General features: G+C 53.4%; 58 protein-coding genes and 1 pseudogene (1 of these 59 running past the window's edge). 17 read left to right on the top strand and 42 right to left on the bottom strand.

The annotated features are described in order from the left end of the window. The 13 genes from priA to R2K26_RS14465 form a co-directional block, all read right to left on the bottom strand. Positions 1-546, bottom strand: the 5' end (the start) of a protein-coding gene (priA, locus tag R2K26_RS14525; RefSeq protein ID WP_316523278.1) for a primosomal protein N'. 1,887 nt of this gene lie to the left of the window's left edge; 546 of the gene's 2,433 nt are visible here — the first part of the coding sequence; its start codon is at positions 544-546; its stop codon lies off the left edge, out of view. A gap of 24 nt (positions 547-570) precedes the next feature. Further along, positions 571-777, bottom strand: coding sequence for a DNA-directed RNA polymerase subunit omega (locus R2K26_RS14520; protein ID WP_176821360.1), 207 nt, complete (start codon positions 775-777; stop codon positions 571-573). After that, entirely contained in the window at positions 770-1,381 is a 612-nt protein-coding gene (gene gmk / locus R2K26_RS14515; RefSeq protein ID WP_396897262.1) for a guanylate kinase, read from the bottom strand. The genes R2K26_RS14520 and gmk overlap by 8 nt, the downstream gene beginning before the upstream one ends. 27 nt (positions 1,382-1,408) lie before the next feature. Continuing rightward, positions 1,409-1,687, bottom strand: coding sequence for an extracellular matrix/biofilm regulator RemA (remA, locus tag R2K26_RS14510; RefSeq protein WP_176821358.1), 279 nt, complete (start codon positions 1,685-1,687; stop codon positions 1,409-1,411). A gap of 12 nt (positions 1,688-1,699) precedes the next feature. After that, positions 1,700-2,578, bottom strand: a complete 879-nt coding sequence (locus tag R2K26_RS14505) for a YicC/YloC family endoribonuclease (protein WP_308448726.1) — start codon at positions 2,576-2,578, stop codon at positions 1,700-1,702. Between the two features lie 240 nt (positions 2,579-2,818). Continuing rightward, complete coding sequence (locus R2K26_RS14500; RefSeq protein WP_316523276.1) at positions 2,819-3,211, bottom strand: hypothetical protein; 393 nt, start codon at positions 3,209-3,211, stop codon at positions 2,819-2,821. Next, the gene (locus R2K26_RS14495) at positions 3,135-3,977 is read right to left on the bottom strand and encodes a pseudouridine synthase (RefSeq protein ID WP_176821355.1); all 843 of its coding nucleotides are present in this window, start codon (positions 3,975-3,977) and stop codon (positions 3,135-3,137) included. The genes R2K26_RS14500 and R2K26_RS14495 overlap by 77 nt, the downstream gene beginning before the upstream one ends. A 25-nt stretch (positions 3,978-4,002) precedes the next feature. Continuing rightward, on the bottom strand, positions 4,003-5,139 hold the full coding sequence (locus R2K26_RS14490; protein ID WP_316523275.1) for a D-alanyl-D-alanine carboxypeptidase family protein: 1,137 nt from the start codon (positions 5,137-5,139) through the stop codon (positions 4,003-4,005). Positions 5,140-5,191: 52 nt separating this feature from the next. Then, a complete protein-coding gene (ytfJ, locus tag R2K26_RS14485; protein ID WP_308448730.1) occupies positions 5,192-5,608 on the bottom strand; it encodes a GerW family sporulation protein in 417 nt (138 codons plus the stop codon). Further along, on the bottom strand, positions 5,605-6,297 hold the full coding sequence (locus tag R2K26_RS14480) for a hypothetical protein (protein ID WP_316523274.1): 693 nt from the start codon (positions 6,295-6,297) through the stop codon (positions 5,605-5,607). The genes ytfJ and R2K26_RS14480 overlap by 4 nt, the downstream gene beginning before the upstream one ends. Next, complete coding sequence (gene scpB / locus R2K26_RS14475; RefSeq protein ID WP_316523273.1) at positions 6,294-6,827, bottom strand: SMC-Scp complex subunit ScpB; 534 nt, start codon at positions 6,825-6,827, stop codon at positions 6,294-6,296. Before scpB ends, R2K26_RS14480 begins: the two co-directional genes overlap by 4 nt. Positions 6,828-6,852: 25 nt before the next feature. After that, entirely contained in the window at positions 6,853-7,578 is a 726-nt protein-coding gene (locus R2K26_RS14470; protein WP_316523271.1) for a segregation/condensation protein A, read from the bottom strand. 6 nt (positions 7,579-7,584) lie between these two features. After that, entirely contained in the window at positions 7,585-8,289 is a 705-nt protein-coding gene (locus tag R2K26_RS14465; protein WP_316523270.1) for a site-2 protease family protein, read from the bottom strand. A gap of 256 nt (positions 8,290-8,545) precedes the next feature. Between R2K26_RS14465 and rpmB the strand changes: the two genes are divergently transcribed. Then, a complete protein-coding gene (gene rpmB, locus R2K26_RS14460; protein ID WP_176821351.1) occupies positions 8,546-8,734 on the top strand; it encodes a 50S ribosomal protein L28 in 189 nt (62 codons plus the stop codon). A gap of 211 nt (positions 8,735-8,945) precedes the next feature. On the opposite strand, the gene gdhA is transcribed toward rpmB, so the two are convergent. Beyond that, positions 8,946-10,277, bottom strand: coding sequence for an NADP-specific glutamate dehydrogenase (gene gdhA, locus R2K26_RS14455; protein ID WP_316523267.1), 1,332 nt, complete (start codon positions 10,275-10,277; stop codon positions 8,946-8,948). A 455-nt stretch (positions 10,278-10,732) separates the two neighbouring features. On the opposite strand from gdhA, the gene purC reads away from it, so the two are divergent. The 6 genes from purC to R2K26_RS14425 all read left to right on the top strand — a co-directional run bounded on the left by purC (position 10,733) and on the right by R2K26_RS14425 (position 19,087). Then, the gene (gene purC / locus R2K26_RS14450) at positions 10,733-11,443 is read left to right on the top strand and encodes a phosphoribosylaminoimidazolesuccinocarboxamide synthase (RefSeq protein WP_176821349.1); all 711 of its coding nucleotides are present in this window, start codon (positions 10,733-10,735) and stop codon (positions 11,441-11,443) included. Positions 11,444-11,553: 110 nt separating this feature from the next. Continuing rightward, on the top strand, positions 11,554-12,984 hold the full coding sequence (gene purB / locus R2K26_RS14445) for an adenylosuccinate lyase (protein ID WP_316523264.1): 1,431 nt from the start codon (positions 11,554-11,556) through the stop codon (positions 12,982-12,984). Between the two features lie 67 nt (positions 12,985-13,051). Further along, the gene (locus R2K26_RS14440) at positions 13,052-14,332 is read left to right on the top strand and encodes an adenylosuccinate synthase (RefSeq protein WP_316523262.1); all 1,281 of its coding nucleotides are present in this window, start codon (positions 13,052-13,054) and stop codon (positions 14,330-14,332) included. Between the two features lie 143 nt (positions 14,333-14,475). Further along, complete coding sequence (gene glmS / locus R2K26_RS14435) at positions 14,476-16,302, top strand: glutamine--fructose-6-phosphate transaminase (isomerizing) (RefSeq protein WP_316523260.1); 1,827 nt, start codon at positions 14,476-14,478, stop codon at positions 16,300-16,302. Positions 16,303-16,361: 59 nt separating this feature from the next. Next, the gene (gene guaA, locus R2K26_RS14430) at positions 16,362-17,909 is read left to right on the top strand and encodes a glutamine-hydrolyzing GMP synthase (protein ID WP_316523258.1); all 1,548 of its coding nucleotides are present in this window, start codon (positions 16,362-16,364) and stop codon (positions 17,907-17,909) included. Between the two features lie 131 nt (positions 17,910-18,040). Further along, positions 18,041-19,087: an HAD-IA family hydrolase gene (locus R2K26_RS14425; protein ID WP_316523255.1), complete on the top strand. Its 1,047-nt coding sequence runs from the start codon at positions 18,041-18,043 to the stop codon at positions 19,085-19,087. Positions 19,088-19,516: 429 nt separating this feature from the next. On the opposite strand, the gene R2K26_RS14420 is transcribed toward R2K26_RS14425, so the two are convergent. From R2K26_RS14420 to hrcA, 5 genes are all read right to left on the bottom strand, one after another. Next, complete coding sequence (locus R2K26_RS14420) at positions 19,517-20,659, bottom strand: DUF3048 domain-containing protein (RefSeq protein WP_316523253.1); 1,143 nt, start codon at positions 20,657-20,659, stop codon at positions 19,517-19,519. 211 nt (positions 20,660-20,870) lie between these two features. Beyond that, positions 20,871-22,028, bottom strand: coding sequence for a molecular chaperone DnaJ (gene dnaJ, locus R2K26_RS14415; protein ID WP_316523251.1), 1,158 nt, complete (start codon positions 22,026-22,028; stop codon positions 20,871-20,873). Between the two features lie 84 nt (positions 22,029-22,112). Then, on the bottom strand, positions 22,113-23,948 hold the full coding sequence (gene dnaK, locus R2K26_RS14410; protein WP_316523247.1) for a molecular chaperone DnaK: 1,836 nt from the start codon (positions 23,946-23,948) through the stop codon (positions 22,113-22,115). A 71-nt stretch (positions 23,949-24,019) separates the two neighbouring features. Beyond that, positions 24,020-24,583 carry a nucleotide exchange factor GrpE gene (gene grpE / locus R2K26_RS14405; protein ID WP_176820116.1) on the bottom strand — a complete coding sequence of 188 codons (564 nt, stop codon included), beginning with the start codon at positions 24,581-24,583 and terminating at the stop codon, positions 24,020-24,022. 18 nt (positions 24,584-24,601) lie between these two features. Beyond that, positions 24,602-25,627, bottom strand: a complete 1,026-nt coding sequence (gene hrcA / locus R2K26_RS14400; protein WP_316523244.1) for a heat-inducible transcriptional repressor HrcA — start codon at positions 25,625-25,627, stop codon at positions 24,602-24,604. Between the two features lie 377 nt (positions 25,628-26,004). Here hrcA and R2K26_RS14395 point away from each other — a divergent pair, with 377 nt between their 5' ends. The 6 genes and pseudogenes from R2K26_RS14395 (at position 26,005) to R2K26_RS14370 (ending at position 31,229) form a co-directional block, all read left to right on the top strand. Next, a complete protein-coding gene (locus R2K26_RS14395) occupies positions 26,005-26,796 on the top strand; it encodes an ATP-binding cassette domain-containing protein (protein WP_316523241.1) in 792 nt (263 codons plus the stop codon). A gap of 8 nt (positions 26,797-26,804) precedes the next feature. Then, the gene (locus tag R2K26_RS14390) at positions 26,805-27,614 is read left to right on the top strand and encodes an ABC transporter permease (protein ID WP_316523239.1); all 810 of its coding nucleotides are present in this window, start codon (positions 26,805-26,807) and stop codon (positions 27,612-27,614) included. Positions 27,615-27,687: 73 nt separating this feature from the next. Then, on the top strand, positions 27,688-28,464 hold the full coding sequence (locus R2K26_RS14385) for an ABC-2 family transporter protein (RefSeq protein ID WP_316523238.1): 777 nt from the start codon (positions 27,688-27,690) through the stop codon (positions 28,462-28,464). Positions 28,465-28,489: 25 nt separating this feature from the next. Next, a pseudogene (locus R2K26_RS14380) lies at positions 28,490-29,119 on the top strand (GyrI-like domain-containing protein); the annotation flags it as partial. Then, a complete protein-coding gene (locus R2K26_RS14375; protein WP_396897263.1) occupies positions 29,096-29,638 on the top strand; it encodes a kinase in 543 nt (180 codons plus the stop codon). The pseudogene R2K26_RS14380 and the gene R2K26_RS14375, both read left to right, overlap by 24 nt. A 295-nt stretch (positions 29,639-29,933) precedes the next feature. After that, positions 29,934-31,229 carry an MFS transporter gene (locus R2K26_RS14370; protein WP_316523235.1) on the top strand — a complete coding sequence of 432 codons (1,296 nt, stop codon included), beginning with the start codon at positions 29,934-29,936 and terminating at the stop codon, positions 31,227-31,229. 107 nt (positions 31,230-31,336) lie between these two features. Here the strand turns inward: R2K26_RS14370 and R2K26_RS14365 are convergent, their stop codons facing one another. The 4 genes from R2K26_RS14365 to R2K26_RS14350 all read right to left on the bottom strand — a co-directional run bounded on the left by R2K26_RS14365 (position 31,337) and on the right by R2K26_RS14350 (position 35,371). After that, positions 31,337-31,957, bottom strand: coding sequence for a flavin reductase (locus tag R2K26_RS14365; protein WP_316523234.1), 621 nt, complete (start codon positions 31,955-31,957; stop codon positions 31,337-31,339). 185 nt (positions 31,958-32,142) lie between these two features. Further along, a complete protein-coding gene (locus R2K26_RS14360) occupies positions 32,143-33,537 on the bottom strand; it encodes an MATE family efflux transporter (protein WP_316523230.1) in 1,395 nt (464 codons plus the stop codon). Positions 33,538-33,561: 24 nt separating this feature from the next. Then, entirely contained in the window at positions 33,562-34,515 is a 954-nt protein-coding gene (locus R2K26_RS14355) for an ROK family glucokinase (RefSeq protein ID WP_316523226.1), read from the bottom strand. A 1-nt stretch (position 34,516) separates the two neighbouring features. Next, positions 34,517-35,371, bottom strand: coding sequence for a serine/threonine protein kinase (locus tag R2K26_RS14350; RefSeq protein WP_316523223.1), 855 nt, complete (start codon positions 35,369-35,371; stop codon positions 34,517-34,519). A 381-nt stretch (positions 35,372-35,752) separates the two neighbouring features. On the opposite strand from R2K26_RS14350, the gene R2K26_RS14345 reads away from it, so the two are divergent. Continuing rightward, positions 35,753-36,811, top strand: a complete 1,059-nt coding sequence (locus R2K26_RS14345; RefSeq protein ID WP_316523222.1) for a PTS sugar transporter subunit IIC — start codon at positions 35,753-35,755, stop codon at positions 36,809-36,811. Positions 36,812-36,981: 170 nt separating this feature from the next. Next, complete coding sequence (locus R2K26_RS14340; protein WP_316523219.1) at positions 36,982-37,830, top strand: MBL fold metallo-hydrolase; 849 nt, start codon at positions 36,982-36,984, stop codon at positions 37,828-37,830. A 292-nt stretch (positions 37,831-38,122) separates the two neighbouring features. On the opposite strand, the gene R2K26_RS14335 is transcribed toward R2K26_RS14340, so the two are convergent. The 5 genes from R2K26_RS14335 to R2K26_RS14315 all read right to left on the bottom strand — a co-directional run bounded on the left by R2K26_RS14335 (position 38,123) and on the right by R2K26_RS14315 (position 42,036). Beyond that, positions 38,123-38,533, bottom strand: a complete 411-nt coding sequence (locus R2K26_RS14335) for a hypothetical protein (protein ID WP_176821468.1) — start codon at positions 38,531-38,533, stop codon at positions 38,123-38,125. Between the two features lie 213 nt (positions 38,534-38,746). Then, positions 38,747-39,370 carry a hypothetical protein gene (locus R2K26_RS14330; RefSeq protein ID WP_176821467.1) on the bottom strand — a complete coding sequence of 208 codons (624 nt, stop codon included), beginning with the start codon at positions 39,368-39,370 and terminating at the stop codon, positions 38,747-38,749. 24 nt (positions 39,371-39,394) lie between these two features. After that, positions 39,395-39,871, bottom strand: coding sequence for a 23S rRNA (pseudouridine(1915)-N(3))-methyltransferase RlmH (locus R2K26_RS14325; RefSeq protein ID WP_316523216.1), 477 nt, complete (start codon positions 39,869-39,871; stop codon positions 39,395-39,397). Between the two features lie 14 nt (positions 39,872-39,885). After that, complete coding sequence (locus tag R2K26_RS14320; protein ID WP_316523214.1) at positions 39,886-40,677, bottom strand: MBL fold metallo-hydrolase; 792 nt, start codon at positions 40,675-40,677, stop codon at positions 39,886-39,888. 72 nt (positions 40,678-40,749) lie between these two features. Next, a complete protein-coding gene (locus tag R2K26_RS14315; protein WP_176821464.1) occupies positions 40,750-42,036 on the bottom strand; it encodes a UDP-N-acetylglucosamine 1-carboxyvinyltransferase in 1,287 nt (428 codons plus the stop codon). A 158-nt stretch (positions 42,037-42,194) separates the two neighbouring features. On the opposite strand from R2K26_RS14315, the gene R2K26_RS14310 reads away from it, so the two are divergent. After that, positions 42,195-42,401 (top strand): hypothetical protein, encoded by a 207-nt coding sequence (locus R2K26_RS14310; RefSeq protein ID WP_308448756.1) that lies wholly within the window; start codon positions 42,195-42,197, stop codon positions 42,399-42,401. A gap of 61 nt (positions 42,402-42,462) precedes the next feature. On the opposite strand, the gene plsY is transcribed toward R2K26_RS14310, so the two are convergent. From plsY to R2K26_RS14245, 13 genes are all read right to left on the bottom strand, one after another. Next, positions 42,463-43,155 carry a glycerol-3-phosphate 1-O-acyltransferase PlsY gene (gene plsY, locus R2K26_RS14305; protein ID WP_316523211.1) on the bottom strand — a complete coding sequence of 231 codons (693 nt, stop codon included), beginning with the start codon at positions 43,153-43,155 and terminating at the stop codon, positions 42,463-42,465. Between the two features lie 20 nt (positions 43,156-43,175). Then, positions 43,176-44,504: a ribosome biogenesis GTPase Der gene (gene der / locus R2K26_RS14300; protein WP_176821462.1), complete on the bottom strand. Its 1,329-nt coding sequence runs from the start codon at positions 44,502-44,504 to the stop codon at positions 43,176-43,178. A gap of 24 nt (positions 44,505-44,528) precedes the next feature. Then, the gene (locus R2K26_RS14295; RefSeq protein ID WP_316523208.1) at positions 44,529-45,839 is read right to left on the bottom strand and encodes a DUF512 domain-containing protein; all 1,311 of its coding nucleotides are present in this window, start codon (positions 45,837-45,839) and stop codon (positions 44,529-44,531) included. Positions 45,840-45,985: 146 nt separating this feature from the next. Continuing rightward, the gene (gene rpmF, locus R2K26_RS14290; RefSeq protein WP_176821460.1) at positions 45,986-46,168 is read right to left on the bottom strand and encodes a 50S ribosomal protein L32; all 183 of its coding nucleotides are present in this window, start codon (positions 46,166-46,168) and stop codon (positions 45,986-45,988) included. 45 nt (positions 46,169-46,213) lie between these two features. Beyond that, positions 46,214-46,711: a DUF177 domain-containing protein gene (locus R2K26_RS14285; RefSeq protein WP_308448759.1), complete on the bottom strand. Its 498-nt coding sequence runs from the start codon at positions 46,709-46,711 to the stop codon at positions 46,214-46,216. A 196-nt stretch (positions 46,712-46,907) separates the two neighbouring features. Next, on the bottom strand, positions 46,908-47,321 hold the full coding sequence (locus R2K26_RS14280; RefSeq protein ID WP_316523204.1) for a hypothetical protein: 414 nt from the start codon (positions 47,319-47,321) through the stop codon (positions 46,908-46,910). Positions 47,322-47,369: 48 nt separating this feature from the next. Continuing rightward, on the bottom strand, positions 47,370-48,710 hold the full coding sequence (locus R2K26_RS14275; protein WP_316523202.1) for a glucose-6-phosphate isomerase: 1,341 nt from the start codon (positions 48,708-48,710) through the stop codon (positions 47,370-47,372). 188 nt (positions 48,711-48,898) lie between these two features. Further along, positions 48,899-50,038 carry a D-alanyl-D-alanine carboxypeptidase family protein gene (locus R2K26_RS14270; protein WP_316523200.1) on the bottom strand — a complete coding sequence of 380 codons (1,140 nt, stop codon included), beginning with the start codon at positions 50,036-50,038 and terminating at the stop codon, positions 48,899-48,901. A gap of 60 nt (positions 50,039-50,098) precedes the next feature. Beyond that, positions 50,099-50,860, bottom strand: a complete 762-nt coding sequence (gene hisF / locus R2K26_RS14265) for an imidazole glycerol phosphate synthase subunit HisF (RefSeq protein WP_316523198.1) — start codon at positions 50,858-50,860, stop codon at positions 50,099-50,101. Then, positions 50,860-51,486 carry an imidazole glycerol phosphate synthase subunit HisH gene (gene hisH, locus R2K26_RS14260; protein ID WP_316523195.1) on the bottom strand — a complete coding sequence of 209 codons (627 nt, stop codon included), beginning with the start codon at positions 51,484-51,486 and terminating at the stop codon, positions 50,860-50,862. Before hisH ends, hisF begins: the two co-directional genes overlap by 1 nt. Before the next feature lie 396 nt (positions 51,487-51,882). Beyond that, on the bottom strand, positions 51,883-53,388 hold the full coding sequence (gene glpK, locus R2K26_RS14255; protein ID WP_316523193.1) for a glycerol kinase GlpK: 1,506 nt from the start codon (positions 53,386-53,388) through the stop codon (positions 51,883-51,885). Between the two features lie 13 nt (positions 53,389-53,401). Further along, positions 53,402-53,920: a hypothetical protein gene (locus tag R2K26_RS14250; protein ID WP_316523191.1), complete on the bottom strand. Its 519-nt coding sequence runs from the start codon at positions 53,918-53,920 to the stop codon at positions 53,402-53,404. Between the two features lie 111 nt (positions 53,921-54,031). After that, entirely contained in the window at positions 54,032-54,823 is a 792-nt protein-coding gene (locus tag R2K26_RS14245) for an ADP-ribosylglycohydrolase family protein (protein ID WP_316523188.1), read from the bottom strand. A gap of 173 nt (positions 54,824-54,996) precedes the next feature. Between R2K26_RS14245 and R2K26_RS14240 the strand changes: the two genes are divergently transcribed. Then, a complete protein-coding gene (locus tag R2K26_RS14240; RefSeq protein WP_316523186.1) occupies positions 54,997-55,644 on the top strand; it encodes a hypothetical protein in 648 nt (215 codons plus the stop codon). A gap of 56 nt (positions 55,645-55,700) precedes the next feature. On the opposite strand, the gene R2K26_RS14235 is transcribed toward R2K26_RS14240, so the two are convergent. Beyond that, positions 55,701-57,122 (bottom strand): MATE family efflux transporter, encoded by a 1,422-nt coding sequence (locus tag R2K26_RS14235; RefSeq protein ID WP_316523183.1) that lies wholly within the window; start codon positions 57,120-57,122, stop codon positions 55,701-55,703. Positions 57,123-57,263 lie beyond the last annotated feature (141 nt).

The following is a 57,263-nucleotide window of genomic DNA, read 5'->3' as shown; positions in this document are numbered from 1 at the left end:
GGACGCCGCGTTTTCACGTATGACCGTGCCGTTTTCGAGCAGCGAAAGCAGATCGCTGCTTTTTTCGTCTATGCCGAGCCTTTCGGTGAGTTCTGCGCCGGTAAGTCCGTTTTTCGCCGCCGTCAGCGCCACGATAATCTGCCACGCGGTATCCGTGAACGCTTCGCGGTCATAGTTTTTGAACGCGGCATTCATGCGATAGCGGTTTACGAGCTTATAGCCGATGCCGGCGGGAATCATGACCTTTACGGCATCGTACAGTGTGCAGAAGCAGCGGCTTTTCATCCATGGGATGAGCGCCAGCATTTCGTCATCCAAAAGCGGCTCTTTGTCCAAAACAGACGCGATGGCTTTCAGCTTTTGCCCTGCGCCGCTTTCATACGATGTAGAGAGCACCATGGCGACGCGCGTGCGGTTGCCTGCACCGAACGGCACAGTAACGCGTACGCCCGGACGTACCGCCGTTTCCAATGCCTGCGGCACACTATACGTAAACGGCTTATCAAACCGATATGTGGTATTCTCCAAGGCCAACTGCGCCAGCAAAGCAAAAACTCCCTTTACGGTAAATTAGCCGTCAATCTCGTCCGGCTCGATGATCTTATACTTCTCATCGACGAAGTCCTGCACGGCCAAATCAACCGGCTTTTCAACGATGATTTCATTGTTGTCTTCCGCTTCCTGTGTAATTTCTCTTGCGCGCTTTGCAACGGCGATGACAACGGAATAATAGCTCTTGTGCGGGGTTTTAATGATGTTACAGGACGGTTTAAGCATGGTTCAGGATCCTTTCTGCTATATCTTTTTCGCGGGAAACGCGCAGCTTCTCCGCGGCTAAAATGGCTTCTATATCAAGCACGGCCTGTTCGACCGTGTCGTTGATGACGGCGTAATCGTAATCTTTTACGCAGCGGATCTCGTCTGCCGCGGCAGCGAGGCGCTTCTCTATAACTTCTTCTGTTTCGGTGCCTCTGCCGCGCAGACGCTTTTCAAGCACCTTTAAGGACGGCGGCAGGATGAAAAGGCTCACGCAGTCCGGCGCGACTTTTTTAATCTGTCTGCCGCCCTGCACCTCAATCTCAAGCACGACATCGTGCCCTTCCTCAAGCCACTTTTCAATCGGCGCTTTCGGCGTGCCGTAGAAGTTGTCGCAATATTCCGCATATTCGAGCATCGCATGGTTTTCGATGTTCGTTTTGAACTCGTCTTTTGTGATGAAGTAATAGTGCACGCCGTGTTCCTCCCCCGGGCGCGGAGCGCGCGTGGTGGCGGAAACGGACATTTTAAGATTCTCATTGCGGCGGAACAATTCTTTTAAAATGGTCCCCTTGCCGCCGCCGGAGGGCGATGAAACGACAACAAGCAGTCCTCTTTTTTTCATCGGAAACATTCCTTTCTTTTCCGTTATTTATACATTCGGGGCTTCCGCTTCAACGGGGTCTTCTGCTTTTTCGCCGGTGTTAAAGCGGTTTGCAACGGTCTCCAGCTGCAAAGCGGAAAGCACCACATGGTCACTGTCCATGATGATGACGGTGCGCGTTTTTCTGCCGCACGTGGCATCGATCAAGGCGCCGCGTTCCCTTGAATCCTGCACGATGCGCTTAATCGGCGCGGATTCCGGGCTGACAATGGCGATCATGCGCTCTGCGGAAATCATGTTGCCAAAGCCGATGTTCACAAGCTGCATAATAAACGCTCCTTACTCGATGTTCTGGATCTGCTCGCGGATCTTTTCAATCTCGGCCTTGATATCCACCACCATGTAGGCGATCTTGGAATCGCTGGCCTTCGAGCCGATCGTATTCGCTTCGCGGTTCATTTCCTGTACAAGAAAATCCATTTTTCGACCGGAGGGCTCTTCGGCGCTCAAGAATGCCTTAAGCTGGTCGAAATGGCTGCGCAGACGCACGGTTTCTTCCGCCACGGCGACCTTATCCGCAAAAATGGCGGCTTCGGTCAAAATGCGCTGCTCGTCAATCGTGGTGTCATTCAGTACCTCGCGCAGCTTTGCTTCCAGACGCTCGCGGTATTCCGTGACGGTCTCCGGGGAGCGCTCTTCAATCTGCCCGACGATGTTTAAAATCGTCTCTGCACGAGACATGACGTCCTCGTAAAGGCGCTGTCCCTCCGTCTCGCGCATTTGAATAAACGCGTCCACCGCTTTTTCAGCGACCTGCTTCACGTCTGCCCAAATGGCTTCCTCATCCTCCGGCGCCTTGTGCACGGAAAAAATATCGGGGTAGCGCGAAAGAGAATTGACGGTAACGGTGTCCGGCAGATGGTAGCGCTCGGAAAGCTCGCGGAACGCCGCAATATAACCCGCGGCAAGCGAGTGGTTCACACTGACGACGACATCCGTGTCCTCCAGTGTCTCAATGCTCAAATAAAAATCGATCTTACCGCGTGCCACACGGCTCTGCACGTAGGTTTTCAGCTTATCCTCAAGGAATCCGTAGCCGCGCGTCACACGGGGAGAAAACTCAAAATACTTGTGGTTGACCGATTTCAGCTCCGCCGTAATGTGTCTGCCGTTGACGGTTTCTTCGCAGCGGCCGTACCCGGTCATGCTTTTCAGCATAGGATCATCTCTTTTCTAAAATTCTGTCTATGTTTTTCGGGATATTTTGTGTTCCTCACAGAGGACATAGTACCCGACTTTAATTCTATCAAGATATTTTACCATTTTAAGCCGGAAAATGCAACCTATCGCGGGCGAAAATCGGAATTTTCGGAAAAAACAAAACACCGCAGGCAGCAGCCCGCGGCAATTTTGAGGCAATACCGCATAAAGAGGTTTCGCTTTGCGGCATTTTGGGGTTTATTCGTAATGCACGATGAGGCTCATCGACGCTTCGGCGTGATCTTCCGCAACCGTAAACCCGCGCTGCTTGAAGAAATCAAAAAAATCCGGGAATGCGGTGCGGATGTGATTCATGCCGTTCGTCTCGCCGAACGACGCGGCGGAGCGCATAAGTGTATCGAGCACAAAAGTCGTCATGGGGTCGGGCTTTGCTTTTGTGAAATCGGTCTGCCCGGAGACGGAAAAGCCGTAGAACACAAGCGTATCGTCTTCAAGCGCGACGACGACATAGCCGAGCGTTTCTTCGCCATCCGTCATCACAAGCACACGGCCGTTATCGGGTGCGCCCTCTGTTTTTGCCAGCAGGGCGGCTTCTTCTGTTTTTTCCGCCATTGGTACGATTTGCAGCATTTTGTTTCTCCTCCTCGCGCTGTGTGTTCTGCGCGTTTCCTTTTTTCTGTGCGGCGGCGCGTAATCTGCGCACTTCGTCCGGGGTCAGGTCACGGAAGCGCCCCTGCGGCAGCATGCCGAGCTTCACCGCGCCGATGGCCGTGCGCTTCAGTCTGGCCACTTCAAGGCCCACTGCTTCACACATGTTGCGGATCTGGCGGTTGCGGCCCTCATGCAGCACGAATTCCAGCACCACGCGGCCGGGCTGCTGCTCCAAAACACGCACGGAAGCCGGGGCGGTCATTCTGCCGTCGATTTCCACACCGACCGCAAGACGCGTCAGCTGTTCTTCCGTTACGCCGGGGCGCACCGTAACACGGTACACCTTCGGCACATGTGTAGACGGGTGCGCGATGAGATTTGCAAAATCGCCGTCGTTTGTCATGAGCAGCAAACCCTCGGAGTCTTTATCGAGGCGGCCGATGGGGAATAATCTCACAGGCAGCTCCTCTACAAGCTCGCTAACGCACTTTCTGCCGCGGTCGTCGGACATGGAGGTCAAATAGCCGCGCGGCTTATGCACCATTATGTACACCTTTTCGTCCACGGTCTGCACGCGTTGACCGTCTACGGTAACCTTGTCTTTCTTCACGTCCACCTTGTCGCCGATCTGCGCGCGGACGCCGTTGACCGCAACGCGCCCCGCCGCGATCATCTCCTCCGCCTTGCGGCGCGAAGCGATGCCGCACTCCGCAAGCATCTTTTGCAGTCTTGTATCTTTAGCCATAGTTCAAAACCTTTCTCTGTATCTCTCAATTTATAAAGCTTGTGCTTCTAAAAAAGCGAGCGAACCACTTTTGAAACCATGTGCGTTCATCCTTTTGCAAAGCACAATCTTCGCTTGAAACAAGCGGTGTTTCCTTTAGAACCTTGCCGTTCACGCTGTATCGCACGCAGCCGATCACGTCGCCTTTTTCTACCGGCGCATACACAAATTGCGGCAGAATGCACCCCGCCGTGACCGTCACATCTTTCGGCAAAACGGCGCTTTCCTGCGTTTGGAGCGTGAGACTTATGCACTCTTTTTCACCGCCGACAACGGGAAGCGAAATCGGCTGAAAACCCGCCGTATATGTTCGCTCTGCAAGCTGTGCAAAGCCGTAATCGTACAAATTCATGTGGTCGTTCCAGTCGTCCGGGGCATTTAATGTCACACAAATGAGCCGTGCGCCGTCCCGCTCTGCGGAAGACACAAGGCAGCGCCCGGCCTTTTTCGTAAAGCCCGTTTTGATGCCCGTGCAGTCCGGATACAGCTTTAGTAACCGGTTGTGATTTTCATACCGCACGGTTTTTTCGGGCGAAATAAACGGCACGGAAAGCGTCGTCTGCCCCACCGCCGCGGCAAACTCTTCATTTTGCATCGCTTCTGCGGCAAGCAGCGCCATGTCATACGCCGTGGAGCCGTGCCCCTCGGCATCGAGCCCCGAGGGCGTGACGAAATGCGTCTGCATCATATGGAGCTCTGCGGCGCGCGCGTTCATTTTCTCGGAAAATGCTTCCGCCGAATCGGACAGATACAGCGCTATCGCATTCGCACCATCGTTGCCGGAAGCCATCATCATGCCGCGGGCGATGTCGCCGAGTGCAAGCACCTCCCCGGCGCGCAGCCCCATAGAGGAGCCCTCCACGCTTATCATTTCCGGCGTGATCGTCACGGGATCACCCCTATGCTCACTTTCAAATGCCAACAGCGCCGTCATGATTTTCGTCGTGCTCGCAACGGGCAGTACCTCGCGGCTGTTCTTTTCAAATAAGACCGTGCCGCTCACGGGCTCATACAGTACGGCGGCATACGCCGAAACGCTTACGGACTCCGCCGTCTCCGCCGAAACAGGCAGACTGCCCCACACAAAAACGACCGCCAGCAAAACACAAAGTATCTTTCGCAAAAATCACCACCTGCCACGGCATGTATACGCGGCAGGCGGCCGGATTATACAATCAATACTGCGGGGGCAGGGAAATATCCTCGTCCTCTTTGTCTTTCTTATCCTTGTTGAAAAGTCCGGCGATCTTGTCCACTACGTCCGGCACACTCGCCACAACGCGATCGACAGACGAAACATACGGCTCAATCTGCAAAATGCGCACATTGCCGTTCGAAATTACCAAAAACGCAATAGGCTGAATGGTAATGCCCGCGCCGCTGCCGCCGGCAAAGAGGCCCTTTTCCGGCTGCGCTTTAGAAGGCAGGTCGGAGCCGCCGCCTGCAAAGCCGTAGCTCACACGCGAAACCGGGATGACCGTGGTGCCGTCCGGCGCGGTGATGGGATCGCCGATAACGGTGTTCACGTCCACCATTTCCTTGATTTTATCCATGGAAACGCCGAGCAGGTTGTTGACCTTATTTTCACTCATGTTGTTCTCTCCTTTTTATTTGCTGCCGGCGCTGCGGATTTTACGGCAGGCTTTCCGGCACTTTGAAATTTATTGTAAAACGGCAATATCGTGCGCAGTATAAACTGCACCCCGTGGTGCACGACGAACAGCGGACGCACCGCGCCGCTTGCCGTACATAAAACCTTCGGTTCCTTCACGCTGTAATCGAGATCGACGGAAACACGTCCATGCGGCGACTTGCAGTTTGTTAAGCCGAGCAAGACCGACACAGACGGGTACACGCCCGCGCACACCTCTCCGTATAGGATAGCAATTTCGGCGGCATCTTTCTCGCCGCCGACGAGCACGTATAGGTCGAAATCTTTCAGCTTTATGTGCCTTAAAAGCTTTCCAAAGCGCGTGCCGGTGGCCTTTAACAAATCTTTCGCGAGCGTTAAAAGCCCCGTAAGTCCCTCGGCTTCCTTATATTTTTTCACCTGCCGCAAAAGCGGGTTCGGCTTTTTCTCCTTGGCTTTTTCTTCAGACTTTTTTTCGCTTGGTTTCTTCTCTTTTTTCGGCTCCGGTGCGGGAAGCACGCGGTATTTTAAAAAGAGATACCGCATAAAAACGGTCGCCTCTCCGTTATAGTTCAGATTGAACCGCACAGGGATGCACAGCAGAAGAAAGAGCAGAGCGATGAGCCCGAGCAGAATCCATAAAACGATCATGCTTTGTCTGCCCCGTCGTTTTGAGGTGCGTTTTCGGTTTCTTCCTCCTGCGGCAAAGGCGGCAGCTCCAAAAGCGAGCGGATGCCCATGCAGCGCAGGAAATTTTCCGTCGTGCCGTATAATAGCGGCTTACCGGGAAGGTCGAGTCGCCCGCGCTCTTCAATGAGCGCTTTCTGCACCAGGCTGCCGATGACGCCCGAGCAATCCACGCCGCGCACCTGCTCCACAAACGCTTTCGTGACAGGCTGATTATATGCGATGACCGCCAGCACCTCCATGGCCGCCTGCGAGAGCGGCGCGCTGCTTCTGAGGTCTAACGCTGTGCGCACCGGTGTCAAAAACGCGGGATTCACGGCAAACTGCAAGGTGTGGTCTAATTGCAGCAAATGGATGCCGCTTTCTTCCTTATTGTATTTCGCCTGAAGCGTTCGGCTGAGCTCCAGAACGTTCTCTTCCTCGGTGTTAAGCGCCTGCGCCAGCTTATCGATGTCGATCGGGTCGCCGCACGCGAATAAGATTGCCTCCATCATGCCGAGCATTTTCTTTTTATTCAGCTTACTCGCCTCCGTTCGTCAGTTTGATCTCGCAGTCTTCGCCGTCACCGTCCACGCGCAATCGCTTGTCCTTGACAAGCTCCAAAACGGCGAGGAACGCCGCCACGCGCTCCGAGGGATCGTTTTTGCCGCGGAACAGCTCTTTTAACGACACATGCCGCTTTTTCCACAGGCTGCGCAGCACGAAAACAATTTGCGAAGCCACGGAGACCACACGGCGCGTGATGAGCTTTGAGATGGTGTCCTCCGGCTTCTGCGGCTCCGGCGGCTTCTTTTTTCCGAGCATCGACAAATACGCCGAAAGCAGCTCCTGCGGCTTATGATGGCGCTTATAGGTGAGATCTGCGGGAATATCCGCTTGCGCACGCACGATGCCGTCGAGTGAAAACCGCTCGCGCAGACGCATGGCCGCTTCCTTGCACTGCTGATATTCAAGCAGCTGACCGGTCAGCTCTTGCTTCAATGCCGCTTCCTCTTCCTTTTTCGGCAGCAGCGAAACACTTTTGATGTGCACAAGACGCGCCGCCATCTCGAGAAATTCGCTCGCAACGTCCATATCTGCCGCCTGCATCTCGTGAATCTGCGCCATGTACTGCTCTAAAAGCTCTGCGATGGGAATATCGTAGATATTGAGTTTGTTTTTCGCGATGAGGTTGAGCAGCAGGTCGAGCGGACCCTCAAACACATCGAGCTTATAGGAAAGTGTTTCCGTTTTTTCCATGTTCATACACGATCACAATACGCCGACCAGACGGAACGGCAACGCCGCAAGCCAGCTTACACCGCCGTATACGGCATTTTCAAGCACACTCAGCGGACCCGTGAGCGCGCCGGAAACGATGAGCAGCATGCCGATCATGGAGAGCATGTTCTGGTACTGGTAGAACTTGTAGCGTGCGCGGTCGCTGAGCAGCGCCGCCAGAATTTTGGAGCCGTCAAGCGGCGGCAGCGGCACAAGGTTGAAGACCGCCAGCACCGCGTTGATAAACGAAAAATAGCTGAAGAACAGTAAAATGTAATGCACAAACGCGTTGTACGGCGCAAAAGCCGCAATGGCATAATAAATAACGCAGCCGACATAAGAGGCAAGCAGGTTCGCCGCCGGGCCCGCAAGGGACGTGAGTGCCACGCCGGAGCGCGGATTTTTAAAATACCGGCTGTCGATCGGCACGGGCTTTGCCCAACCGATGCCGAAAAGCAAAAGGAACATCGCACCCATCGGGTCAATGCTTGCAAGCGGGTTCAGCGTCAAGCGGCCCTCATACTTTGCGGTAGGGTCACCGAGCTTGTACGCCACCCAACCGTGCGCAAGCTCGTGCAGCGGCAGCGCAAGGAAAACAATGACGAGCGTGGCTAAAATCTGAATGATAACACCGAGCGGATCAACAGAGCCGCCGCGCAGCAAGGTCATGATCGAATTAAAAAGCAAATCTAACACCTCTTTCTGTGGGGTGCACCCGAAAACGGTTTCGGATATACCTTATAGAATTATAAAGCATAGAGGACGAAAAAACAATTCTTTTCCGTAAAAACATTCTGTGAACAACTTTTCGTTTTAGTAAAAGATGCGGAAAAGCGAGTTTTTTCAAAATTTAGTTCCCATTTTTAAAAATAAATCTTGCATTTTGCGTTCGTTTCTGCTACAATACTAACGTTGCAATGAAGAATTAGGCACTTTAAGGAGGTGCAGATAGATGGCTAAATGTGAAATTTGCGGAAAGGACGTATCCTTCGGCATCAAGGTTTCCCACTCCCACAGACGTTCCAACAGAACTTGGAAACCGAATATCAGACGAGTAAAGGCACTTGTTAACGGTACACCGAAGCGTGTATACGCCTGCACCCGCTGCTTGCGTTCCGGCAAGGTTACAAGAGCAGTATAAAAGAACTGGTCGATAAAATTATGGACATCGTTTCGGTGTCCATTTTTTTATTTTCCGTATTTACTTTTTCATCCCGCTGTGAAAAATTTTGTTTGTGTTATTCCATCCTCCATCGTTTAGAATGACTTCCTTAATAAGCAAAAGGCGCCGTGCAGGTTTTAAACCACACAGCGCCTTTTTAAGCTTTATTCTGTTTTAAATCAAATCAGGATCAGACAATGCCCTGTGCGAGCATAGCATCTGCGACCTTCACGAAGCCCGCGATGTTTGCGCCCATGACATAATTCTTCGGGTGGCCGTACTTCTCGGCAGCCGCGTCTACGTTTGCAAAGATGTTCTCCATGATGCCCTTCAGCTTTGCGTCAACTTCTTCAAAGCTCCAAGAGAGGCGCTCGCTGTTCTGGCTCATCTCAAGAGCAGAAGTCGCTACACCGCCTGCGTTTGCAGCCTTGCCCGGTGCAAACAGAATACCGGCCTGCTGGAAGACATTCGTAGCCTCAATGGTGGACGGCATGTTCGCACCCTCGGCAACGACCTGTACGCCGTTCTTGACGAGCGTCTTCGCATCTTCTTCGTTCAGCTCGTTCTGCGTTGCGCACGGCAGAGCCACATCGCACGGAACCGTCCAAACGCCCCTACCCTCGTGGTACTCGCTGTTCGGTCTGTACTTCTTGTACTCGGTGAGACGTGCGCGCTTAACTTCCTTGATCTCCTTGACAGCTGCGAGGTCGATGCCCTCCGCGTCGTAGATCCAGCCGGTGGAATCCGACATGGTAACAACCTTAGCGCCGAGCTGCTGTGCCTTTTCGGTTGCATAAATTGCAACGTTGCCGGCGCCGGAGATAACAACGGTCTTGCCCTTAATATCCATACCGTTTTTCTTCATCATCGCATCGGTGAAGTACAGCAGGCCGTAGCCCGTCGCTTCCGTACGGGCGAGGGAGCCGCCGTAGGTGAGACCCTTGCCGGTGAGAACGCCTTCATAGCAGTTACGGATTCTCTTATACTGACCGTAGAGGTAGCCGATTTCTCTGCCGCCTACGCCGATATCGCCCGCCGGTACATCCGTATCAGCGCCGATGTGTCTGTAAAGCTCGGTCATGAAGCTCTGGCAGAACACCATAATCTCGCGGTCGCTCTTGCCCTTCGGGTCGAAATCGGAGCCGCCCTTGCCGCCGCCGATGGGCAAACCGGTCAGGGAGTTCTTGAGAATCTGCTCGAAGCCGAGGAACTTGATGATGCCAAGGTTAACGGACGGGTGCAGACGCAGACCGCCCTTATACGGACCGATCGCAGAGTTGAACTGTACGCGGTAGCCGCGGTTCACATGAACCTTGCCGTTATCGTCAACCCACGGCACGCGGAACATAATCTGGCGCTCCGGCTCGGTGAGACGCTCCAAGATACCGGCAGCTTTATACTGCGGGTTTGCTTCAATGACCGGCTCCAAAGTGGTGAGAACTTCCGTTGCAGCCTGAATGAATTCCGGCTCATTGGAATTAAGCTTTTTAAGGTGTTCCAGCTGTTCGCTTACATAAGACATAACGATCGCTCCTTAGAAAATAGATTGAAAAAAAGAAAAGCACAGGAAACGCAGTTTTTACCTTTAAATCCTGCAAAAAGATCTCCCTTCGGTCTTTTGGGCCTTTTTGCCCGTTTCCTGAAAACGCTTACATTTTACCACAGGTTTTTCGTGTTTTCAATATGTTTTTGCGAAAAATTTCAAAAAAGTTTCAGCACCGCAAAGCGATGAATTTTGAAGGAAACCTGTTTCAATTCTGCAAGTTCACTTTCTTTTGTTGTAAAAGCACCAGTATTCTTTCGTCTCATACCCTGAAATTGTACGAATTCTTGCACGGCGGTTTTCGGAAAAAGATTGACATTCGGTGCACTTTTCTATAGAATTAAAGTGTATGATAATGCACGGGAGAAAATTTTGCCGTTTTCGGCTTTTCGCCCGCGCCAAACGCTCAATGAAGAAAGGTATGGTAATGTATTATGCAGAAGACCGAATTACTCTATGAGGGCAAAGCAAAGAAAGTTTACGCAACGGAGAACCCGGATTATTGCATCGTTTCCTATAAAGATGACGCGACCGCGTTCAACGGCCTCAAGAAGGGCACCATCGTCGGCAAAGGCGTTGTCAACAACCGTATGTCCAACTTCATGTTCCAGCTGCTTGAAAAGCACGGCATCAAGACCCACTTTGTAGAAGAGCTTTCCGACCGCGACACCGTCGTGCGCAAGGTCAGCATCGTTCCGCTCGAAGTCATCGTCCGCAACAAGGCAGCCGGCAGTCTCTCTAAGCGCCTCGGCCTTGAGGAAGGCACCCCCATGCGCGTACCGGTCCTGGAGTTCTGCTACAAGAACGACGATCTCGGCGACCCGATGGTCAACAATTACCATATCCTCGCTGCCGGCTTTGCAACGCAGGAGGAGATTGATAAGATCAGCTCGATGGCTCTGAAGGTCAACGAGCTCATGCTGGAGTTCTTCAAGAGCATCGGCGTTGACCTCATCGACTTCAAGATCGAATTCGGCAAGACCTCCGACGGCGAGATTATCCTCGCAGACGAGATTTCCCCGGATACCTGCCGCTTCTGGGACATCAATACCCATGAAAAGCTCGATAAGGACCGTTTCCGCCGCGACATGGGCGGTGTGGAAGAGGCTTATGCCGAAATGATGAAGCGCATCGGCCTGAACTGACTGTAAATCATATAACGAAACGGAGTCCCCGAAAACGCGGAGGCTCCGTTTACGCGGTTTATTGCCGCATTCTCCGTTTGTTATTTATTTGATTAAAGGAAAAGATAAACATGAGAGATACGTATGAATCCCCCCTGTCCTCCCGCTATGCCGACAAAGAGATGAAGTACCTGTTTTCGCCGGACATGAAGTTCAAGACCTGGCGCCGCCTTTGGATCGCCCTTGCAGAGAGTGAAATGGAACTCGGTCTGCCGGTCACGCAGGAACAGGTCGATGAGCTGAAGGCACACGCCGAGGACATCAACTATGAAGTCGCCGAAGAGCGCGAGCGCCTTGTGCGCCACGACGTGATGAGCCATGTGTATGCCTACGGCCAGCAGTGCCCGAAGGCTGCCGGCATCATCCACCTCGGCGCAACAAGCTGCTATGTCGGCGACAACACCGACATCATCATCATGACGGAAGCCATGAAGATTGTTAGGAAGAAGCTCGTCAATGTCATCCGCATTCTTTCCCATTTTGCGGAAGAATATAAAGACCTGCCCACGCTCGCCTTCACCCACTTCCAGCCGGCACAGCCGACCACCGTGGGCAAGCGCGCCACGCTGTGGATGCAGGAGTTTCTGATGGACCTTGAAGACGTGGAGTATCAGATCAGCAAAGCGAAGTTGCTCGGCTCCAAGGGCACCACGGGCACACAGGCAAGCTTCCTTGAGCTTTTCGACGGCAACGATGAAATGGCCGCAAAGATCGACGCGAAAATCGCCGAGAAAATGGGTTATGAGAGCTGCTTTGCCGTCTCCGGACAGACCTACCCGCGTAAGCTTGACAGCCAGATGCTGAACGTTTTGAGCTGCATCGCGCAGAGCGCCGCAAAATTCTCGAACGACATCCGTCTTCTGCAGCACCTGAAGGAAGTGGAAGAGCCGTTTGAGAAGAACCAGATCGGTTCCTCCGCCATGGCGTATAAGCGCAACCCGATGCGCAGCGAGCGTATCGCCTCCCTTGCACGCTACATTGTCGTAGACGCGCTGAACCCGGCGATTACCGCTTCTACGCAGTGGTTTGAGCGCACGCTGGACGACTCCGCGAACAAGCGCATCAGCGTGCCGGAAGCTTTCCTTGCGACCGACGCGATCCTGAACCTTGTAATGAACGTTGCGGACGGCCTTGTGGTTTACCCGAAGGTCATCGAGCAGCACCTCCGCCGCGAGCTGCCGTTCATGGCGACGGAAAACATCATGATGGACGCCGCAAAGCGCGGCGCAGACCGTCAGGAGCTGCACGAACACGTGCGCGTGCACTCCATGGCAGCCTCTAAGGTCATTAAGGAAGAGGGCGGTGAAAACGACCTTCTGGAGCGCATCGCAAACGACCCGATCTTCGGCGTCACGCTCGACGAGCTCAAGGGCATCGTAGACCCGCACAAGTATGTCGGCCGCGCACCGCGCCAGACCGAAATTTTCCTTCACGATGTCGTAAAGCCGATCCTCGATCGCTATGCAGACACCGAAACAGAGACCGCAGAGATCAATCTGTAATTCACCCCGCCGTTTTAAACGGCTTTGGGAGGAAATAAATATATATATTAGAAAGGCTTGAACTATTATGGTAAAAGCAATCGTCGGCGCCTGCTGGGGCGACGAAGGAAAAGGCAAAATCACCGATATTCTGGCAGAAGATTCCGATATCGTTGTTCGTTTTCAGGGCGGCAGCAACGCCGGCCACACGATCATCAACAATTACGGTCGCTTTGCTCTGCATCAGCTGCCCTCCGGTATTTTTAGAAAGAACATCCTCAATATCATTGGCAACGGCGTTGCGCTCTCCGTTGAAAACTTCATCGACGAGCTCAAGGCTGTAACGGAGCAGGGCGTTCCGATGCCGAACATCCTCATCTCCAACCGCTGCCAGATCGTTATGCCGTACCACAAGGCACTGGACGGCATGGAAGAAGCCCGTCTGGCTTCTAAGTCCTTTGGTTCCACCAAGAGCGGCATCGCACCGTTCTATTCCGATAAGTACGCAAAGATCGGCTTTCAGGTCAGCGAGCTGTTCGGCAGCAAAGAGGACCTGATGGAGAAGATTGACCATGTGCTCGATCTCAAGAATGTACTCTACACCGACCTTTATAAGGTAGAGCCGCTCGACCGCGAAGAGATCTACGCAAAGCTCATGGAGTACAAGGAACTCATCGCGCCGTATGTGGCCGATACATTCACCATTCTCCATAACGCCGTTAAGGAAGGCAAAACCATTCTGCTCGAGGGTCAGCTCGGCTCCCTGAAGGACCCGGACCTCGGCATTTACCCGATGGTCACCTCCTCCTCCCCGGTCGCCGGCTTCGGCGCTGTCGGCGCAGGCGGCATCCCGCCGTATGAGATCAAAGAGATTTACACGGTCGTTAAGGCGTATTCCAGCGCTGTCGGCGCAGGCGAGTTCGTTTCCGAGATTTTCGGCGATGAAGCGGAAGAGCTGAGAAAGCGCGGCGGCGATAAGGGCGAGTACGGTGCTACCACCGGCCGTCCGCGTCGTGTCGGCTGGCTCGACCTCGTTGCAGCCCGCTATGGGTGCCAGGTGCAGGGCGCAACCGGCGTTGCCATGACCGTACTTGATGCACTCGGCTATCTCGATGAGATTCCGGTCTGCGTCGGCTACGAGCTCGACGGCAAGCAGATTGATTACTTCCCGACCACTACGGAGCTCAAGCGCTGCAAGCCGATTTTCGAGAAGCTCCCGGGTTGGAAATGCGACATCCGCGGCATCAAAAAGTTCGAGGATCTCCCGGAGAACGCACGTCATTACGTCGAGTTTGCTGAAAAGCACCTCGGTGTTCCGGTCTGCATGGTTTCGAACGGCCCTGCCCGCGAAGACATCATGTATCGCTAATTTAAGATATTCTAAGAAAGCAGGCAGCCCCAAGCCGCCTGCTTTCCCCTACTTTGCATACAAATCATTAAATACAGTTATATTTTCACTGTACAGAGAATAACCAATTTTGAATTGTAAATTCTGAAAGGATGGTTTAGGATATGTGCGGAATCGTCGGTTATATCGGTAACGATCAGGCAGTACCCGTTCTCTTGCAGGGGTTGGAAAAGTTGGAATACCGCGGATATGACTCCGCAGGTGTAGCAGTCTTCTCGGAAGACGGATTGAAAGTTGTAAAATCGAAAGGCCGGCTGCGTGTGCTGAGCGACCTGTTGGACGGCGGCAAAGCACTGACCGGTACGCTCGGCATCGGCCACACGCGCTGGGCGACGCACGGCGCACCGAGCGATGTGAACTCGCACCCGCAGGTGAGCGAGGGCGGTCGTTTCGCCGTTGTGCATAACGGCATCATCGAGAATTACCTCTACCTCAAGCAGCACCTCATGCGCCGCGGCGTACAGTTCGTATCGGAAACCGATACGGAGGTTGTCGCGCAGATGCTCGAATACTACGATAAGGGCGACATTCTGGAGACGATTGAAAAGGTCATCTCCAAGGTGGAGGGCAGCTATGCGCTCGGCATCATCAGTGCCGACCACCCGGACTGCATCTACGCGGTACGCAAGGACAGCCCGCTCATCGTCGGCATCGGGCAGGGCGAAAATTTCATCGCGTCCGACATTCCCGCGATCTTATCAAAGACGCGTGAGATCTGCCGCTTAAAAGATAACGAAATTGCAGAGCTCACCCGCGACGGCGTGAAGTTCTATAATGCAGACGGCGAGCCGGTCGAAAAAGAGATTGAGCACATCGATTGGGATATTGAAGCGGCCGAAAAGGGCGGCTTTGAGCATTTCATGATGAAGGAGATCTTCGAGCAGCCGAAAGCCGTGCGTGATACCATTACACCGCGTATCCGCAACGGGCACATCGTGCTTGATGACATCACCTTGACCGCCGAGGAGCTGCGCCGCTTCACAAAAATCAACATCGTGGCGTGTGGTACGGCGTACCACGTGGGCGTCGTGGCAAAGTACGCGTTTGAAGAACTGCTGCGCATCCCGGTCGAAGTGGATGTTGCATCTGAGTTCCGTTACCGCGACCCGATCCTCAACGAAAACACGCTCATGATCATCATCAGCCAGTCCGGCGAGACCGCCGATACGCTGGCGGCGCTGCGCGAAGCGAAGCGTGCGGGCTGTCGTGTACTCTCCGTCGTGAACGTTGTCGGCAGCACCATTGCAACCGAATCGGACGACGTGCTGTATACGTGGGCAGGCCCGGAAATTTCCGTCGCGTCCACAAAAGCATACAGCACGCAGCTTGCGGTCATTTATCTTCTGGCGCTGTACATCGGCGAGCAGCTCGGCAAATTCACGCAGGAGCAGCTCAGTGCATACATCGCGGCGCTCGAAAAGCTGCCGGAGCAGATTGACGAAATGCTGAAGCACAAGGAGAATATTCAGTTCTTTGCTTCCAAGTATTTCAACGCGAGCGACATGTACTTTATCGGCCGCAATGTCGATTACGCCGCGTCTCTGGAGGCTTCCCTCAAACTCAAGGAGATTTCCTACATTCACTCCGAAGCCTACGCCGCGGGCGAGCTCAAGCACGGCCCGATCTCCCTCATCGAAGACGGCACGCTTGTCATCGCGCTTGCGACCGATGCCCGCCTCTTTGATAAAATGATGTCGAATATCAAAGAGGTCAAGGCGCGCGGCGCTGTCGTGCTGGGTGTTGCGACGGAAGACAAAAAAGAGATTGCCGGGCAGACGGATATGGTGTTCTACATTCCGAAGACCGCATCGTTCATGCTCCCCTCCCTCTCAGTCATCCCAATGCAGCTGTTTGCGTACTATGTCGCCTCCATGAAGGGCTGCGATATTGATAAGCCGCGCAATCTTGCAAAATCCGTCACAGTGGAGTAAAATAGAACTGTATTCAATCGTTAAACCAACGTTTTAAATTCAGGAAGGCAGGGTGTAATATGCCACAAAACGAAAAAGTGCTCGTGGTAGACTTCGGCGGACAGTATAACCAGCTGGTCGCACGCCGCGTCCGCGAGTGCAATGTATACTGCGAGATCGTGTCCTACCGCGTGGGTCTTGACGCCATTCGCGCGCAGAACCCCAAGGGCATCATCTTCACCGGCGGCCCGAACAGCGTTTACGTCGACGGTGCGCCGACCATTGATCCCGCGATTTTCGATCTCGGTATCCCCGTGCTCGGACTTTGCTACGGCTTCCAGCTCATGACGCATCTGCTCGGCGGTCATGTCTGCAAGGCGCCGGAGCGTGAATACGGCAAAACGCTGGTTCACGTCGATACCAAGTCCAAGGTCTTTGAGAACGTCAGCCCGGAAACCATTTGCTGGATGAGCCACAACGACTACGCTGAGACCGCGCCCACAGGCTTCACAATCTCCGCGTATACCGATAACTGCCCGGTCGCCGCCATCGAGCTGCCGGAAAAGAACCTCTACGGCTTCCAGTTCCACCCGGAAGTGCTCCACACGCCGGAAGGCAAGACGATGCTGCACAATTTTGTCTACAACGTCTGCGGCTGCAAGGGCGACTGGGAAATGGGCTCCTTCGTCGAGACGAGCGTCAAGGCGCTGCGTGAGAAGATTGGCGACGGCAAAGTGCTGTGCGCCCTTTCCGGCGGTGTTGATTCCTCCGTTGCGGCAGCCATGCTCTCTAAAGCCGTCGGCAAGCAGCTCACCTGCGTATTCGTCGACCACGGCCTGCTGCGCAAGAACGAGATGGAAGAAGTCTGCGAGGTCTTCGGCCCGAACGGCCAGTTCGAGCTCAATTTCGTCTGCGTCAACGCTCGCCAGCGCTTCTACGATAAGCTCGCCGGCGTATCTGAGCCGGAGAAAAAGCGCAAGATCATCGGCGAAGAGTTCATCCGCGTCTTTGAAGAAGAAGCAAAGAAGATTGGCGCCGTCGATTTCCTCGCGCAGGGCACCATCTACCCCGACGTCGTGGAAAGCGGCCTCGGCGGCGAAAGCACCGTCATCAAGTCGCACCACAATGTAGGCGGTCTGCCGGATTACGTCGATTTCAAGGAGATTGTCGAGCCGCTGCGTGACCTCTTTAAGGACGAGACACGTCAGGCCGGCCGCGAGCTGGGTCTGCCGGAATACCTCGTCAGCCGCCAGCCGTTCCCCGGCCCCGGCCTTGCCATCCGCATCATCGGCGAAGTCACGCCGGATAAGGTCAAGATGGTGCAGGAAGCCGACGCCATCTGGCGCGAGGAGATTGCAAAAGCCGGTCTCGATAAGAGCATCAGCCAGTACTACGCCGCGCTGACCAACATGCGCAGTGTGGGCGTTATGGGCGATGAGCGCACCTACGACTATGCCGTGGCCCTGCGCGCCGTGACCACCACCGATTTCATGACGGCCGAAGCCGCCGAGATTCCGTGGAACCTGCTCCAAACCGTCACCAGCCGCATCGTCAACGAGGTCCAGCACGTCAACCGCGTCCTCTACGACTGCACCGGCAAACCCCCGGCAACGATCGAATTTGAATAACGGACTAAAATGCCGAAAGCCTGTATTTATGCGGGCTTCCGGCATTTGTTTTATCAAATGGCTCTAGTTTGGCTCTATTTGTGAGAGCAATAATGGCAAGAAAATAGATGAAATCTAATAAGGAGCATTATATGACGAAAGTGAATTTTTATGATAGTATTAATGATTCAATGCTGAAGTTTGCAGTTATTATTGCAAGATATAATGGTAAATGGGTATTTTGCAAGCACAAGGAAAGAAATACATGGGAGGCACCGGGGGGACATAGAGAAAATGGTGAGGATATTCTTGAAACAGCCAAACGAGAACTATATGAAGAAACAGGAGCAATAACTTTTGATATTACTCCAATTTGTATATATTCTGTGACTGCACCAGATAATTTCGATGGAATGGAGACTTTTGGAAAATTATTCTTCTCAGATATACATACATTTGAAAAAGAGCTTCACAGTGAAATTGAAAAAATAGCAATTATGGATGAACTACCGATTAATTGGACTTACCCAGAAATTCAACCCAAACTGCTAGAAGAAGCAAGAAAAAGAGGATTTTGCCCCAAAAAGGACGAAATAAAATGGCTATTTTTTGATGTTGGGTCGACATTGGTTGATGAAAGCAAAGTTTATGAAGACAGGATGAAAAGGATAGCGGATTTATCAGGTTTAACTTACGAGCAAATTTATAAATATGCCATGTCGTTTTATAAAGAAAACAAAAAAGGAGATTTAGAGGTAGCAAGGCAATTGGGGGTGAAATTACCTAAATGGGAATCGCAATACGAGAGGCTGTATACAGATACTAAAGATTGTTTGAAAAAGTTAAGTAGAATTTATAAAATTGGTGTAATTGCAAACCAATCATTAGGAACTTCTGAGAGATTAGAAAATCTTGGAGTACGAAAATATATTGATTTGATTATCGCATCAGCAGAAGAAGGCGTTTCAAAACCTGATAGGCGCATATTTGAAATTGCATTGGAAAGAAGCTGTTGTAAGCCAGAGAATGCAGTCATGATTGGTGACCGTATTGATAATGATATTGTACCCGCAAAACAGCTGGGTATGAAAACTATATGGGTAAAACAGGGATTAGGAAGTTTGTGGAATATAAGAGATGAGAGTGAAAAAGCTGATATGGAAATTAATAACTTATCTGATGTATTAAAATATTTATAGGGGATGGGTCTATAAAATAAGATTCAAATTACAATTGTTCTTGCAGAACATATGATATATGTTAGGGTACTCTTTAAGGAAAGTACCCATGACAGGGCGTTAAGTGTCTGGGGTGCTTGCTTAGCGCCGACCGGAGCGGAGCGTAGAGGTAGCCTCCCGAGTTTATGATACCGGTTTAACGGAATACATAGGAAGGGAGGTGGCGCCGATGACGGCTTATGAGATCATTTCGATTTTCATTGGGATATTAGCATTGTTGAGTTTGAATAATACCCGAAAGGCTGAAAAGCCTTGAAAATGCTGGACCTTTGGGTTACGGAATTGCCCCGTGACAACAAAATGACAACATTTTAGATTATCCAAGAATAAAGAGCTATCTGATTTCTGTTAGAGAAGTCAGATAGCTCTTTTTGTCTGTTTTCTTAACTTTTACCCTTCAACCTTACAGTTTCCCGCATAGGTGAACGCAATGTAGGACTTACCGCGATTGAGCTGCAATTCATTACCATTTATATCATATAGCTTGAGGTAATCATACATATCAGATTTAGACCAAGCGATTTCTTGGGCTTTACCTTCAGAAATATAATAACCTTTGGCGTTACTTCCGCCCTCCCAGTCAACATACTTCAAGACGCTATCTGTTGGATATGGTGTAATTTTTGTTTCCAAAATAATAAGATTCTCAAACTGAAGCTGCTCATTCGTTTTACTGTCCATATGCGGCTTATTCTGGTAGTTTTTCATGTACACATGCTCGTCTGCATCATAGCTGAATGTACTGTAATTCGCGCCAAAGTCAACACGGATATTTTTTGCATCCTCTCCGCTCGGAGCAGCATTTTTGTCCATCTCAACGAACTTAAACGCTGTGCCCATCTTATCTTCCTTCAAATCGGTACGAACATTGCTATCTTCCAGCATTTCCGGCACCTTTGTACCGTAGAACACACCAGTATGTTCCAGTGCATAGCCAGCACTGAGACGATCTTTATCGCGCCCAAAGTACTTACCAGATCCGTAAGAATCGCCATCAAAATGATCAATTTCCATGCTATTAATTGTATCCACAGCAACAGTAGGATTGATTCCCCAATGCACGTAAACCGCATCAAACCCGACCGCCAAAATCGGATAATAGTATCGGCAGCTGCGAATGGAACAAACCTCGGGAATTTGGGTATAATCCCCATAAACGGCCATCAAACGGGTCAGGTCGTATTCCACCGGTAACTCAAAAATAAGATCTGCGGCGGAGATGCCATATTGCGGCAGGGCGGCGTCTACGTTATTCACCATCACGGCGACAGGACGTTTGCCGATGGCGCCGTCCGTTAAGGTCGGCAGGCCGGTGAGCAGGTTCACATTCGCCGGTTCCGTGGAAGGTGCTTCCGTGGGTTCTGCGGTGCTCTCTGCTGCGAAAGATTCCGCCTCTGCCGTCGGAGCAGCAGCCGTGGCAGTCGCTTCCGGCTCGCTTGCGGCGCTCTCCTCCGTCGGTTTTGATCCGCAGCCCGCGAACACAGTCAGGCTGAGCAGCAAGGCGCTGCACAGCGCAAATATTCTCTTTTTCAATTTTATCAACCTCCATTTGTTGATTTCTACTATTTAGTATAGTCCGAAACACACCGGATTGCAACAAAAAAATGCACGAAAATTGTCGGGCAGCGCCAAAATGCCGACACCAAGCTGCACAACGAGCGCAAAGTTGAAAATATAAAGAGCTTATATAGCAAAATATCCCCCGCTCTGTACAGAACGGAGGATACTTTAAACTTTCATGTGTTTAGTCTTCAAACATGCCTTTGATCTTGCCGAAGAAGCTTTTCCGCTTCTGGTAGTTCTTTTCGTCGGCATTCTGTTCAAATTCCTGCAAAAGCTCTTTTTGGCGCTTGCTCAGGTTTTTCGGCACTTCAACGGTCACGCGCACGTACTGGTCGCCGCGTCCTCTGCCGTTGATATTCTGGATACCCTTGCCCTTGAGCTTGAACACGTCGCCCGGCTGCGTGCCCTCGTGCACGGTGTAGCTCACCTTGCCGTCGAGCGTCGGCACCGTGACTTCCGCGCCGAGTGCAGCCTGCGTGAACGTGATTGGCATATCGCACCAAACGTCGTTGCCGCGGCGCGTGAAAATGGCATGCGGACGAACTGTAATGTATACGTGCAGGTCGCCGTTCGGACCGCCGTTGGAGCCGGCATTGCCCTTGCCGCCGACATTCAGAATCTGATCGTCATCGATACCCGCCGGAACGGAAATCTCGATCGTCTTCTGGCGGCGGATCTTGCCCTTGCCGTCGCACGTTTTGCACGGGGTATCGACAATCTGGCCTCTGCCGTGGCAGCGGTCGCACGTGCTTGTGGACTGCACCACGCCGAACGGTGTGCGCTGGTTGATGCGCACCTGGCCGGAGCCGCCGCAGTTCGGGCAGGTCTTGGGGCTTGTGCCCTTAGCCGCGCCGGAGCCGTTGCAATCCGGGCAATTTTCGATCTGGTGGTAGGTCACATTTTTCTTGCAGCCCTTTGCCGCTTCCTCAAACGAAAGGGTGACGCTTGCCTCTACGTCACTGCCGCGGCGTGGTGCGTTCGGGTTCGCACGGCGTCCGCCGCCCCCGAAACCGCCGCCGAAGAAGCTGTCGAAAATATCGGTGAAATCAAAACCGCCTGCGCCGCCGGCATACGGATTTCCGCCGCCCGCGCCGCCGCCGAAGTTCGGGTCTACGCCCGCAAAGCCGAACTGGTCGTAGCGTGCCTTCTTGTCTTTATCAGAAAGTACCTCATACGCTTCGTTGACTTCCTTAAACTTCGCTTCCGCATTTTTATCTCCGGGATTCAAGTCCGGGTGGTATTGCTTTGCAAGCTTGCGGTACGCCTTTTTAATCACATCGTCTGATGCGCTCTTATCGACCCCAAGCACTTCATAATAATCTCTTTTGTTGTCCGCCATCCGCTGTCATCTCCTCGCAAACTCCAAAAGGCAAGGGACGCCTTTCGGCTCCCCTTGCACTTTTGAACGTGTCATTTATAAAACTTAATCGACGTCCTTGTAGTCTGCGTCGTAGACGTCACCGTTCGGGTTCTGGCCGCCCTGCTGCGGGTTTGCGCCCGGGGCTGCCTGCTCGCCCTGCTGCGGTGCACTTGCCTTATACAGCTTCTCACTGACCGCGTAAATCGCCTTCTGCAGCTCATCCATGCCGGACTTGATCTCCTCGACCGTGCCGTTTTGCATGGTGGTCTTCAGGGCTGCAACCTTGTTGTTCACTTCGGTCTTGTCCGCCTCTTCCAGCTTGTCGCCGCTCTCGTTCACGAGCTTCTCCGCCTGGTAGCAGAGGTTCTCTGCGTTGTTCTTCGTCTCAACCTCTTCACGGCGCTTCTTGTCTTCCTCTGCGAACTGCTCAGCCGCCTTAACAGCCTTATCGATGTCTTCCTTGCTCATGTTGGAGGAAGAAGAAATCGTGATGTGCTGTTCCTTACCGGTGCCGAGATCCTTAGCGGAAACATTTACGATGCCGTTTGCGTCGATGTCAAATGTAACTTCAATCTGGGGGATGCCGCGCGGAGCCGGAGCGATGCCGTCGAGCTTAAAGAGACCCAGCTGCTTGTTATCGCGTGCAAATTCACGCTCGCCCTGCAGAACGTTGACCTCAACCTGCGTCTGACCATCAGCCGCCGTGGAGAAAATCTGGCTCTTCTTGGTCGGGATAGTGGTGTTTCTGTCGATGATCTTTGTCATCACGCCGCCCATGGTCTCAACACCGAGAGAAAGCGGAGTAACGTCAAGCAACAGCAAGCCCTGAACTTCGCCGCCGAGAACGCCTGCCTGAAGTGCGGCGCCGATTGCAACGCATTCGTCCGGGTTGATGCCCTTGAACGGCTCTTTGCCGATAAGCTTCTTAACCGCTTCCTGAACAGCCGGAATTCTGGAGGAACCGCCGACCATGAGAACCTTGTTGATCTCACCGATGGAGAGACCGGAGTCGCTCAGTGCCTGACGAACCGGGCCCATGGTCTTCTCAACGAGGTCTGCGGTGAGCTCATTGAACTTTGCTCTGGAGAGCGTGAGATCAAGATGCTTCGGGCCGGTCGCATCCGCCGTGATGAACGGCAGGTTGATGGAAGCGCTCGTCATGCCGGAAAGCTCGATTTTTGCCTTCTCTGCCGCTTCCTTAATACGCTGCATAGCCATCTTATCGCCGGAAAGGTCGATGCCGTCGGAAACCTTGAAGCTGTTGACAATCCAGTCCATGACGCGCTTATCAAAGTCATCGCCGCCAAGGCGGTTGTTACCGGCCGTAGCCAGAACCTCCTGCACGCCGTCGCCCATCTCAATGATGGAAACATCGAACGTACCGCCGCCGAGGTCATAAACCATGATCTTCTGGTCGTCTTCCTTATCGATACCGTAGGACAGTGCTGCTGCCGTCGGCTCGTTGATGATACGCTTTACATCGAGGCCCGCGATCTTACCTGCGTCCTTCGTTGCCTGACGCTGTGCGTCCGTGAAATACGCCGGAACGGTGATAACTGCGCTCGTAACGCTCTCGCCGAGGTAAGCTTCCGCGTCGCCCTTCAGCTTCTGGAGGATCATTGCGGAGATTTCCTGCGGGGTGTAGCTCTTACCGTCGATCGTCACCTTGTGGTCTGTGCCCATCTCTCTCTTAATAGAGGAGATCGTGCGGTCCGGGTTCGTAATCGCCTGACGCTTTGCGACCTGACCGACCATGCGCTCGCCTGTCTTGGAGAATGCCACGACAGACGGGGTGGTTCTTGCGCCTTCTGCGTTTGCGATAACGACCGGCTCGCCGCCTTCAATAACCGCTACACAAGAGTTTGTTGTACCAAGGTCAATACCAATTGTCTTTGCCATATCAATTACCTTCCTTTAACTCAAATAAGTGTGTGAATTCTGAATTACTATATAAATGGATATTTGCTGATTTAGTTTGCTACCTGTACCATGGCGTGTCTTACGACTTTATCGCCCAGCATGTAGCCCTTCTGGAACACCGCCGAAATGACGTTTTCGCCAAGCTCGTCGCTTTCAATGTGCGCCACCGCATTGTGCAGCGCCGGGTCAAACGGCTCGCCGACCTGACCGACTTCGCGGATGCCAAGCTTTTCAAAGCTCGCTTTGAACTGGTTTGCGATCATCTCAACGCCTTTTTTCATATCCTCTGCGGAGACATTTTCCTGTGCCAGTGCACGGTCGATATTATCGGCCACCGGCAAAATCGCGTTGATTGTATCGGAAACGGCGTTATTGTAAACGGCGTTCTTTTCGTTTGCGGAACGCTTGCGGAAGTTATCGTACTCGGCAAGCACGCGCAGGTGCTGCTGCTTGTGGCTGTCGAACTCCGCCTGCAAGCGGTCGTAATCCTCTTTCGGAATCTTCTCGCTCTTCTTTTTCTTTTTCTCCTTTTCCGCAGCCTTTGCAGATTCCTCTGCCGGCTCGGTATTCGCTTCCTGCTCGGGTTCCTGAACAGGCTTCTTTTCCTCTGCCATCTGGCAACGCTCCTTTCTCTATTCTTCCCGCATGATGCGCGTAAGCATTTCGCCTACACGATCTGCGACGTATGCTGTTTGTGCCGCGACGTGTGCGTACTGCATCCGCATCGGGCCGATCACGGCGACCGCGCCGGCATCTCTGCCGTTCACGCTGTACCGTGAGCAAATGACCGACGATTCCGCCAAGGCGTTCTGCCCGGTCTCTGTGCCGATCTTGATCTGCGTGCGATTCTGCTTGCCTGCGAGAAGCTCTGTCAAAAGCTCCCGTCTTTCCAGAATATCCATCACCCGGCGTGCACCGCCAAGCTTGTATTCCGGGTAGAACAGCAGGTTCATCTGACCGCTTACGGAAATTTCCGTCTGCATCGTTTCAAGCGCCACTTCCAAAAGTGCCGCCAGCGCCGGCGACATCAAAATTGCCATATCACCCAGCGAGATCGCAAGGTTTTGCACAAATGCCCGGTTGATCTCCGCCACATCGCGCCCTGTCACGCGCTCGTTGAGCACGCGGAAGAAAATGCGCATAATCTCGTTTGAAAGATCAAAGTCGCAGTGAAACACCTTGTTTTTCATGGTACCCGCGCTGCTCATCATAATAAGCATTGCGGTGCGGCGGCTCGTCTGCACGAACTGCACCGCCTTGATCTTTGCATCCGCGCCGCTCGGCGTGGTGCTCAATGCAAGGTACCGTGTAGAGACCGCCAGCGTTTTCGCCGCGCCACGTAATAATCGTTCCGGGTCGAACGCGCTCTTTGCAAGCATCGCGTCTATCGTAAGCTTTTCGGCTTCCGTTAACGTTTTCGGCTGCATCAGCGCATCTACGAACTCGCGGTAGCCCTCCTGAGAAGGCACACGCCCCGCGGAGGTGTGCGGCTGTTCCAAAAGCCCCAGCTCCGTAAGCTCTGCCATCTCGTTGCGCACCGTTGCGGAAGAAACACCTGCTTTTTCCGCAATGGACTTGGAGCCCACCGGCTCGCCCGTGCGAATGTATCCGTCTACGATCGAGGCAAGTATATTTTGTTTGCGTTTTGTCAGTTCCATACTTGCACCTCTCAGGTTTTAGCACTCTATGTTCCCGAGTGCTAACCCTTGTCTATACTATACTGCAAAGGTCAGGAAATGTCAACACCAAAATTTGTAAATACTTTGTGAATGTGCGAATTTTTCCCGGCCGGCATCCGTTTTAAAGCTGCTTTTAGCATTTCCGGCTCCACACTGCCAAATTCCTGTTTATATGTAAAGATACCGAAAAAAAGCGTCTTCGCCATAACTTCACTTTTTGTAATAGAATTTCAGGATTTTTTGTGCAAATTATTGACATTTTATAAAAATTGTATTAAACTGATAGCCCGTGTTTCAGTTTCTGTGTTCGCTTTAGCCCGAAAGTCCGTACCGTTAACGGAAAAGAGGAGTAAACTATGATTCAGGCAGAACATTTACAAAAGACCTTCCGCGTGCGAAAACGAAACGCAGGCTTTAAAAACGCCGCAAAAGCATTTTTCAGCCGCGAGTACGAAGAAATCCACGCCCTAAACGATGTTTCGTTCCGCATTGAAGACGGCGAGGCCGTGGGCTATATTGGCCCGAACGGTGCCGGAAAAAGCAGCACCATCAAAATTCTCTCCGGCATTTTAACGCCGGACAGCGGCACCTGCGTCATCGACGGGCGCGTGCCGTGGAAAGACCGCCGCGCGCATGTTTCGCAGATCGGCGTTGTGTTCGGGCAGCGCAGTCAATTATGGTGGGACGTGCCCGTCATTGATTCATTCGAGCTTATCCGCGACATTTACGCCGTGGCCGAAGATGTTTACAAGCGAAATTTACGGGATTTAACCGACCTTCTGAATTTATCGGAGATCTTAAAGACCCCGGCGCGCAGCCTGTCGCTCGGGCAGCGTATGCGGTGCGAGATCGCCGCCTCCCTGCTGCACGACCCGCGCATCTTGTTTTTGGATGAACCCACCATCGGGCTCGACGCGGTATCGAAGATCGCCGTTCGCGAATTCGTGCTTGATATGAACAAGCGCCACGGCACCACGGTCATTTTAACGACGCACGACATGCAGGACGTGGAAGCCTTGGCGCAGCGTGTCCTGCTCATCGGCAAAGGGCGCATTTTATTAGACGGCACACTCGACGACATTCGGCGCGGCGGCAGCGGGCAGATTGACGAAACGCTCGCAGCGCTCTACAAACAGTTTGATATTTGAGGTGCGCCGTGAAACTTAAAAAATACATTTCGTTTTTCCGTCTGCGCTGTGTGACGGGCTTGCAGTACCGCGCAGCGGCATTGGCAGGCATCTCTACGCAATTTGCGTGGGGCTTTTTGATCATCTTCGCCTACCACGCGTTTTACCGCAGTGACCCCACCGCTTTTCCGATGACCTTGCAGGCGACCGTCAACTACACATGGATACAGCAGGCGTTTTTAGCTATGTTCGCCTCGTGGGTCTTGGACGGCGACATTTTGGAGGAAATCACCTCCGGCAGCATCTCGTATTCGCTGTGCCGCCCCGTCGACCTCTACGCCATGTGGTACACGAAATCTCTCTCCGGTCGTATTTCCAGAGTCGCCTTGCGCGCCGTGCCGATCTTAGTCGTTGCGGCGCTTCTGCCCGCAGGCTATAACTTGACCGCGCCGACAGATTTACCCACATTCTTTCTGTTTTTGCTCACCATGGTGCTGGGCGCATTGAACAGCACGGCGTTCACACTGCTCATCTACGTCCTCACCATGTACACCCTTTCTTCCACCGGGTTGCGCTCCCTGCTGCTCACACTGGCAGATTTCCTCTGCGGCGGCGTAGTGCCGCTGCCGTTCTTCCCGCCCGCACTGCGCAGAATCTGCGAGCTGACCCCCTTCGCTGCCACAAGCAACGTGCCGTACCGCGTGTACAGCGGCGATATTGCCGGCACGAACGCCGCTTTCGCCGTAGGCTTACAAATCTTCTGGCTGCTCGTCCTGGTGCTCGGCGGTCACACCCTCATGAAAAATGCGCTGAAGCGGGTAGTGATTCAGGGAGGATAAACGGAACGACAAGTCGTTCCGCTGCCCGGCAAATCGTTCTTGTTTTGCAGTATATTAAAGAAAGGGGTCATCTATGAAACTATACTTTGAATTTCTGTCTATCCACATCAAGAAAGCAATGCAGTACAAGGCTTCGTTCTTGCTTTCCGCACTGGCGCAGCTATTTATACCGCTCACATGCTTTTGGGGCGTGCAGTTCATGTTCATGCGATTTAAGCAGGTGGACGGCTTCACGTACACCGAGGTTTCGCTCTGCTACGCCATCGTGCTGTTATCATTCTCGCTCGCGGAGCTGTTCTTCCGTGGGTTTGATACGTTTGACCGCATGATCGGGAACGGCGAATTCGACCGCGTTCTGGTGCGCCCGCGCAATGAAGTTTTTCTTGTCCTGTGCAGCCGCATGGATTTAGAGCGCTTCGGCAAGGGCATTATGGCAATTTTCCTGCTGATCTGGGCGCTTCAAAACTGCCCAATCGATTGGTGCGCCGCGCGCGTTATGACGCTCATTTTCATGATTTTAGGCGGCATTGTGCTTTTTGCAGGCGTGTATTTGATCTTCGCCGGGCTATGCTTTTTCACATTAGAGGGACTCGAGTTCATCAATATTTTAACAGACGGCATGCGCGAGCACGGGCGCTACCCGCTTTCCATCTACGGCAAAGGCGTACTGACGTTCTGCACCTACATCGTCCCCTACGCGCTCGTGCAGTATTACCCGCTGATGTACCTCATCGGCCGCCACAACGACGCCCGCGCGATGCTTCTGCCCGTCATCGCCTGCGTGTTTATCGTGCCGTGCTATCTCTTTTGGAAATTCGGCGTGCGCCATTACCGCTCCACCGGGTCGTAACAATATTATGAAATGAGGTTTTCCCATGCCCTTTGATTTTAAGAAAGAATACAAAGAATTCTACATGCCGAAAAACAAGCCGGAGATCGTCACTGTGCCGCCTGCAAACTACATTGCAGTGCGCGGCACCGGCGACCCAAACGAGCCGGACGGCGCGTATCAGCAGGCCATCAGCGTTTTGTACGCGATCGCCTACACGCTTAAAATGAGCTATAAGACCGACCACCGCATCGAGGGCTTTTTCGAGTATGTCGTGCCGCCGCTTGAGGGCTTTTGGTGGCAGGAGAATACGGACAGCATCGATTATGCCGATAAATCTGCTTTCCACTGGGTCTCCGTCATCCGCCTGCCGGATTTCATCACGCCGGATGATTTCGCCTGGGCCGTGCAGACCGCCGAAAAGAAGAAAAAGCTTGATTGCAGCAAAGCGGAGTTTTTGACGATCGCCGAGGGCCTTTGCGTGCAGATCATGCACCACGGCGCGTTTGACGATGAGCCCGCATCTGTGGCGCTGATGGACACGTTTCTCGCCGAAAACGGCTATATAAACGACTTTACCGCCGCGCGCCTGCACCACGAGATCTACCTCAGCGATGCCCGTAAGGTCGCGCCGGAAAAGTGGAAAACGGTCATTCGCCATCCCATCAAAAAAAGCGTAAAGGAGCACCACATGAAAAAGCTCATCACCTTGCGCGGCAACAGCGGCAGCGGCAAAACGACCATCGCAAGAGCTTTACAGGAAAAGTTCGGCAAAAACACCATGCTACTGTCCCAAGATGTCATCCGCCGCGACATCTTAAAGACGAACGACGGCGCGGGCACCCGCGCAAACGACGTGCTCATCATGCTGCTTGAGTACGGCCACGCGCACAACGAGCTCGTCATTTTAGAAGGTATTTTGAACAGCCGATGGTACACCCCGCTTTTCGATGCCGCAAAAGCGCTCTACGGCGAAAATATCTGCGCGTACTATTTTGACCTCCCGTTTGAGGAGACGCTCCGCCGCCACCAAACGAAGGACAAGCGCACGGAGTTCGGCGAAAAGGAAATGCGCAGATGGTGGAACGAAAAGGACTACGCCCCCGCATTAAACGAGCAGACCCTCACGCCCGACATGATGCAGGAAGAGATCATCGACCGCATCTGCGCCGATTTAGAGCGCCTCGATACATAAACCATACATATAAATTCGGAAAGAGCGAGGTTCTCCCCGCTCTTTTTGTGTATATTGTATTATATTCTGCCCGAATTTCTATCGATGCAAAAATAGTTTTATAGCATTTTGTTCGTATCTATGATAAAATAGACACAGTGATAGTTTTTGTAAAGCTTAGAGGGGCACAATGGACAAAGAGGAGTGCATAATTTTCCTCCCCTTTACAAACCGACATCACGGATTTAACAGGGCGGCGCTACAATGTAAGACCGAAAGCACGCACCTGATTTTAAAAAGAAAGTAAGGTCTTCACATGAAATCAATTTTTCACGCACTCAACCGGCTCAAGGTCTTCCGCGGGCTGACGGAACAGGAATTCGCATGGGTGCTCTACGACGTGGGCAACTCCGCGTTCACCATGCTCTCCTGCTCGCTCATCCCTATCTGGTTCAAGAGCCTCGCCATCGGCACTGCGCCGGGACAGATCAACTCGCATCAGGCAACGGCGTATTATTCCATCGCCGTGGCGGTCGTCACCGTTGTCGTGGCGCTTTTAGGGCCGATCTTCGGCGTGCTCGCCGATCACAAAGATAAGAAAAAGGTGCTGTTCACCACCGCGGCAACGCTCGGTATTTTCGGCTGCATTTTAAACGGCTTCATCACCGGCTGGCTGCTGTTCCTCATCATTTTTGTGTTCACGAAGATTTGTTACAGCGCGTCGCTGACCATCTATGATTCCATGCTGAACGACATCACCAGCGAAGAACGCATGGACGAGGTTTCGTCCTACGGCTTTGCATGGGGATACATCGGCTCGTGCATCCCGTTTCTCATCGCGCTCATCGCCTATGTGCTTGGACCCGATATGGTCGGCGTGCTGCCGGATATGCTCTCTAAAGGCATCGGCTTCACGGTGACGGCCGTGTGGTGGCTGCTCGTCACCATCCCGCTCATCCGCGGCTTTAAGCAGCGCAACTATGTGGAAACCGAAGGGCATGATATCCGCAAGGCATTCGCGAAAATCTTCCACACCCTCAAAAACATCGCGACGCACGACAAAAAAGTGCTGTTCTTCCTCATCGCATTCTTCCTGTACATAGACGGCGTGGGCACCATCATCGATAACGCCATCAATATCGGCACAGACCTGAACCTCAACACGGTCGGTCAGGTCGTCTTCCTGCTCGCAACGCAGGTCGTTGCGTTCGGCGGCTCGCTCGTCTTCGCAAAGCTTTCGAAAAAATACAACACCGTCACGCTCATTCTCGTTTGTATTGCGGGCTATTTCGGCATCGCGCTGTACGCGCTCATGCTCAGCAGTCTCCTGCACTTCGCGATTCTGGCGTTCTTCATCGGCTGCTTCCAAGGCTCCATCCAGTCGCTCTCGCGCTCGTATTACTCCAAGATCATCCCGGCGGAAAACTCCGGCGAATACTTCGGTATCTACGATATTTTCTCAAAAGGCGCGTCCTTCCTCGGCTCTGCGGTCATCGCAGCCGTAAAGCTTGCAGGCGGCACCATCAACGTGGCGGTGGCATGTCTCGCAGTGTTCTTTGCGCTCGGCTTCCTCTTCCTGCGCATTGCAGATAAGCAAAAAGCCATTCGGTAAGGAAGCACCGGGCTTTACACCGTTCGCTCTTCACACCCGTGAAATATCGCTGTAAATTTTAATAGGACATGCAAAAAGGAACGGCGTACAAACCGTTCCTTTTTCCTTTACTCTTCATAAACCGGCTCAAAATCATCCGTTCCGTGCCCGCACAACGGACATGCGTAGTCCTCCGGCAGCGCGCTGCCCTCATACACATACCCGCAAATTTTGCACCGCCAGCCGACGATCTTCTGCTCTCGCTCGACCTTCTCCGACTTCGGCTTCAGCTTATTCTGGTAATCCGCATAGGTCAGCGGAGCGCGGTCGCTGCACACCTCGGCTTCCGTCACCTCTGCAATGAACAGCGTATGCGTGCCGAGGTCAACACTGTGCGTCACCTTGCCGCTGAACCGCGCGCAGGTGCTCCAGTTCAGATACGGTACGCCACTTTCGTCTGTCGGCATCGGCAGGCTATGCAGCTTATCGACGTCGCGACCGCTCTGCATACCGAAGTGCTTAATGGTCTCAAACGAGCAACTGTCATCCAACGCGCTCAACGTAAACCGCCCGCTTTCCTTAATAAGCGCGCAGGTGTAATTCGTATTCAGCACGGAAACCGCCACGCGCACAGGGCTCCCCGCGACCTGCACGCCGGTATTCACAATGCAGGCGTTCGCCTTTTCCTCCGCTTTTGCCGCCAACAAAAACACGCCGTATGTCAAATTATAAAACGCTTTGTTATTCATTTTGCTCCTCCTATTAAAATAATAATAATTATCATTTTTATAATAACGGATAGAAAGCAAAAAGTCAAGCGTTATTTTCGGTGTATACAAAAAGGAACGGCGTACAAACCGTTCCTTTTTTAGCTTTATATTCTATTTCTAAAGGCTGGCGAAAACTTTTAGCCACGCTTCCCGGCAGAACGGTGTTACTTCACGCTTTCCGAATCGCTCACATACGGTGCGGCATGTTCTCTTTCGAGCCTGCGGAACATTCTCACAAGCACGACAACGGCGATGGTACCGAGGATCAGCTCTGCGACGAACTGCGCATACGCGAGACCGTACAGCGGGAACAGCCAATTCAGCACGAACAACGCGGGAATCTCCAGCACGATCTTGCGCACAACAGCGAATATGAACGATTTCATCCCCATACCGCACGACTGGAACACGCCCAACGCGAGGAAATCGATGCACAAGAACGGCAGCGCAAAGCAGAAGCCGCGCTGGAACGCCGCGCCGTACGCGACGATGCTCTCGTTCTTCATGAACATGGAGATGATCGGCTCCGCCGCAAACAGGAACGTCAGCATCACGGCCAGAATAAAGCCAAGCGAAATTTTCGCCGTGAACATGAACGTCTTTTTCATGCGTTTGATATTGCCGCTCGTGTAGTTATAACTGATCAGCGGCATAATGCCCTGCGAAAAGCCCATCGCAATCTGGAACGGCACTATGTTGACGCGCTGCGCGATGCCCATGGCCGCCACCGGGTCAGAGCCATACGCGGACGTAAAGTTGTTGAGGATGGTCATGCCGGTCACATTCAAAAGGTTCTGGATGGAAGCCGGGATTCCAACGCCGCACACGCCCTTGACAATTTGTTTCGATGGGCGGAACATGCTGGGCTTGATGCACACATATGTCTTGCCGCGCTTCACAAACAGCAGCACGAAGAAGTAGAGACACGCCACGGTGTTGGAAAGGCAGGTCGCGCAGCCCGCGCCCGCCGCGCCGAGGTTCAGGCCCCACGGCAGAATGAAAATCGGGTCCAGCACAATGTTCAGCAGGCAGCCGCACATGGTGCCGATGCTCGCGTGCAGCGAAGAGCCCTCCGCGCGCACAAGGTACGCCAGCACGACATTCAAAATGGACGGCGCGGAGCCGAGCAGCACAGTCCAGAACAAATAATCCGCCGTTGCCTGTATCGTTTCGGCATTCGCGCCGAGTATCACCAAGATCGGCGACTGCAATACGCCGTACAACAGAGAAAACAACAGGCTGCAAATCAAAGAAGCGTAAAACCCGAACGCCGAGCTGCGGTACACGGTATCGTAGTCTTTGCGTCCGAGTGCGCGGCTCATCATACTGGAGCTGCCGATGCCGAACAGGTTGTTGACGGCATTAAACGCCAGCAGAAGCGGTGCCGCCAGCGTAACAGCGGCGTTCTGCACCGGGTCGTTCATCATGCCGACAAAGAACGTATCGGCAAGGCTGTAAATGACCATCACAAGCGAGCTGATGACCGACGGCACCGAAAGCGTTACGACCGCCTTCGGGATCGGCATCGATTCAAATAGCTCTGTTTTGGAATTATCCATTTCTTCCTATCCTTTCCGTTCTTATCACGCAAGGCTGTCCAAAAGCAGCTTGCAGCAGCCGTAAATGCCGGCGTCGTTGCCGAGCACGGCCAAGTTGAACCGAACGTCGGTATTGGGGTAAAATACGTATTTCAAGAAGCCTTTCTTCGCACCTTCTACGAGCATCTCGCCCGCTTTCGAGACACCGCCGCCGATGACGACGACCTCGGGGTCTGCCACCGTGCACACGGCAGAGATGGTGTAGCCGAACGCATCGTACACATTCTCTAAGATTGCGTTTGCCGCGCCGTCTCCGTTTTTAGCGGCATCGAACACGTCTTTTGTTGTGAGCTTCTCGACACTCCGCAAAGCGCTTTCTTCCTCATGTTCGGCAAGGTATTTTCGTGCCAGTCTCGCAATGCCCGAAGCTGAAACGTACTGCTGCACGCAGCCGCGGCGGCCGCACGCGCACGTCTCCGTCTCCGCGGGGTTGATCGTCATGTGGCCGAACTCACCCGCCGCGCCGTTTGCGCCTGCTACCATGCGTCCATCCGAAATGACCGCGCCGCCGACACCCGTGCCAAGCGTGATGAATACCACGTTCTCGCTGCCACGGCCGCCGCCTTTCCAGGCTTCACCCATCGCCGCAGCATTCGCGTCGTTCACGACCACAACCGGAAGCCCTACGGTCTCTTCCAGCGCCGTGCGCACATCAAATACGCCCCAGCCGAGGTTCACGCAGCGGTGCACCACACCGTCCGCCGTCACCGGTCCGGGGATGCCCGCGCCCACGCCCAAAATACCGTCTGCGGGAATGTTGTGCTTTTCCCTGCACTTTTGAATTTCCGCCGCAATATCACGCAGCACCGCCGTGCCGTCGCCCTCAATCACGGTCGGAATCTCCCACTTTTCAAGCAAAGTGCCGTCTTCCTCAAATAAACCAAGCTTCACCGTCGTGCCGCCGATATCGGCGCCGATGACATACTTTTTGTTTTCCATTTTATAACTCCTCTCCGCGCGCGGTTTCCCACGCACTTAACAGCGCATCTATGCTTTCATAGCGCGCACTTCGTTCCTCGCTGACCGCTTTCTTTGCGACAGTATACAGATTCGAGCTCAGCGGCCACGCCTCCGCGCTGCGGTCGCACTCTGAAAACAGCGCAAACGCCATCGCGCCCAACGTGTACACGTTCGTCACTTCGTCAAGCACCGCGCCGAGCTCGTATTCTTCCGGCGACATAAACCTTGCGCTCCCCCACATCTGCCCCATATCATTTACGGTCGGCATCTTACGGTAAAAATCAATGTCACACAGCACGGTTCGCCGGTTTTCAACATCATACATCACGGTCGAATCGTATAAATCAACCGCCACATAGCCTTTTTTTGCCGCAAAGCTCTGAAAATATAAGATGTCTCTGTAAACCTTCATGCGCGTTTCCGTAGGCAATTTCACAAACGCTGCATGCTGCTCCGGGTACTGTCGCCCGAGGCAGATCGCGTCCGTCCACTCGAACACCGAAACCCAGCCTCCGCCCATCTCCCGACTTTCGATGAGCCGAATGAGATTTTCGTGCGTGAGTGCCCGATATAAACCGGACGCGTTTTTAAGGCTCGCGATTGCATCCTCCTTTTGCCCCGTGTACCGCGCGGTAGGCGCACCGGCGAATTTCACAAAAACACGCTTGCCGTTTTCATTCCGCACACCGAAGCAAATATTGCCGGAATCCTGGTCATCATAGACCTTGAACACCTTGCCGTATCGTTTCAAAAACGAGAAATCAAACGGCGCGGCCATTTTGAACCGCACGCCGTCCAGTTTTTCTAAGTACGGTGCTTCTTCCTTTTCAGCCAACTTATGTATAAACACCCCTTTGATTCCAAGCCGTAAATCTATTAGTAATATAGTATACCATATTTCGCCGCCGATTGCAAAGGAAACTATGGAAAACTCCGTCTTTTTGCAGCCGCCTTGCAAACAGGTGAATTTTGTGGTATTCTTTAACGCGTAACCCAAACGGCCGCCTGCCGATGTACCGCCATTACGCGGCTGCTGTGACCAAATAGCCCGGGAATCCCCCGGCGGCGCAGCGTTCTTCCGAAAACGGACAGAGGCAGACGGCAACATAGTCAATATAGATTCTTTCTCGCGTATTCTGCGCAGCGCACGTTTGCGTAAAACCCAGGAGCGCCGGAGAACCTTTCGCGCTCCGTAAAAAGAAAGGATTGAACAAAAATGGAGGGAACTTCTTCCAAAAAAGAAAGCAAAGTCAAGGTGTATCTGCACCGCTACTTTATCGATGCCATGAGCGCCATGGCACAGGGGCTTTTTGCTTCCCTGCTCATCGGCACCATCATTTCCACGCTCGGTACACAGCTTAACATTCCGCTGCTCGATGAGATTGGCGGGTATGCAAAGTCCGCAGCCGGCCCCGCTATGGCGGTCGCCATCGGCTACGCGCTGCAGGCGCCCCCACTCGTACTGTTCTCGCTCGTCGCAGTCGGCGGCGCGGCAAACACGCTCGGCGGCGCAGGCGGTCCTCTCGCGGTGCTCGTGCTCGCCATCATCGCGGCAGAGCTCGGTAAGCTCGTCAGCAAAAAGACGAAGGTGGACATCATCGTCACGCCGCTCGTCACTATTTTTTCGGGCTGCGGCCTCGCGTACTTATTCGCGCCGTACATCGGCACGGCGGCTTCCAGCGTGGGCAACCTGATCATGTGGGCAACCACCCAGCAGCCGTTCCTCATGGGCATTCTCGTTTCCGTCATCGTCGGCGTTGCATTGACGCTGCCGATCTCCAGCGCGGCCATCTGCGCGGCGCTCGGTTTGACGGGCCTTGCGGGTGGCGCGGCCGTTGCAGGCTGCTGTGCGCAGATGATCGGCTTTGCGGTCATCAGCTTCCGCGATAACGGCTGGGGCGGCTTCTTTGCGCAGGGCATCGGCACTTCCATGCTGCAGGTGCCGAACATCATCAAGAACCCGCGCATCTGGCTTGCGCCTACGCTCGCTTCCGCTGTGACGGGCCCCATCGCGACATGCATTTTCGGCATGCAGATGAACGGCGCACCGATCTCCAGCGGCATGGGGACCTGCGGCCTTGTGGGGCAGATCGGCGTTTATACCGGCTGGCTGAACGACATTACTGCCGGTGCCAAAACAGCCGTCACCGCTATGGACTGGCTGGGCCTTGTGCTCATCTGCTTCGTGCTCCCGGCTGTGCTTTCTTTTGTCTTTGACCTCATCTTCCGCAAGATCGGCTGGGTCAAGGACGGTGACATGAAGATCGACGCATAAATATCTTCGTTTTCCGGCAAACGCCTAAGGCTGAAACGCTTTAGGCGTTTTTCATTGTGCTATGTGCGGTACTGCACGACGTTTTTCTTGTACGGAATTACCCTTGTTTTTCCGTCCTTTCGCCCGTATAATCAAATAGAAAAGTCTATTCTCGATTTGGGAGGTACAAAATGCAGTTTCAATATCTTGGCACCGCCGCCGCAGAGGGCTGGCCTGCCGTATTCTGCCGCTGCAAATATTGCTTAGAGGCGCAGCGCCTCGGCGGCAAAAACATCCGCACACGCTCGCAGGCTATCGTCAATGACGATCTTCTGCTCGACCTGCCGCCGGATACCTACATGCACAAGCTCATGAATAATCTCGATCTCAGCCGTGTGAAGTATCTGTTTGTCACGCACTTTCACATGGATCATTTCTACCCGCAGGAGCTCACCGTGCGCGGCTCCGTTTACAGCCTTGAGATGATCAGCCCCGAGCTTGAAATCTACTGCGCACAGGAAACCTACGATTATTTCCGCCGCTGCGCCGATTGGGAAATTGACGAAAAAAGCGACAGCGCCATGCACTGGCACATCTTAAAGCCGTTTGAGACCGTGGAAGCCGGTCCCTACCGCGTAACGCCGCTGCCCGCAAACCACATGAACCCCTCGCACCAGCCGTTCGTGTACCACATTGTCGATACACGCGAGGATAAATCTGTCTTCTATATGCACGACAGCGGCTACTATTTTCCAGAGGTGTGGGATTACCTCAAGGCGCAGAAAAAGCCCGCCGATCTTTTCAGCTTCGACACTACGCTCGGCTATGAAGACTGCGGCTTTAAAAGCACGCACATGGGCGCGCCGGAGGTCATCCGCCTCAAGGAGGAGCTCGAAGCGCTCGGCATTGTGGACAAACACACCCACTGCGTGATGAACCACTTCTCGCACAACGGTCATCTTCTGTATGACGAGCTCGTGGAGCTTGCCGCGCCGCATGACATCGAAATTTCCTACGACGGCATGAAACTGACACTTTAAACTCTATTTGCATGCAAAAAGCGGAGACGCTCCGGTTTCTGAGGGCGTCTCCGCTTCTTTCTTTATGGCAATGACAGGAACAAGTAATATAAAAGCTTATTGATTGTACTTTTGTGACAACGACTGTTATCCTTTATAAAAATCCGTTCAGTCAATTTCGCTTCGCGTTATATCAAATTTGCATACAATTATATAATTCTGTATATTCAGGCGTTTTCCCGTCGAATTCCTTGTAAAAAAGAAAAACGGCAGAGCAACCCCTGCCGTCTTCATAGCGTATGTTGTTTTCCGTTTACTTACAGCGGCGCACAGCTTCTTCAATCTTCGGGAGAAGCTCTTCCTTATCCGCGTCCTTCGTGTACTTAAAGATAGCGGCAACAATCTCCGGAATATCGGAAGCCTTGTAGTGCTCAGTCGTAGCAATCTGCAAACCGGCATATTCATTGCGGGTCAGCAAAGGCGCGAAGCGGCGGGCATTCTTTCTGCCGGGGCCGTCATTGATGAAAGCTGCAATGAACTGGTAACCGATCAGATTGTTGATGATGACGTGGAAGGAGTTCTTCGCAAACAGCGGATTCTCCGGGTCACGCAACGCAATCTCCATAATCTCCGCACGGTTCAACGGACGGCCGGCCTCCCAAAGGAGCTGCATCATCGCAAATTCGGAATTCGTTAAACGAATATATGGCTTTTTTCTTTTCATGCTATATCCTCCTGTCATTTTCATATCCCATATCGTTTCAACTAATCCTGTCGAAAGTAATATTAGTATATTTTTATTTTTGCAATTTGTCAAGGGATTTGGAATAAAAAAACTACCGATGAGGCAGTTTTTTTCAAAAAATTCACATTTTAGAAATAATAAAGAAGACCGGCAGCGCATTTTACCTACCGATCTTCTGTGTTTTACGCCTTTTTACGCATCGTTTTCAATAAACAGCGTCTTAAAATACGGCAGTTCCTCTGCCCATGCGCAGAACACGTGCCACTCGTCCAGCTTGTGGTGGCGGCGCGCAAAATACATGTTCGCAATGTTCTCGTAGTTCATGGTACAGGTGCGCATCTGGTTGTAGCTCGAAGGCAAAAGCTGAATGAGGCTGTACCAAAGGTCTTTGTCCTTCGTCTCCACAAATTCCACGCGCAGCTTTTCCAGCACGCCAATGGTCTGCATCAGGCTCTCCTTTGCCGCGGGCACCATACGGTCACAGCTGAAGTCCGCTTCTTCAAACGTCTTCGCCTGAATTTTGTGCATCGTGCTCGTGGAGTTCGCCACGGTGCCCACCTTATACGTGTCGAATTCCTTCCACCAGTAGATTGGCGCGGTGAGGTCGACCGAAACGAAGATCTGTCGGATGAATTTGCGGTGATCCGTACCCGCCTTGCACAGACGTTTTGCAAGGCTCAGGTCGTTTTCGCCGAAAACGAACGTGCCGTCCGGCTCGGTGTGGCTGTCCATGCGGCCCCAGCTGTTCATGGGGTTGCGTGCGCCTCTGATGGCGTTTTCAAAGTTCATGACGCTTGTACGTTCGATCTTAATCATGTCGTTCAACCTTTCGTATTCAAATTATTTGTGGTACTTCGTGCCCGCGTTGATGGAAAACGCGCGGTACAGCTGCTCGCACAGCATAACGCGTGCCAGCTGGTGCGGAAACGTCATCGGCGACATGGAAATGCGCTTCGAGCCCTGCTTCACGCTGTCGTCCAGCCCGTGTGACGAACCGATAACAAACGCTAAGCTGCTCTCCCCGTTTACGGCCGCCGCGTCGATCTGCTGCGCGAGCTGCGTGGAGGAGACAAGCTTGCCCTCAATGCACAGCGTGTAAAGCGCGCTGCGCCCCGCCGCCGCCAAAATCGCCTTCGATTCCTCGCCGAGCGCCTTTGCAATCTCCGCCGCATTCGGATCCTGCGGCAGGCGCGCTTCGCTCAGTTCGATGATCTGGAACCGGCAGAATGCGGAAAGCCGCTTTGCGTATTCCTGCACGGCGTCACGCCAATATTTTTCTTTGAGCTTACCGATACAAATCAGCTTTACCTCCAGCATATTGTCTCCCTATGTTAAAATGTGATGGCGCCGCCGGTCAGGTTTTCAATCGGCGCGACCTGCAATATGTAGTCCTCCGTGTTCTCCACGCCCGCCATCTGCATACCGCAGACGGCGGTCTGCCGCGCAATGTCCGGCGTGTTGTTCTCGCGGCTCAAATGCGCCAGCAAAAAGTGCTTTGTGCCGTCTTCAAAAAGCTCCGGCAGCAGGTCGGCGCACGCGGTGTTTGAGAGATGCCCGAAGTCCGATAAAATGCGCCGCTTTAAGCTGTACGGGTACGGCCCCGTGCGCAGCATACCGATATCGTGGTTCGATTCGATGACCGCAAGATCTGTGCCGTGCAGGTTCTCTTCCACCTCCGGCGTGATGTGTCCAATGTCCGTCGCGACAGTGACGGTGTGTCCGTCTTCGGCTTCTATGCGGTAGCCGAAGCTCTCCGCGCAGTCATGTGGCGTGTGGAACGCGTTTACGTGCATTCCGGCGAGCTCTAACGTGTCTTCAATCGTGTAGGCGGGATATTTGTCGTTTAAAATTCCCATCGATTCCAAGGCCCCCAGCGTGCCCTTAGAGGCAAACACGGGAATATGGTATTTGGAAGCGAACACACGCAGACCGCTGATGTGGTCGCTGTGCTCGTGCGTAATGAGGATGCCCTGCACGGAAAGCGGGTCTATACCGCAGCGCTGCATGACAGTCGTCACCTGCTTGCAACTGCGTCCGATATCCACCAAAATGCCCGAAGATTTTGAACCGATATAATAACTGTTTCCCGTGCTGCCGCTGAACAGCGGGCAAAGCTCTGCCATTTGCACCCTCCCTGTTTTCATAAAAAACGCCCTGACAAGGTTTTGTCGGGGCGAAACGGTCTGTATACGGTTTTAACCGATCTTTGCGGTATCGCTGTTTGTGGGATCGAGCATCAAATACATGTCCGCGCCAAGGCCGACGAACTTCTCCACGATGTCTTCATAGCCGCGCTGAATGTGCTCAATGTCCTCAATCTTCGTCACGCCATGCGCAGCAAGACCGGCAATAATCATCGCCGCGCCCGCACGCAGGTCGGTCGCACGCACCGGTGCACCCTTCAGGTATTCCACGCCCTCAATAATAGCGCTCTTGCCCTCTACGGTGATCTGTGCGCCCATGCGCTTCAACTCTTCCACATAGCGGAAACGGTTTTCCCACACGCTCTCGTTTAAAATACTCGTGCCCTGCGCAATGGAGAGCAGCGCCGCGATCTGCGGCTGCATGTCCGTCGGGAAGCCCGGGTGCGGCATCGTTTTCACGTTGCACTTACTCAGTGGGCCGTCGCAGCGCACGCGCACCGCGTCGTCATATTCCACAACCGTCACACCCATCTCCATCAGCTTCGCCGTGATGGATTCCAGGTGCTTCGGCGTCACGTTTTTCACAAGCACATCGCCGCGCGTTGCAGCCGCAGCCGCCATGTACGTGCCGGCTTCAATCTGATCCGGAATAATCGAATACGTAATGCCTTTCAAATGTTCCACGCCGCGAATCTTGATGACGTCCGTACCGGCACCGCTGATGTTCGCACCCATGGAGTTTAAGAAGTTCGCAAGATCAACCACGTGCGGTTCGCGCGCGGCATTTTCAATAACCGTAAGGCCCTTTGCCTTTACGGCTGCAAGGATAATATTCATCGTCGCACCGACGGTGACCATGTCAAGGTAAATGTGCGCACCGCGCAGCTCCTTTGCGGAGACCTCGATCATGCCGTCGTTGAGGCTGTACGTGCAGCCCAGCGCCTTAAAGCCCTTGATGTGTTGGTCAATGGGGCGCACGCCGAAATCGCAGCCGCCGGGAAGCGGCACAATGGCCTTGGAGCAGCGACCGAGCAAAGCGCCGATATTGTAGTAAGAGCCGCGCATTTTGCGGCCCAATTCGCTCGGCACCACGTTCGTGTGGATGGTGGTCGGGTCGATCTCCACGGTGTTCTTGCCGAGCCAGCGCACAGTCGCGCCCATCTCGGTCAGGATGCGTGCACTGAGCTTCACATCGGAAATGTTCGGTACGTTCTCTATACGGCAGGGAGATTCCGCCATGGCTACGGCCGGAATGATCGCCACAGCCGCGTTTTTCGCGCCGCTGATGACAACCTCACCGTGCAGGCGCTTTCCGCCCTTGATGATAAATTTATCCACTGTAATTTTCCTTTCTGCGGGCGCGGCATATCCTCGGCAGTCAAAGGCACACTGCCTGCCGCCACACAGCGCCGCAACGCGCTGCACGAAGTAGGATCTTTCGTTATGCCCGCCGGTCCGTGACCGACTGATTTATTCCTGAAACGGGCTGCCGCCGATTGGGCAGCTACACGGCACGGGTACGAAAAAAGCCCAATGCCGTGCGCAAAAAACTAAGGCAGTCTAAAACAAAACATACACTGCCGCATCTATTTAAAGAAAAAGTGATCGCAAAATATAGTATGACCAGTAAACATAATAATACACAATGGAAAAATTGTCAAGAAGCCACAGGCTATTTGGAAGGTTTTTCCAAGATTATGTAAACGAAAAGTGCCAAACCCGGCCGTTTGCGCGCCTTTTTTGTATAGGTACTGCGCTTTACACTTACTTTTTCTTAAAGGAGATCGTAGATTCCGTGCCGTTTCGGATGCGCTTAATATTCGCGCGGTGCTTGATGATAACGGTAGCGCCGATCAGTGCCGCCACAAGTGTTGCCATTACAACGTAAAGCACCGGCAGTCCGCCCACGCAGCAGTCCACAAAATACGTCATGCAGAACGTCACAACGGGATAGATCGCCGCCGCCGTAATAGACGAAAGCGAGACCATGCGCTTTTTCAGGAACACCAGAAGGAACACCGCAAAGCAAATGAGGAACACGCGCCAGTCGAGCAAAAGCATCATCGCAGCCGTGGTCACAACGCCCTTGCCGCCGCGAAAGCCGAAGTACAGCGGGTACATGTGGCCGATCATGCAGCAAAAGCCCGCCGCATACATGCCAAGGCGCGCCATTTCGGGGTCTACGCCGTTTGTAACGCACGCGTGCTTTACAAGAAAATAGCCGACCAAAACGCTCGCAACACACTTGCAGAAATCGAGCAGAAACGTCAGCGCAGAGGCTTTTTTGCCCGCCACGCGCAGTACGTTCGTTGCACCCGCGTTACCGCTGCCGTGCGCGCGCACATCTTCGTGCGCAAACGCTTTGGTCAGCAAAATGGCAAAGCTGATACTACCAAGCAGATACCCCACAAGCGCCGAAAGCAGCAGCGGCAAAATTAAAGAACCGAAATTTTCCATGTAGATCAAGTCCTTCCCCGTCAGTCTGCCTTATCGCCGCGCTCGCGCACGATCATGCGCACCGGCGTGCCCTCTAAGCTGAAGATCTCGCGAATGCGGTTCTCCAGATAGCGCTGGTACGAGAAGTGGAAAAGCTCTTTGGAATTGACAAAGCAAATGAACGTAGGCGGTCTGGTGGAAGCCTGCGTCATGTAGTAGATCTTCAGGCGCTTGCCCTTATCGGTCGGCGGCTGTACGCGTGCCGTTGCCTGTGCCAGAATGTCGTTCAAGGTGCCGGTCGTAATGCGCATCGCATTGCTGGAAGCAACCTTGTGGATGAGTTCAAACAAGCGGTCAAGTCGCTGGCCGGTCTGCGCGGAGATGAAGATGATCGGCGCGTAGGACATAAAGGAAAAGTCCTTTTCAAGCTTCGTCTTATATTCCTGCATGGTTTTGTCGTCTTTTTCAACGGCGTCCCACTTGTTGACCGCAATGATGCAGCCCTTGCCCGCTTCGTGCGCGATGCCGGCAACCTTGGAGTCCTGCTCCGTAAAACCGACCGTGGCATCGATGAGGATGACACACACGTCTGCCCTATCCACCGCCATTTCGGCGCGCAGGTTGCTGTAATGCTCAATGGAATCCTCCACCTTGCTCTTGCGGCGCAGACCGGCAGTATCGATGAACGTAAATACGCCGTACTTGTTTTCGATGGTGGTATCCACCGCGTCGCGCGTCGTACCCGCAATGTTGGAAACGATGCAGCGGTTTTCGCCGGAAACGCGGTTCACAAGGGAAGATTTGCCGACGTTCGGCTTGCCGATGACGGCGACCTTGATGATCTCGCCCTCGTCCTCCTCTTCCTTTTCCTCCGGCAGATGCTCGAGGACGGCATCCAACAGGTCGCCCGTGCCGTGTCCGTGCACAGAAGACACCTGAATAGGATCGCCGAGGCCGAGGTTATAAAACTCATAAAAATCCGCCGGCGGGTCGCCCAGCGTATCGCACTTATTGACGCACACGATGACCGGCACATTGCTGCGCTGGAGCATCTGAGCGATGTTGAGGTCCGTTGCGACCATGCCGGTGCGCACATCGGTCACGAAAATGATGCAGTCCGCAGAATCAATGGCAATCTGCGCCTGCGTGCGCATCTGGGACAAAATAATATCCTTCGATTCCGGCTCGATGCCGCCCGTATCTACCAGTGAAAACTTTCTGTTTTTCCATTCACACTCGCCGAAAATGCGGTCACGCGTCACGCCCGGCGTGTCCTCCACGATGGAAAGGCGCTGCCCGATCAGCTTGTTGAACAACGTGGATTTACCGACGTTCGGTCGGCCCACGATGGCTACAATAGGTCTTGACATACGGTTTTCCTCCTTCTTTTTTCCTTACTCCGCAGTGCCCAAAATGTCCTTGAGCTCGCCTGCGGCGTCTTTATGCATTCTGTAAGCCGGCACACCCAGCTTTTCGCTGAGCTGCTGCACGGTCATATCGTCTAAGAAAATATCTTCGTCCGCCATAAGCATGGACGGTGCAAGCAAAATTGCGTCGCCAAGGTTTTCGCGGCTCAAGCGGTTCACAAGGTCACGCCCCGTGAGCAGCCCGGTCACGTTGACCGTACCGCCAAAGAAATCGTTGTGCACAGGCACAAGGTTAATCTCGAGCCCCGGGAATTTTTCGCGCGCAAAGTCCATCACATGCTCCATAAACGCATACACGCCTTCGCCCGTCGGGATCGTCACGCGGCGTTTTATGTCGCGCTCCGGCTCGTCTTCAACCGCCCAGGAAAATTCTTCTTCTAAGTCGCGCAGCATACCCACGCCGTTTTCAATCTGCGGGAAGTCCTCGTAGAATTCATACGGCGGCAGCTCGCGCTTTGCAATGAGGTAGAACTCGTCGCTCGGGAACACGGTTCTCGAGCCGCGCTCTGCCTTGAATTTATCTCCCCACCGCTCCAAAATCTCGATCGCCGCGCGCGCCGTATCCTTGTTAAACGTCTGAAGCGGATACAGCCCCTCGCGGTAGCGCGTCACGCCGACCGGTACGCAGGCGACGCTCTGTAAGCTCTCGCCGAGCGCGTACATTTCGGAAAGCGTAAATTCCAGCTCCTCGCCGTCATTCAGCCCCGGGCACAGCACGATCTGACAATTCAGCTTGATGTTGTGCTCCGCCAGCTTGCGCACAAAACGCAGCGCGTCGCCCGCAAAGCGGTTGTGCATCATCTTGCAGCGCAGCGTGGGATTCATCGTATGCACGGAAATATTAATAGGGCTGATGCGCATTTCAATGATACGGTCGATCTCACGCTCATCAATGTTCGTCAGCGTGATGTAGTTGCCGAACAAAAACGAAAGGCGGTCATCATCATCCTTAAAATAGAGCGTTTCGCGCATGCCGGGCGGCAGCTGGTCAATGAAGCAGAACACGCACTTGTTGCGGCAGGAGCGCTGCCTGTCCATAAGATACGTTTCAAACGCAAGGCCCAGTGCACCGTACTGCGGCTTTACGAATTTTTCTTCGCGCCGCTCGCCCTCCGCCGTTTCGTATACCACATGCAGATGGGTGTTCGTCTCGTAAAAACGGAAATCGAGAATATCCGTGATGTCATGCCCATTGATTGAAATAAGCTTATCGTGCGGCTTTATGCCGGCCCGCTCGGCAAGGCTGTTTTTATCCACGCCGAAAATTTCAACTGCCACAGCTTTTCTCCCTTCCGTTTTGAGGTAGTATGCGCGAAATTTGCCGCTGTTTTACGGCTCGGCACCAAAAAATGCCGACAAAACAATAGAGAAGGAGCACGCAAATGCCCCTTCTCTATCTGGCACAATTATTGTTTCAGGCAAAATTATGCTTCCTTCTTAACAACTTCTCTGCCGTTGTAGTAACCGCAGTTACCGCAAACCCTGTGAGGTGTCTTATACTCTCCGCACTGCGGGCATTTCATAAGGGCAGGAGCGCTAAGCTTCCACACGTTAGAACGTCTCTTATTCTGTCTGGCACTGGACACTTTTCTCTTGGGTACCGCCATCGTCAGCACCTCCTTATATTAAACTAAAACTTTGGTTATCTGGAATTATTGTAGCAGCTGCCGCAGAGCCTCCAGACGGGGATCTGTCTGCTGCTTTGCACAGGCGCAGTCGCCTTCGTTCAGGTTTTTGCCGCAAGTGGGGCAAAGCCCTTTGCAGTCTTCCTTACAAAGGAATTTCGTCGGCGTCAAAAGGATGATATCGGAATAAATCAGCTCGTCCAAATCCAGCTCATCGCCTTCAATCACGATATAATCTTCAAAATCCTCTTCATCATTCAGCTTGTTCACAATCACGTGAGAAATGTTGTGACAAAGCTCTTTACGCGTCAACGTCAAGCACCTGTTGCACGGCATCGAATACGCATAGCGCACCTCCACGTTCAGCTCCGCACTGGAAGCGAACGAACGGATGCTACCCTTGACCTGAACCGGCGTGACAAACGGCTTGCAGCCGTCAATCTCCACCTCCGACAGATCGACCGTATAATCGATCGCCTGTGAAATATCCTCTCCCGAGAAATATTTTTTCAAATCGATAAGCATAGTTTTTCCTCATACCGTACTTGATATATTATAAATACCACGCGCGGTTTTGTCAAGAAAAATTTGAAAATTCGGCATTATGCCGCGAAAAAAAGTGTTCGGCGGGTCGTTTCCGCCGAAACACTGTTGCTTTTTTCGTTTTTGCACCGCTTTTCGTTATTGTTTCGGGCGGTGCAAAGGCTTTTTGAGGCCGAAATTACTTCGCGACAAATTCCCGAACGGAAGCCGGCAGCTCCTCTGCGTCAGCAGAAATGAGCAGGCAGATATTCACGTCGGAAGATTCGCTGAGAGCCTTGAGCTTCGCGGTGAGCGGCTCAACTTCCTCAACGCCCTTGCCAGTGATCTTCAGGGTGGAGTCAACGAAAACGTCCGTCACATCGTAGTTTGCAGCGCAGATGCCGCTGACAAAGCCTACAAGTGCGTCCAGGCCCTCAATGCCGTAAGCGTCGGAGTCAACAAGACGTGCCTTGTGGGAAATATCGTAAGTAAGCTTAAGGCCCTTTTCGATAACAACAACGTTGCCGTTGGAGTTCTGAACCGCTTCGTTTGCAAGCTCGATGAGCTTCTTGGTTTTGCCGGAGCCTTTTTTGCCGATTAAAAGAGTGATCATAGTGAAGTCCTCCTGTGTATTTTTTCCGCAGGTGCGGATTTACGCCTTTTATTTGGAAAGTCTTGCTTCCAGTGCTTCTTTTTCGCCTTCGTAACCCGGCTTGCCGAGCAGAGCAAACATGTTCTTCTTATAGCTTTCAACGCCCGGCTGGTTGAACGGGTTCACGCCGAGGAGATAGCCGGAGATGGCGCAGGCCTTCTCGAAGAAGTAGATGATCTGGCCGAGGGTATCCTCGGAGAAATCGGGAGCGGAGATCACAACGTTCGGCACGCCGCCGTCGTTGTGTGCCAGCACGGTGCCCTCAAACGCCTTGCGGTTGATATACGCCATGCTCTTGCCCTCGAGGAAATTGAGGCCGTCCACGTTTGCCGGATCGTTGCCGATGACAACTTCGCGCTTCGGTTTCTCAAACAGCATCACGGTCTCAAAGAGGCTGCGTCTGCCGTCCTGAATGTACTGACCCATGGAGTGCAGGTCTGTGGAGAAGACAACGGATGCCGGGAACAGGCCCTTGCCGTCCTTGCCCTCGCTCTCGCCGTACAGCTGCTTCCACCACTCGTTCATGAGCGTGTAGCACGGCTCGTAGCTGACCATCACTTCGGTCGTCTTGCCCTTATTGTAAAGAATGTTGCGAATGGCAGCATACTTGTAGCAATCGTTTTCTTCCATGTTCGGGTTGTTGTAGGCAGCCTGTGCCTTCTGTGCGCCCGCCATGAGTGCGTCGATATCCGCACCGGCCACAGCGATGGGCAGCAGACCCACAGCCGTAAGAACGGAGTAACGGCCGCCGACATCATCCGGTACAACGAAGGTCTCGTAGCCTTCTTCGTCCGCAAGGTGCTTCAACGTGCCGCGCGCCTTATCGGTCGTGCAGAAAATACGCTTCTTTGCTTCTTCCTTGCCGTACTTCTTCTCGAGGATCTCGCGGAAAACACGGAACGCGATAGCCGGCTCCGTGGTGGTGCCGGACTTGGAAATCATGTTGATGGAAATATCCTTGCCCTCGCAGATCTCAACCAGCTCCGCCAGCGCGGTGGAAGAAATGCTGTTGCCGGTGAAATAGATGTCCGGCGTATCTTTCTTCAGTGCATTGTAGTGCTCGCTCTTGAGGAACTCGATTGCTGCGCGTGCACCGAGGTAGGAGCCGCCGATGCCGATGACGATAAACACATCCGTGTTCTTCTTGATGCGCTCCGCAGCCGCCTTGATGCGTGCAAATTCCTCTTTATCGTAATTGGTGGGCAGGTCCACCCAACCGAGGAAATCATTTCCCGGACCCTTGCCGGATGCCAGAAGCGCATGTGCATTCTCAACCTGAGAAGCCATTGCAGCGTATTCGTGCTCGCCGATAAAGCCCTTCAAGTATCCGCATTCCAATTTCAATGCCATTTCTATTGCCTCCTATTTGCATGATGATGTTTTTGCACGTGTGAAACCGTTTTCACAGCCCCACTTTATGCAAGGTACACCACAAGTCAAATCTATGTGCTTTCATCATACAATAATTTGACGCATTTTGCAAGTGCACAACGCGGATTTCATGAAAAGTTAACGAAGGTTTTTTTGCAAATCAGATTTCACGCCGCTTCTGCTGCGAAAAAACAAGCCAAAAAATATTGCAATGCGGAAGAAAATGTGATGGCGGGCGCTTCGGTTTTCGCCGTGATTTTGAGCGACTGCACCGTGTCGCCGTTCAGCGCGACCTCCGCCGTACCGAGCACATCCCCCGGTTCTACCGGCGCAGGAACGTTTTCCGGCAAAATGAGCTTTATCCCGATCTCCGCACCGCCCGAGGCTGTCAAAACGCCGCGTGGGGCTTCACACGCAAGCGAAACAGTGCTCACCATGCCACCCGTAACGGGCAGCTCGGGCAGTTCCGGGAGCTCCGGTGTCGTCAACTTCCAGTTTGCAAAACCGTAGTCGAGCAGCGAAGACGCGGCCGAAAAGCGGTCTTTCGTATTTTCCGCACCGAGCACTACCGCAATGAGCCGCATACCGTTTCGCTCTGCCGCGGCCGAAACGCAGCTGCCCGCCGCACTTGTCGTGCCGGTTTTCAGCCCCAAAATGCCGTCATACGTGCGCACGAGCTTATTTGTGTTCACAAGCTGCGTCTGCCCGTCACGCACATAATCAATCCAGATGAGCGTGTAATCAAATATTTTCTCGTGCTGCATCAACGCGCGGCTCATCACCGCCACATCATAGGCGCTCGTAATGTGCCCGTCTTCGTCAAGACCGTTGCAGTTTTTAAAAACGGTGTCGTTCATGCCTAACTCCGCCGCGCGGGCGTTCATACGCTCCACAAATGCGTCCTCGCTGCCCGCGACTGCCTCCGCCAAAACGACCGCCGCGTCGTTCGCGCTCATCACCACGCACGCTTTGATGAGGTCGTCTACGGTCATCTGCTCGCCCTCCTTGAGCCAAATGTCCGAGCCGCCCATGCCCGCCGCGTGCGCCGAGGCCGTGAGCACATCGTCCAGATGCAGCGTGCCTGCATCGATTGCCTCAAATGCGAGCAAAAGCGTCATCACCTTCGTGATGGACGCACAAGGTCGCTGCACATGGGCAGACTTTTCGTATAACACCTGACCCGTGGAGGCTTCCATCAGCACCAAAGCCTGCGCGGGGAAATCCGGCGTCTCGGCACGCGCAAGCGGACAGAACACACCGATCAGCAATACAGCAGCCAAACAGAAGCCAAGAAAATGTCTTTTCATAAGTAAACACCCCCGCACCAAAAGATATGCGGGAGTGTCCTTCAATCATTCTATTAAATTTCACCGGCGCACCGGGATGCCGTTTTCCGCAAGGTAACCCTTGAGCTCCGGTATGCCGATCTCGCGGAAGTGGAAAAGTGATGCCGCCAAAACCGCGTCCGCCTTACCCTTTGTAAACGCGTCTTTAAAGTGCTCCATCTTGCCCGCACCGCCGGACGCAATGACCGGAATGCCCACGCTTTCGGAAACTGCGCGGGTCAGCTCCAGGTCATACCCGGCCTTCGTGCCGTCGCAATCCATGCTCGTCAGCAGAATTTCACCCGCGCCGAGTTTCTCCGCGCGCTTTGCCCATTCTACGGCGTCAATGCCCGTGTCCACACGGCCGCCGTTTAAATACAGCGTCCAGCCCGCACCGTTCGGGCGGCGCTTCGCGTCCATCGCCATCACAACGCACTGGCTGCCGAATTTATACGCCGCGTCCGCAATAAGCTGCGGATTTTTCAGCGCGGCGGAGTTTACCGAAACCTTATCCGCGCCCGCGCGCAGCAGCGCCGTGAAATCCTCTACCGTACGGATGCCGCCGCCCACCGTAAACGGGATAAATATGCTGTTCGCCACGCGGGAAACGATATCCAGCATGATACCGCGCGCATCGGAGGACGCGGTGATGTCGAGCAAAACAAGCTCGTCCGCGCCCTGCCGGTCGTATTCGATGGCAGCCTCCACGGGGTCGCCCGCATCGCGTAAATTCACGAAATTTGTGCCCTTAACGACCCTGCCGTTTTTAAGGTCAAGGCACGGGATAATGCGTTTGGCGTACATTACACGTCCCCCTTTCCCTGCGTCATGGCGGCGAAGTTTTCGAGCAGCTTCAGTCCCAACGCTCCGCTTTTTTCCGGGTGAAACTGACATGCCATGAGGTTATTTTTCTGCACCGCCGCATGAATTTCCACACCGTACTGCGCCGCAGCGGTCACAACATCTTCTTCTGCCTTTAAATAATACGAGTGCACAAAGTACACATACGGCTCGCCCGTAATGCTTCGGAACAACCCGCCGTCCTTTTTTTTGATTTCAAGCGAATTCCACCCGATATGCGGAATTTTCAGCCCCGGCGCAGCAGGAATACGCAGCACCTTACCTTTTAAAAGCGACAGGCCGGAGACACCCGGGGATTCCTCGCTGCTCTCAAACAGAATTTGCAGTCCTAAACAAATGCCCAAAAACGGTTTGCCGGAGGCGACGAACGCTTTAATCGGCGCTTCCAGCTCTCTCCCGCGCAGCTCGTGCATGGCGTCTCCAAACGAACCGACGCCCGGCAGCACGGCGCCGTCGGCTTTCATGAGAACGCTCGGGTCCTGTGTGACTTCGACCTCGCAGCCGATATGCATAAGCGCTTTTTCCACGCTGCGGATATTGCCCGCGCCGTAATCTATAATTGCGATCATCCCGTCGCCTCCCTATTGCTTTGATTTAACGTGATAATATAGTATCACATATTGTTTTATCCGTCAACAGGATTTTTCGCTTCCCGCAATCAAAACGGCTTTCTTTGATTTTGGGCAAAAAGAAAGCACGCAGAAAAACTGGTCTGCGTGCTTCTATGCTAGCTTGTTCGGTATTTTAAAGGCGTCTTTGCGGACGCCTTTTGGGAGACCCCCTAATTGGGTCTCCCACGAGGGAACAGTCCACTGGACTGTTCCCTCTCCTGTCCTGATTTTATGGTAGGCAAAAGGATTTCGAGCTCTGCGGAGCTCGACCAAGGGTTTCACCCTTGGATTCCACAGCCTTTTGAAAAAGGCTGGCGAAAACTTTTACGTCGCTTCGCTGTGCTTGACTTTGGCTTAATCCAAACCGTCCGCCCAGCCCATGGATCTTTCCACGGCCTTATGCCAGCGTTTCAGCGCTTTTGCTTCGCTGCCTGCTGCCGTTTGCGGGTCATACGCATTTTTAAGCTTCCACACAGTCCTAAGCTCGTCCAGTGATTCCCACACACCGACGGCCAAGCCCGCCAGCATCGCGGAGCCGAGCGCGGTGGTCTCCAGACACTTCGGTTGTCTCACGGCGCAGTGCAATAAATCCGCCTGATACTGCATCAAAAAGCGGCTTCTCGATGCGCCGCCGTCCACGCGCAGCTCGGAAATTTCCGTGCCGCTGCCCGCTTCCATGGCTTTCACGAGGTCATAGCTTTCATACGCAATGCTTTCCAGCACAGCCCGGCAGATGTGCGCCTTAGACGTACCGCGCGTCACGCCGAGCAGTGCGCCCCGCGCATACATATCCCAGTACGGTGCGCCAAGCCCTGTAAACGCCGGCACAAACACCGCGCCGCCTGCGTCCTCCACGGTCTCCGCAAGAAGGTCCGCTTCCTGCGGGTTCGCGATAAGCTTCAACTCATCGCGCAACCATTTGATGGCCGAGCCCGCGTTAAATGCACTGCCCTCAAGCGCATAGGTCGTCTCGCCATTCACGCACCAACCGATCGTCGTAATAAGCCCCCGGTCGGAGAAAACCGGCTTATCACCCGTGTTCATCAGCACAAAGCAGCCCGTGCCGTATGTATTTTTCGCCATGCCCTTATCAAAGCAACACTGTCCGAACAGCGCCGCGTGCTGGTCGCCTGCAATGCCCGCAATCGGAATTTTCCTGCCGAGTATCGTTTCGGAGCACATACCCACAACGCCGGAAGAATCCACGACTTTCGGCAGCGCGTCACGCGGGATACCGAACACGTTCAGCATTTTCTCGTCCCAATCAAGCTTTTGAATGTCAAACAGCATGGTGCGCGAAGCGTTCGTCACGTCCGTCACATAACTTTCGCCCTCCGTGAGCGAATAAATGAGCCACGTATCAATGGTACCGAAGCGCAGGCGATGCTCCTTCGCGAGCACTTTGGCCTTCGGCACGTTATCCAAAATCCACTTCATTTTGGTGCCGGAAAAATACGGGTCGATGATGAGTCCCGTCGTTTTATGAATGTACTCCTCAAGTCCCTCGGCTGTTAACCGCTCGCATTCCGGCGCGGTGCGGCGGCACTGCCACACAATGGCGTTGCAGATCGGAATACCCGTCTCGCTGTCCCACGCCACGGTGGTCTCTCTTTGATTCGTGATGCTGATGGCAGCGATGTCCTCCGCGGTGATCTCCGCCTCATGCACCGCCTGCCGCATGGCGTAAAGCTGCGTCTGCAAGATCTCCACGGCATCGTGCTCCACATAGCCGGGCTGCGGATAAATCTGCGTAAATTCGCGCTGTCCCATGCCCGCAATGCCGCCCAAAGCGTCAAACAACACGGCGCGCGAACTGGTCGTGCCCTGGTCAAGCGATAAAATGTATTGACCGATTTTCAAGTTCAAGCCCTCCTTACCAACGGAAGAAATTGAGCCGGTGCTCCTTGCGGTCCTCCTGCTCTCTTGTGTTTGTGATGACTTTATACCGTACCACCCATTTCGGGTCAATATACTCCAAAATCGCCTGCGGCATTTTGTACTGGAACAGATGCCGCTGGTGCTTAAGGCTCTCCACCACACGGAGATGATCCGAAGACTTCACATCCAAGCTGCCGACGATGATGGTGGAATAATCGTTCGGGTTCGTGTATTTGAAGTTGTCGAGAAAATCCGCCCAGTCGGTGTACTCGGTCAGCTTCACGTATTCGCGCGGGACATTGAGACGGATGCGCACCGCACCCGAAACGCGTCCGCCGGTATTCTGCTTTCTGCCGCGCACCACGCCGAATATGGGGCACTCGCAGTGCAGGCCGAGCATATCGATGAGCGCGGCGTACTCCTTCTTAAACGAAATACTGGGGCTTGCGCGGTAAATTTTGCCGCTTTGCAAAATACGCATCACGGCGCCGGACTGATATGTGTCAATAATCATGTTCTGATAAACCCTTTCCCTTAAAAATCGCGGCGATCCCTGCGTCGCTCCGCCCGCTTCAAAAAACACAGGCGGTTTTTCAAAACCGAAACTCAAATATATGCGGAAATGTTACTTTGTAGCCCAATCGTATAAAAAGCGGTCAAACTCGCCGACCTTGCGCTTATCGGGCTGAATAAGGTAGCGTTTTAAAAGATCCTTTTCGTTTTCCACCGTCCGCTTATAATATGCGCCCGCAATGCCGCCCGCAATGCACGCCACGGTGTCGGTGTCGCACTTCACGCTGAACACATTGCGGATGCAGCTTTCCCAATCCTCGCTTTCCATAAAGCAGCGGAACGCAAGCGGCATGGTCCCCTCCGCCGTAGCATCAAACTTTGCCTTCGGCCGGTACGCCCACAGCGGCTTATGCACGGGGTATTCAAACTCTTTGTTAAAGTATTTTTTCAGGTCCTTTTTGCGCTCGCCACGCAGCGCAAGGTAAATGAGCCCCGCGGTCGCAACGGCCGCTTTCAGGCCCTCTATGTGGTTGTGTGTGCACATGGCGCTGTTTTTCGCTTCTTCCTCCACCTTTTCCAGCGTATCAAAGTGGTAAGCGATGTAGCTGACGCGCATGGCCGCGCCGTTGCCGAAGCTGCCGTAGCCCGTTTCGGCATGTCCGTCCAGCCAGCGCTGAAACATCGTGCCGTACCCCACGCCTCTGTACATACGCCCGAATTTGCCATAAGCCTTTGCATAGCTGATGTCATTTAAAAGCGCGTATTTCGTCGCGATGGTCAGCACCGTATCGTCCGTGAAAAAGCAGTTGTTCCCAAAAAGCTCCACCTTTTTATAGTTGAACCCGCTCGGTTTGCTGAACTCAAACCGCGAGCCGGCAATGTCTCCTAAAATCGCACCGGTCAATCGGATCCCTCCATTCCCTGCATGATCGGTTTCAGTATACCATGTTTTTTCTTCTGTTTCCACATATTTTTGTGAAAAAGTTCCGACTTTGAACAGCTTTTTGATTCTTTTGACTTTTTTCGCCGAATACGGTATGATATAGTTTAAGATAAGCTCATAAAGAGGTGTTCAAAATGAGAAACGCAAAACGGCTTTTGGCGGCGCTTCTGCTCGCGGCGGCACTCATCCTTTCCTCGGCATCGTGCGGCGGGCAGACCGAAACGGCAAGCGAAGCGCCTGCCGCCGCGTCTTCCGAACCGCAGCGGGATTACACCGTGCAGATCTCCAAGGACACCCTGCGCCGCACAGGGCTCGACATCACCGCCGCGGCGCACCGGCTGGGGCTTACAAACGTCACCACAAATGATGACGGCTCCTGCACGGTAGAAATGACAAAAGACGAGCGCGATGCCGTCTGCGCCGCGCTGAAGGAAAGCCTGCATGAGCTGATCTCCGCTTTGCCGGAGGACGGCACGTGGCCGTTTATAAAAAGCGTCACGCTTTCCGAAGACGGCCGCAGCGCCGAAATTCTGAGCACCAAAGACCGATATAAACCGGAGCGCGACAACGCCGCTGCGCAGGCCGTGTACATTCCCGCGCTGCTCTACGCAGCGTTTACGGGAGAGGACACAGAGAGCTTTACGGTGCACTTTACCGTAAAAGACGAAATAACCGGCGATGTGCTGGGCGAGTTCGATTACCCCGTCGCAGAGCCGACCGCTTCCGAAAGCGATGCAAGCGGCACAGAAAGCACCGCCCCCTCACCCGACACCGCAGAATAAACCGCATACAAAAAACGGAGCCGCACAGGTTTATCACCCGTGCGACTCCGTTCTTTTTACTTTTTCGCCTGTGCAAGCTCGCCCATTTCTTTGCATTTTAATTCGCGCCAGACGGTGCACAGCATCGTGATGTAGCACGCGCCGCCGCCCACAAAGTTCGAGATAACCTCCGCCCAGAACACACCGTCCACACCGACAGCGGGGATCTGCGGCAGCAAAAACGTCAACGGAATGACGATGATGACCTTGCGGAGCAGTGAAAAGAAAATCGCCTGCTTTGCGCGGCCCATCGCCTGCACAACAGACTGCGCCGACATTTGCAGCGCCATCATAAAGCACCCGAAGAAATAAATGTGCATGGCGTGCGTGCATGTTTCGAGTAACTGCGGGTCGCCGTTAAAAAGCTGAATAAACACGTGTGGGAACAGCCTTAACACGAGCCATACAAGCACCATATAGCTGAATGAAACGACCGTCGTGAACACAATCACGCCGCGCACGCGCTTATATTTCTGTGCGCCGTAGTTGAAGCTGACCACCGGCGCCGCGGCAGATGTCACACCGTTTACCGGCGTATATGTCACTTCGCGAATGGAGTTGATGACCGTCATGACCGCGACGAACAGGTCGCCTCCGTGCTGCGAGAGCATCGCGTTGCACGCCACCTGCACAGCGCTCGACGTAAAGCCCATGATAAAGCCCGAAATGCCAAGCGAGGTAATCTTGCCGATGAGCTTTGCCTGCGGGCGCATGCGCTTTAACTCCAAACGAAACAACGTGCGCTTACCGAGCAGAAAGTGCACCACCCACACAGCAGAAACGAACTGCGAAAGCACCGTTGCAAGTGCCGCGCCCTGCACACCCATGTCAAACACAAAAATAAACAGCGGGTCAAGCGCAATGTTCACCACTGCGCCGATAACGACCGTCAGCATGCCGCGGTTCGCAAAGCCTTGCGCATTGATGAACCCGTTCATGCCAAGCGAGACCATCATGAATACGCTGCCGAGCATGTAAACCGAAAGGTAGCTGTCTGCATAAGGATACGTGGCGTCGCTCGCGCCGAAGAGATACAGCACCGGCTTTTTGATGAGCAGCACCACAATGCACAAAATTACGCCCGTAATAACGAGCATCGAGAACGTGTTGTTCATCACGTCTGCGGCGCGCTCACGCTGCTTTTCCCCCTCTTCGCCGCCCTGCTGTGCCGCACCGCGCGCCATAGAAAACAACGGCGTGCCGCCCGAGCCGAATAAATTCGCAAACGCCGTCACCATCAGTAAAATCGGAAACGTCACGCCGACGCCCGTCAGCGCATCCACCGATGTATCGGAAATATGCCCGATATACATGCGGTCTACGATATTATATAAGACGTTCACAAACTGCGCCAGCACCATCGGCACCGCAAGGCGCAGGATCGTTTTGGAAATCGGTCCCTTTGAAAAATCATCGTTTTTCTTTATATCTGCAGCCATACTTGATGCTATTATAAAAGTAGACACGGAAGGGTAGAAAAAAGCCTGTCCGTGGAGTATCATAAAGGTGAGTATTCTACCGGAAAGGAGCTCGTCTTTATGTCTAAACACTTGAATCCGTTGGAAAAGGAATTCCTGATC

The organism is Neglectibacter sp. CSJ-5, from assembly GCF_032490475.1.
Classification (GTDB): domain Bacteria; phylum Bacillota; class Clostridia; order Oscillospirales; family Acutalibacteraceae; genus Hominenteromicrobium; species Hominenteromicrobium mulieris.
The sequence above is the reverse complement of the archived record's forward strand: the minus strand, read 5'-3'. Positions and strand labels throughout refer to the sequence as shown.

Excerpts from the sequence above, each read along its gene's own strand:
- R2K26_RS14500 (WP_316523276.1), bottom strand. The coding sequence starts at position 3,211 with ATGCTGCAAATCGTACCAATGGCGGAAAAAACAGAAGAAGCCGCCCTG.
- purC (WP_176821349.1), top strand. The coding sequence starts at position 10,733 with ATGCAGAAGACCGAATTACTCTATGAGGGCAAAGCAAAGAAAGTTTAC.
- R2K26_RS14240 (WP_316523186.1), top strand. The coding sequence starts at position 54,997 with ATGAGAAACGCAAAACGGCTTTTGGCGGCGCTTCTGCTCGCGGCGGCA.
- rpmF (WP_176821460.1), bottom strand. The coding sequence starts at position 46,168 with ATGGCGGTACCCAAGAGAAAAGTGTCCAGTGCCAGACAGAATAAGAGA.
- guaA (WP_316523258.1), top strand. The coding sequence starts at position 16,362 with ATGCCACAAAACGAAAAAGTGCTCGTGGTAGACTTCGGCGGACAGTAT.
- R2K26_RS14425 (WP_316523255.1), top strand. The coding sequence starts at position 18,041 with ATGACGAAAGTGAATTTTTATGATAGTATTAATGATTCAATGCTGAAG.
- der (WP_176821462.1), bottom strand. The coding sequence starts at position 44,504 with ATGTCAAGACCTATTGTAGCCATCGTGGGCCGACCGAACGTCGGTAAA.
- hisF (WP_316523198.1), bottom strand. The coding sequence starts at position 50,860 with ATGTACGCCAAACGCATTATCCCGTGCCTTGACCTTAAAAACGGCAGG.
- R2K26_RS14440 (WP_316523262.1), top strand. The coding sequence starts at position 13,052 with ATGGTAAAAGCAATCGTCGGCGCCTGCTGGGGCGACGAAGGAAAAGGC.
- R2K26_RS14285 (WP_308448759.1), bottom strand. The coding sequence starts at position 46,711 with ATGCTTATCGATTTGAAAAAATATTTCTCGGGAGAGGATATTTCACAG.
- remA (WP_176821358.1), bottom strand. The coding sequence starts at position 1,687 with ATGCAGCTTGTGAACATCGGCTTTGGCAACATGATTTCCGCAGAGCGC.
- R2K26_RS14520 (WP_176821360.1), bottom strand. The coding sequence starts at position 777 with ATGCTTAAACCGTCCTGTAACATCATTAAAACCCCGCACAAGAGCTAT.
- R2K26_RS14340 (WP_316523219.1), top strand. The coding sequence starts at position 36,982 with ATGCAGTTTCAATATCTTGGCACCGCCGCCGCAGAGGGCTGGCCTGCC.
- hisH (WP_316523195.1), bottom strand. The coding sequence starts at position 51,486 with ATGATCGCAATTATAGATTACGGCGCGGGCAATATCCGCAGCGTGGAA.
- hrcA (WP_316523244.1), bottom strand. The coding sequence starts at position 25,627 with ATGGAACTGACAAAACGCAAACAAAATATACTTGCCTCGATCGTAGAC.
- R2K26_RS14360 (WP_316523230.1), bottom strand. The coding sequence starts at position 33,537 with ATGGATAATTCCAAAACAGAGCTATTTGAATCGATGCCGATCCCGAAG.
- R2K26_RS14395 (WP_316523241.1), top strand. The coding sequence starts at position 26,005 with ATGATTCAGGCAGAACATTTACAAAAGACCTTCCGCGTGCGAAAACGA.
- R2K26_RS14505 (WP_308448726.1), bottom strand. The coding sequence starts at position 2,578 with ATGCTGAAAAGCATGACCGGGTACGGCCGCTGCGAAGAAACCGTCAAC.
- R2K26_RS14345 (WP_316523222.1), top strand. The coding sequence starts at position 35,753 with ATGGAGGGAACTTCTTCCAAAAAAGAAAGCAAAGTCAAGGTGTATCTG.
- glmS (WP_316523260.1), top strand. The coding sequence starts at position 14,476 with ATGTGCGGAATCGTCGGTTATATCGGTAACGATCAGGCAGTACCCGTT.
- R2K26_RS14480 (WP_316523274.1), bottom strand. The coding sequence starts at position 6,297 with ATGATCGTTTTATGGATTCTGCTCGGGCTCATCGCTCTGCTCTTTCTT.
- grpE (WP_176820116.1), bottom strand. The coding sequence starts at position 24,583 with ATGGCAGAGGAAAAGAAGCCTGTTCAGGAACCCGAGCAGGAAGCGAAT.
- ytfJ (WP_308448730.1), bottom strand. The coding sequence starts at position 5,608 with ATGAGTGAAAATAAGGTCAACAACCTGCTCGGCGTTTCCATGGATAAA.
- R2K26_RS14365 (WP_316523234.1), bottom strand. The coding sequence starts at position 31,957 with ATGAATAACAAAGCGTTTTATAATTTGACATACGGCGTGTTTTTGTTG.
- gmk (WP_396897262.1), bottom strand. The coding sequence starts at position 1,381 with ATGAAAAAAAGAGGACTGCTTGTTGTCGTTTCATCGCCCTCCGGCGGC.
- scpB (WP_316523273.1), bottom strand. The coding sequence starts at position 6,827 with ATGATGGAGGCAATCTTATTCGCGTGCGGCGACCCGATCGACATCGAT.
- R2K26_RS14495 (WP_176821355.1), bottom strand. The coding sequence starts at position 3,977 with ATGGCTAAAGATACAAGACTGCAAAAGATGCTTGCGGAGTGCGGCATC.
- dnaJ (WP_316523251.1), bottom strand. The coding sequence starts at position 22,028 with ATGGCGGACAACAAAAGAGATTATTATGAAGTGCTTGGGGTCGATAAG.
- R2K26_RS14250 (WP_316523191.1), bottom strand. The coding sequence starts at position 53,920 with ATGATTATTGACACATATCAGTCCGGCGCCGTGATGCGTATTTTGCAA.
- R2K26_RS14355 (WP_316523226.1), bottom strand. The coding sequence starts at position 34,515 with ATGGAAAACAAAAAGTATGTCATCGGCGCCGATATCGGCGGCACGACG.
- rpmB (WP_176821351.1), top strand. The coding sequence starts at position 8,546 with ATGGCTAAATGTGAAATTTGCGGAAAGGACGTATCCTTCGGCATCAAG.
- R2K26_RS14330 (WP_176821467.1), bottom strand. The coding sequence starts at position 39,370 with ATGATTAAGATCGAACGTACAAGCGTCATGAACTTTGAAAACGCCATC.
- R2K26_RS14470 (WP_316523271.1), bottom strand. The coding sequence starts at position 7,578 with ATGAACATGGAAAAAACGGAAACACTTTCCTATAAGCTCGATGTGTTT.
- plsY (WP_316523211.1), bottom strand. The coding sequence starts at position 43,155 with ATGGAAAATTTCGGTTCTTTAATTTTGCCGCTGCTGCTTTCGGCGCTT.
- R2K26_RS14320 (WP_316523214.1), bottom strand. The coding sequence starts at position 40,677 with ATGGCAGAGCTTTGCCCGCTGTTCAGCGGCAGCACGGGAAACAGTTAT.
- R2K26_RS14270 (WP_316523200.1), bottom strand. The coding sequence starts at position 50,038 with ATGAAAAGACATTTTCTTGGCTTCTGTTTGGCTGCTGTATTGCTGATC.
- R2K26_RS14335 (WP_176821468.1), bottom strand. The coding sequence starts at position 38,533 with ATGAAAAGAAAAAAGCCATATATTCGTTTAACGAATTCCGAATTTGCG.
- R2K26_RS14370 (WP_316523235.1), top strand. The coding sequence starts at position 29,934 with ATGAAATCAATTTTTCACGCACTCAACCGGCTCAAGGTCTTCCGCGGG.
- R2K26_RS14275 (WP_316523202.1), bottom strand. The coding sequence starts at position 48,710 with ATGGCATTGAAATTGGAATGCGGATACTTGAAGGGCTTTATCGGCGAG.
- R2K26_RS14385 (WP_316523238.1), top strand. The coding sequence starts at position 27,688 with ATGAAACTATACTTTGAATTTCTGTCTATCCACATCAAGAAAGCAATG.
- R2K26_RS14325 (WP_316523216.1), bottom strand. The coding sequence starts at position 39,871 with ATGCTGGAGGTAAAGCTGATTTGTATCGGTAAGCTCAAAGAAAAATAT.
- R2K26_RS14280 (WP_316523204.1), bottom strand. The coding sequence starts at position 47,321 with ATGATCACTCTTTTAATCGGCAAAAAAGGCTCCGGCAAAACCAAGAAG.
- R2K26_RS14235 (WP_316523183.1), bottom strand. The coding sequence starts at position 57,122 with ATGGCTGCAGATATAAAGAAAAACGATGATTTTTCAAAGGGACCGATT.
- dnaK (WP_316523247.1), bottom strand. The coding sequence starts at position 23,948 with ATGGCAAAGACAATTGGTATTGACCTTGGTACAACAAACTCTTGTGTA.
- purB (WP_316523264.1), top strand. The coding sequence starts at position 11,554 with ATGAGAGATACGTATGAATCCCCCCTGTCCTCCCGCTATGCCGACAAA.
- gdhA (WP_316523267.1), bottom strand. The coding sequence starts at position 10,277 with ATGTCTTATGTAAGCGAACAGCTGGAACACCTTAAAAAGCTTAATTCC.